General features: G+C 56.0%; 51 protein-coding genes and 1 pseudogene (1 of these 52 only partly in view). 29 read left to right on the top strand and 23 right to left on the bottom strand.

Annotated elements, in window-relative coordinates; genetic code table 11:
• The 3 genes in view from AC2FAK_RS20380 to AC2FAK_RS20370 are tightly spaced (at most 51 nt apart) and all read left to right on the top strand, a layout consistent with a single transcriptional unit that may run on beyond the window.
• Positions 1-866, top strand: the 3' portion of a protein-coding gene (locus AC2FAK_RS20380) for a glycoside hydrolase family 1 protein (RefSeq protein WP_023622501.1). Its footprint begins 511 nt before the window's first position; the window shows 866 of its 1,377 coding nt (coding positions 512-1,377); its start codon lies beyond the left edge, outside the window; the stop codon is at positions 864-866.
• Positions 867-917: 51 nt separating this feature from the next.
• Positions 918-2,240 (top strand): PTS sugar transporter subunit IIC, encoded by a 1,323-nt coding sequence (locus AC2FAK_RS20375; RefSeq protein ID WP_095455632.1) that lies wholly within the window; start codon positions 918-920, stop codon positions 2,238-2,240.
• Between the two features lie 15 nt (positions 2,241-2,255).
• Complete coding sequence (locus AC2FAK_RS20370) at positions 2,256-2,972, top strand: GntR family transcriptional regulator (protein ID WP_013097449.1); 717 nt, start codon at positions 2,256-2,258, stop codon at positions 2,970-2,972.
• A gap of 42 nt (positions 2,973-3,014) precedes the next feature.
• Here AC2FAK_RS20370 and ldtB read toward each other — a convergent pair whose 3' ends face one another.
• Positions 3,015-3,935 carry a L,D-transpeptidase gene (gene ldtB / locus AC2FAK_RS20365; protein ID WP_020689864.1) on the bottom strand — a complete coding sequence of 307 codons (921 nt, stop codon included), beginning with the start codon at positions 3,933-3,935 and terminating at the stop codon, positions 3,015-3,017.
• Between the two features lie 221 nt (positions 3,936-4,156).
• Here ldtB and AC2FAK_RS20360 point away from each other — a divergent pair, with 221 nt between their 5' ends.
• On the top strand, positions 4,157-5,752 hold the full coding sequence (locus tag AC2FAK_RS20360) for an ABC-F family ATPase (RefSeq protein ID WP_013097447.1): 1,596 nt from the start codon (positions 4,157-4,159) through the stop codon (positions 5,750-5,752).
• 91 nt (positions 5,753-5,843) lie between these two features.
• On the opposite strand, the gene AC2FAK_RS20355 is transcribed toward AC2FAK_RS20360, so the two are convergent.
• Together AC2FAK_RS20355 and AC2FAK_RS20350 are read right to left on the bottom strand one after the other, a co-directional pair.
• Entirely contained in the window at positions 5,844-8,207 is a 2,364-nt protein-coding gene (locus tag AC2FAK_RS20355; RefSeq protein ID WP_141236785.1) for a glycoside hydrolase family 31 protein, read from the bottom strand.
• Positions 8,208-8,224: 17 nt separating this feature from the next.
• Positions 8,225-9,526, bottom strand: a complete 1,302-nt coding sequence (locus AC2FAK_RS20350) for an MFS transporter (protein ID WP_095455630.1) — start codon at positions 9,524-9,526, stop codon at positions 8,225-8,227.
• 286 nt (positions 9,527-9,812) lie between these two features.
• Between AC2FAK_RS20350 and AC2FAK_RS20345 the strand changes: the two genes are divergently transcribed.
• The gene (locus tag AC2FAK_RS20345; RefSeq protein WP_048971702.1) at positions 9,813-10,886 is read left to right on the top strand and encodes a LacI family DNA-binding transcriptional regulator; all 1,074 of its coding nucleotides are present in this window, start codon (positions 9,813-9,815) and stop codon (positions 10,884-10,886) included.
• On the opposite strand, the gene AC2FAK_RS20340 is transcribed toward AC2FAK_RS20345, so the two are convergent.
• The 4 genes from AC2FAK_RS20340 to AC2FAK_RS20325 form a co-directional block, all read right to left on the bottom strand.
• Positions 10,883-12,139, bottom strand: a complete 1,257-nt coding sequence (locus AC2FAK_RS20340) for a DUF1479 domain-containing protein (protein WP_095455629.1) — start codon at positions 12,137-12,139, stop codon at positions 10,883-10,885. The two genes, AC2FAK_RS20345 and AC2FAK_RS20340, sit on opposite strands and share 4 nt — an antisense overlap.
• A gap of 151 nt (positions 12,140-12,290) precedes the next feature.
• The gene (locus tag AC2FAK_RS20335; RefSeq protein WP_029882866.1) at positions 12,291-13,106 is read right to left on the bottom strand and encodes a Cof-type HAD-IIB family hydrolase; all 816 of its coding nucleotides are present in this window, start codon (positions 13,104-13,106) and stop codon (positions 12,291-12,293) included.
• A 219-nt stretch (positions 13,107-13,325) separates the two neighbouring features.
• On the bottom strand, positions 13,326-15,758 hold the full coding sequence (locus AC2FAK_RS20330; RefSeq protein WP_095455628.1) for a formate C-acetyltransferase/glycerol dehydratase family glycyl radical enzyme: 2,433 nt from the start codon (positions 15,756-15,758) through the stop codon (positions 13,326-13,328).
• 4 nt (positions 15,759-15,762) lie between these two features.
• A complete protein-coding gene (locus AC2FAK_RS20325) occupies positions 15,763-16,662 on the bottom strand; it encodes a glycyl-radical enzyme activating protein (protein WP_095455627.1) in 900 nt (299 codons plus the stop codon).
• A 128-nt stretch (positions 16,663-16,790) separates the two neighbouring features.
• Between AC2FAK_RS20325 and fsa the strand changes: the two genes are divergently transcribed.
• Entirely contained in the window at positions 16,791-17,453 is a 663-nt protein-coding gene (gene fsa, locus AC2FAK_RS20320) for a fructose-6-phosphate aldolase (RefSeq protein ID WP_029882869.1), read from the top strand.
• A gap of 62 nt (positions 17,454-17,515) precedes the next feature.
• On the opposite strand, the gene moeB is transcribed toward fsa, so the two are convergent.
• Together moeB and moeA are read right to left on the bottom strand one after the other, a co-directional pair.
• Entirely contained in the window at positions 17,516-18,268 is a 753-nt protein-coding gene (gene moeB / locus AC2FAK_RS20315) for a molybdopterin-synthase adenylyltransferase MoeB (protein WP_095455626.1), read from the bottom strand.
• A gap of 1 nt (position 18,269) precedes the next feature.
• On the bottom strand, positions 18,270-19,502 hold the full coding sequence (moeA, locus tag AC2FAK_RS20310; protein ID WP_095452875.1) for a molybdopterin molybdotransferase MoeA: 1,233 nt from the start codon (positions 19,500-19,502) through the stop codon (positions 18,270-18,272).
• A 189-nt stretch (positions 19,503-19,691) separates the two neighbouring features.
• On the opposite strand from moeA, the pseudogene iaaA reads away from it, so the two are divergent.
• The 5 genes and pseudogenes from iaaA (at position 19,692) to gsiD (ending at position 25,914) form a co-directional block, all read left to right on the top strand.
• Positions 19,692-20,655, top strand: a pseudogene (iaaA, locus tag AC2FAK_RS20305) (beta-aspartyl-peptidase).
• A complete protein-coding gene (gene gsiA / locus AC2FAK_RS20300; protein ID WP_095455625.1) occupies positions 20,642-22,513 on the top strand; it encodes a glutathione ABC transporter ATP-binding protein GsiA in 1,872 nt (623 codons plus the stop codon). The pseudogene iaaA and the gene gsiA overlap by 14 nt, the downstream one beginning before the upstream one ends.
• A gap of 23 nt (positions 22,514-22,536) precedes the next feature.
• Positions 22,537-24,075, top strand: coding sequence for a glutathione ABC transporter substrate-binding protein GsiB (gene gsiB, locus AC2FAK_RS20295; RefSeq protein WP_013097435.1), 1,539 nt, complete (start codon positions 22,537-22,539; stop codon positions 24,073-24,075).
• Positions 24,076-24,080: 5 nt separating this feature from the next.
• The gene (gene gsiC / locus AC2FAK_RS20290; protein ID WP_020689877.1) at positions 24,081-25,001 is read left to right on the top strand and encodes a glutathione ABC transporter permease GsiC; all 921 of its coding nucleotides are present in this window, start codon (positions 24,081-24,083) and stop codon (positions 24,999-25,001) included.
• A 1-nt stretch (position 25,002) separates the two neighbouring features.
• Positions 25,003-25,914: a glutathione ABC transporter permease GsiD gene (gsiD, locus tag AC2FAK_RS20285; protein ID WP_029882874.1), complete on the top strand. Its 912-nt coding sequence runs from the start codon at positions 25,003-25,005 to the stop codon at positions 25,912-25,914.
• Between the two features lie 63 nt (positions 25,915-25,977).
• Here gsiD and rimO read toward each other — a convergent pair whose 3' ends face one another.
• Positions 25,978-27,303 carry a 30S ribosomal protein S12 methylthiotransferase RimO gene (gene rimO / locus AC2FAK_RS20280; protein ID WP_013097432.1) on the bottom strand — a complete coding sequence of 442 codons (1,326 nt, stop codon included), beginning with the start codon at positions 27,301-27,303 and terminating at the stop codon, positions 25,978-25,980.
• A 216-nt stretch (positions 27,304-27,519) separates the two neighbouring features.
• On the opposite strand from rimO, the gene bssR reads away from it, so the two are divergent.
• Together bssR and AC2FAK_RS20270 are read left to right on the top strand one after the other, a co-directional pair.
• The gene (gene bssR / locus AC2FAK_RS20275; RefSeq protein ID WP_013097430.1) at positions 27,520-27,903 is read left to right on the top strand and encodes a biofilm formation regulator BssR; all 384 of its coding nucleotides are present in this window, start codon (positions 27,520-27,522) and stop codon (positions 27,901-27,903) included.
• 106 nt (positions 27,904-28,009) lie between these two features.
• Positions 28,010-29,128 (top strand): PQQ-dependent sugar dehydrogenase, encoded by a 1,119-nt coding sequence (locus AC2FAK_RS20270; protein ID WP_095455624.1) that lies wholly within the window; start codon positions 28,010-28,012, stop codon positions 29,126-29,128.
• Here the strand turns inward: AC2FAK_RS20270 and AC2FAK_RS20265 are convergent, their stop codons facing one another.
• Positions 29,129-29,755, bottom strand: coding sequence for a glutathione S-transferase family protein (locus AC2FAK_RS20265; RefSeq protein WP_013097428.1), 627 nt, complete (start codon positions 29,753-29,755; stop codon positions 29,129-29,131).
• Between the two features lie 241 nt (positions 29,756-29,996).
• On the opposite strand from AC2FAK_RS20265, the gene dacC reads away from it, so the two are divergent.
• On the top strand, positions 29,997-31,202 hold the full coding sequence (gene dacC, locus AC2FAK_RS20260) for a serine-type D-Ala-D-Ala carboxypeptidase (RefSeq protein ID WP_040020720.1): 1,206 nt from the start codon (positions 29,997-29,999) through the stop codon (positions 31,200-31,202).
• Between the two features lie 49 nt (positions 31,203-31,251).
• Here dacC and deoR read toward each other — a convergent pair whose 3' ends face one another.
• The 3 genes from deoR to AC2FAK_RS20245 form a co-directional block, all read right to left on the bottom strand.
• Positions 31,252-32,010 (bottom strand): DNA-binding transcriptional repressor DeoR, encoded by a 759-nt coding sequence (deoR, locus tag AC2FAK_RS20255; protein ID WP_095455623.1) that lies wholly within the window; start codon positions 32,008-32,010, stop codon positions 31,252-31,254.
• 67 nt (positions 32,011-32,077) lie between these two features.
• Positions 32,078-32,686, bottom strand: coding sequence for an undecaprenyl-diphosphate phosphatase (gene ybjG, locus AC2FAK_RS20250; protein ID WP_020689884.1), 609 nt, complete (start codon positions 32,684-32,686; stop codon positions 32,078-32,080).
• Between the two features lie 7 nt (positions 32,687-32,693).
• Positions 32,694-33,422: a phosphatase PAP2 family protein gene (locus AC2FAK_RS20245; RefSeq protein WP_095455622.1), complete on the bottom strand. Its 729-nt coding sequence runs from the start codon at positions 33,420-33,422 to the stop codon at positions 32,694-32,696.
• 167 nt (positions 33,423-33,589) lie between these two features.
• Here AC2FAK_RS20245 and AC2FAK_RS20240 point away from each other — a divergent pair, with 167 nt between their 5' ends.
• Complete coding sequence (locus AC2FAK_RS20240; RefSeq protein WP_013097422.1) at positions 33,590-34,822, top strand: MFS transporter; 1,233 nt, start codon at positions 33,590-33,592, stop codon at positions 34,820-34,822.
• A 58-nt stretch (positions 34,823-34,880) separates the two neighbouring features.
• Here the strand turns inward: AC2FAK_RS20240 and AC2FAK_RS20235 are convergent, their stop codons facing one another.
• Both AC2FAK_RS20235 and AC2FAK_RS20230 read right to left on the bottom strand, forming a co-directional pair.
• Positions 34,881-35,693: a Cof-type HAD-IIB family hydrolase gene (locus tag AC2FAK_RS20235; protein WP_095455621.1), complete on the bottom strand. Its 813-nt coding sequence runs from the start codon at positions 35,691-35,693 to the stop codon at positions 34,881-34,883.
• Positions 35,683-36,897 carry an MFS transporter gene (locus AC2FAK_RS20230; protein ID WP_095455620.1) on the bottom strand — a complete coding sequence of 405 codons (1,215 nt, stop codon included), beginning with the start codon at positions 36,895-36,897 and terminating at the stop codon, positions 35,683-35,685. Before AC2FAK_RS20230 ends, AC2FAK_RS20235 begins: the two co-directional genes overlap by 11 nt.
• A gap of 82 nt (positions 36,898-36,979) precedes the next feature.
• On the opposite strand from AC2FAK_RS20230, the gene AC2FAK_RS20225 reads away from it, so the two are divergent.
• Positions 36,980-37,531 (top strand): TetR/AcrR family transcriptional regulator, encoded by a 552-nt coding sequence (locus AC2FAK_RS20225; protein WP_095455619.1) that lies wholly within the window; start codon positions 36,980-36,982, stop codon positions 37,529-37,531.
• Between the two features lie 15 nt (positions 37,532-37,546).
• Here the strand turns inward: AC2FAK_RS20225 and arsC are convergent, their stop codons facing one another.
• Genes arsC through AC2FAK_RS20210 form a run of 3 tightly spaced genes read right to left on the bottom strand, consistent with a single transcriptional unit; the run spans position 37,547 to position 39,636 of the window.
• Positions 37,547-37,978 carry a glutaredoxin-dependent arsenate reductase gene (gene arsC, locus AC2FAK_RS20220; protein WP_095455618.1) on the bottom strand — a complete coding sequence of 144 codons (432 nt, stop codon included), beginning with the start codon at positions 37,976-37,978 and terminating at the stop codon, positions 37,547-37,549.
• A 12-nt stretch (positions 37,979-37,990) separates the two neighbouring features.
• Positions 37,991-39,280: an arsenic transporter gene (locus AC2FAK_RS20215; protein ID WP_095455617.1), complete on the bottom strand. Its 1,290-nt coding sequence runs from the start codon at positions 39,278-39,280 to the stop codon at positions 37,991-37,993.
• Between the two features lie 35 nt (positions 39,281-39,315).
• Positions 39,316-39,636, bottom strand: a complete 321-nt coding sequence (locus AC2FAK_RS20210; RefSeq protein ID WP_038418999.1) for a metalloregulator ArsR/SmtB family transcription factor — start codon at positions 39,634-39,636, stop codon at positions 39,316-39,318.
• A gap of 254 nt (positions 39,637-39,890) precedes the next feature.
• Here AC2FAK_RS20210 and AC2FAK_RS20205 point away from each other — a divergent pair, with 254 nt between their 5' ends.
• Entirely contained in the window at positions 39,891-41,474 is a 1,584-nt protein-coding gene (locus tag AC2FAK_RS20205) for a DUF262 domain-containing protein (RefSeq protein ID WP_095455616.1), read from the top strand.
• 305 nt (positions 41,475-41,779) lie between these two features.
• Here the strand turns inward: AC2FAK_RS20205 and AC2FAK_RS20200 are convergent, their stop codons facing one another.
• A complete protein-coding gene (locus tag AC2FAK_RS20200) occupies positions 41,780-42,442 on the bottom strand; it encodes a GIY-YIG nuclease family protein (RefSeq protein ID WP_235836509.1) in 663 nt (220 codons plus the stop codon).
• A 278-nt stretch (positions 42,443-42,720) separates the two neighbouring features.
• Positions 42,721-44,406, bottom strand: coding sequence for an aspartate:alanine antiporter (locus AC2FAK_RS20195; RefSeq protein ID WP_014169303.1), 1,686 nt, complete (start codon positions 44,404-44,406; stop codon positions 42,721-42,723).
• A 270-nt stretch (positions 44,407-44,676) separates the two neighbouring features.
• Here AC2FAK_RS20195 and AC2FAK_RS20190 point away from each other — a divergent pair, with 270 nt between their 5' ends.
• The gene (locus AC2FAK_RS20190) at positions 44,677-45,060 is read left to right on the top strand and encodes an inner membrane protein YbjM (protein ID WP_013097375.1); all 384 of its coding nucleotides are present in this window, start codon (positions 44,677-44,679) and stop codon (positions 45,058-45,060) included.
• A 346-nt stretch (positions 45,061-45,406) separates the two neighbouring features.
• On the opposite strand, the gene AC2FAK_RS20185 is transcribed toward AC2FAK_RS20190, so the two are convergent.
• A complete protein-coding gene (locus AC2FAK_RS20185) occupies positions 45,407-45,676 on the bottom strand; it encodes a GrxA family glutaredoxin (protein WP_006809455.1) in 270 nt (89 codons plus the stop codon).
• Positions 45,677-45,860: 184 nt separating this feature from the next.
• Between AC2FAK_RS20185 and nfsA the strand changes: the two genes are divergently transcribed.
• The 9 genes from nfsA (at position 45,861) to rlmC (ending at position 54,334) form a co-directional block, all read left to right on the top strand.
• Entirely contained in the window at positions 45,861-46,583 is a 723-nt protein-coding gene (gene nfsA, locus AC2FAK_RS20180; protein ID WP_020689894.1) for a nitroreductase NfsA, read from the top strand.
• 51 nt (positions 46,584-46,634) lie between these two features.
• Positions 46,635-47,537, top strand: a complete 903-nt coding sequence (rimK, locus tag AC2FAK_RS20175; protein WP_013097373.1) for a 30S ribosomal protein S6--L-glutamate ligase — start codon at positions 46,635-46,637, stop codon at positions 47,535-47,537.
• Between the two features lie 63 nt (positions 47,538-47,600).
• The gene (locus AC2FAK_RS20170) at positions 47,601-48,077 is read left to right on the top strand and encodes a YbjN domain-containing protein (protein WP_003858385.1); all 477 of its coding nucleotides are present in this window, start codon (positions 47,601-47,603) and stop codon (positions 48,075-48,077) included.
• A gap of 351 nt (positions 48,078-48,428) precedes the next feature.
• The gene (gene potF, locus AC2FAK_RS20165; RefSeq protein WP_095455615.1) at positions 48,429-49,541 is read left to right on the top strand and encodes a spermidine/putrescine ABC transporter substrate-binding protein PotF; all 1,113 of its coding nucleotides are present in this window, start codon (positions 48,429-48,431) and stop codon (positions 49,539-49,541) included.
• A gap of 143 nt (positions 49,542-49,684) precedes the next feature.
• Positions 49,685-50,818, top strand: a complete 1,134-nt coding sequence (potG, locus tag AC2FAK_RS20160; RefSeq protein ID WP_013097371.1) for a putrescine ABC transporter ATP-binding subunit PotG — start codon at positions 49,685-49,687, stop codon at positions 50,816-50,818.
• Positions 50,819-50,828: 10 nt separating this feature from the next.
• Positions 50,829-51,782: a putrescine ABC transporter permease PotH gene (gene potH / locus AC2FAK_RS20155; RefSeq protein WP_095455614.1), complete on the top strand. Its 954-nt coding sequence runs from the start codon at positions 50,829-50,831 to the stop codon at positions 51,780-51,782.
• The gene (gene potI / locus AC2FAK_RS20150) at positions 51,779-52,624 is read left to right on the top strand and encodes a putrescine ABC transporter permease PotI (protein ID WP_013097369.1); all 846 of its coding nucleotides are present in this window, start codon (positions 51,779-51,781) and stop codon (positions 52,622-52,624) included. Before potH ends, potI begins: the two co-directional genes overlap by 4 nt.
• A gap of 65 nt (positions 52,625-52,689) precedes the next feature.
• A complete protein-coding gene (locus AC2FAK_RS20145) occupies positions 52,690-53,163 on the top strand; it encodes a YbjO family protein (protein WP_020689898.1) in 474 nt (157 codons plus the stop codon).
• A 40-nt stretch (positions 53,164-53,203) separates the two neighbouring features.
• On the top strand, positions 53,204-54,334 hold the full coding sequence (rlmC, locus tag AC2FAK_RS20140) for a 23S rRNA (uracil(747)-C(5))-methyltransferase RlmC (RefSeq protein ID WP_095455613.1): 1,131 nt from the start codon (positions 53,204-53,206) through the stop codon (positions 54,332-54,334).
• 90 nt (positions 54,335-54,424) lie between these two features.
• Here the strand turns inward: rlmC and AC2FAK_RS20135 are convergent, their stop codons facing one another.
• On the bottom strand, positions 54,425-54,874 hold the full coding sequence (locus AC2FAK_RS20135) for a hypothetical protein (protein WP_062934932.1): 450 nt from the start codon (positions 54,872-54,874) through the stop codon (positions 54,425-54,427).
• Positions 54,875-55,304: 430 nt separating this feature from the next.
• On the opposite strand from AC2FAK_RS20135, the gene AC2FAK_RS20130 reads away from it, so the two are divergent.
• Together AC2FAK_RS20130 and AC2FAK_RS20125 are read left to right on the top strand one after the other, a co-directional pair.
• Entirely contained in the window at positions 55,305-56,012 is a 708-nt protein-coding gene (locus AC2FAK_RS20130) for a response regulator transcription factor (RefSeq protein ID WP_095455612.1), read from the top strand.
• Positions 55,996-57,465, top strand: coding sequence for a sensor histidine kinase (locus AC2FAK_RS20125; protein ID WP_095455611.1), 1,470 nt, complete (start codon positions 55,996-55,998; stop codon positions 57,463-57,465). The genes AC2FAK_RS20130 and AC2FAK_RS20125 overlap by 17 nt, the downstream gene beginning before the upstream one ends.
• Positions 57,466-57,467: the final 2 nt, after the last annotated feature.

The raw sequence follows: 57,467 nt of genomic DNA, 5'->3' as shown, positions 1-57,467 counted from the left end.
CGTTTCGGATTTCCGGCTACATGAAAGGTGAGAAAACCCTGCGCGAGCTGTACGAGTTGCAGCATCACACCATGGTGGCGCACATGACGCTGACCGAATACCTGCACCAGACAAAACCGGGTCAGCTGATGGGCGGTATGCTGGCACACCAGCTGGTTTACCCGGCCACCTGCAAACCGCGCGATATCTTCTGCGCCCAGCAGTACGACGAATTTCTCAACCAGAACCTGCTGCGCGTCTTTGCTGGTCAGGGCTATAGCCCGGCGGTGATGGCGGTGGTGGAGCAGGAAGGGTTTGGCGATATCTACCGTGCCGAGGATCTGGCGCTGTTCGCAAGAACCCAAAACGACTTTATGGCCTTCAGCTACTACGCCAGTAAAACGCTGGACAGCGATGCCATTCCGCAGGGAACCCCGGTGAACAATTACCTGCTGTACGGCGATAAAAATAACCCGTACCTGAAAGCCACCGAATGGAACTGGCAGATCGATCCGCTCGGTTTTCGCACCATCATCACCCGCTACGCCAACGACTGGCGCATGCCGGTGTTCCCGATTGAAAACGGCATTGGCGTGATTGAATCCTGGGATGGCGTGAACCCGATTGAGGATACCTACCGCATCGACTATCACCGGGCGCATATCGAGGCCATGAAAGCCGCCATGTTCGAGGATGGCGCAGAGGTAATGGGGTATCTCGGCTGGGGTCTGATCGACATTCTGAGCTCCCAGGGTGACATGCGTAAGCGCTACGGCGTGGTCTACGTCAACCGTGAAAACCACGACCTTAAAGACCTGAAACGCGTGCCGAAGAAGAGCTACGCGTGGTTAAAACAGGTTATCCATACCAACGGACGCGAGATGTAAGCCGTACGCTGCCGGGCCGTTTTTGTGACTGATTGATGGGAACTATCCGCTATGTCTGAAACAAAAATCACACCGCATATGCAGTCCTTTGTCGATAAATTTGTTGAGTTCTCGGCGCGCCTGGCAAACCAGGTGCATCTTCGCTCCCTGCGCGATGCCTTCGCCACGGTGATGCCGATTTTCATCCTCGCCGGACTGGCGGTGCTGGTGAACAATGTGGTGTTCCCATGGATTTTTGACGGCGACACGCTCACGCACTTCAAGGTATGGGGCGAGGCGATCATCAATGGCACGCTGAATATCGCCGCGCTGCTGCTGGCGCCGATGATTGCCTGGTCGCTGGCGCGCAACAAGGATTTCGACAATCCGGTCTCGGCAGTGGTTATCGCTGTCAGCAGCTTTATTATCATGATGCCGATGCGTCTGCAGCTCACGCCCGTCGGCAGCGACACCACGGTGAATGTCACCCAGGTACTGACCTTCGCCAACATTGGCTCGACCGGGATTTTCGCCGGGGTGCTGATTGGCTTGCTCTCCACGGAGCTGTTTATCGCCATCTCGCGGCTTAAGGCGCTGCAAATATCACTGGGGGAAAACGTGCCGCCGGCGGTCAGTAAATCGTTTACCGCACTGATCCCGACCATCCTGACGCTCTCACTGTTTGCCGTTCTGGCCGCGCTGCTGGCGAACGTATTGCATACGGATCTGATTCACCTGATCACCACCTTTATCCAGCAGCCGCTGCGGCTCATCAATACCAGCCTGCCGGGGACGATTTTTATCTACAGCTTTGGTAACTTCCTCTTCACGCTGGGTATTCATCAGTCGGTAGTCAACAGCGTGGTGCTGGAGCCGTTCCTGTTGATTAATACCAATGAGAACATGCTGGCCTTTGCCAACGGCCAGCCGATCCCGCATATCATCAACAACATCTTCGTGCCGACCTTTGGCATGGTAGGCGGTACCGGTAGCACCATTTCACTGCTGATCGCCATCTTTATCTTCTCGCGGCAACAATCGGCGAAACAGGTGGCACGTCTGTCGCTGGCGCCGGGTCTGTTCAATATCAACGAGCCGGTGATTTTCGGCCTGCCGATTGTGTTTAACCTGCCTTTAATGATCCCGTTTGTCCTGTTGCCCGCCATTGGCATTTACTTCGCCTGGCTCTGCACCACGCTGGGATTAATGTCGCGCTGCGTGGTGATGATCCCGTGGACCACGCCGCCAATTCTGAGCGCCTGGCTGGCAACGGCGGGGGACTGGCGGGCGGTGGTGGTGCAGTTGGCAATCATCGTATTTGGTGTATTCTTCTACCTGCCTTTCCTCAAAATTGCCGAGCGAGTGGCGTTGAAAAACAGCGGGATAGAACATTAAACAGAAGGAAGGACGATGGCGGCGAAGTACATCACCATAGCGCGTGAAATCAAAAAACGCATCATCAGCCAGCAGTATGCCGCCAATGAACCCCTGCCGGACCAGTTTGCGCTGGCGGCGGAGTTCAATACCAGCCGGATGACCATTCAGCAGGCCATGCGTCAGCTGATCGTTGAAGGGCTGGTATATACCCGTCAGGGGCAGGGGACGTTCATCCGCAAAAACTTCCTTCAGCTGTCGCAGTGGGATCTCTCCGGCAGCGACTACTTTGGCGCGACCAAAACCTGGGAGCATCTGGGCACGGTAACGAGCCAGGTGGTGCATTTTGAACTGCGCTTCCCGAACGAAAAAGAGCAGGCCTCGCTGATGATCAATGCCGATACGCCGGTCTATGACTTCATTCGTCTGCGTTTGCTCAACGGTGAACCCATGTCGCTGGACGCGACCGTAATGCCGCTCAACCTGGTGCCCGGCCTGAACAAAAGCCATCTTGAAAGCTCGGTGTTTCGCTATGTGCAGGAGACGCTGGGGCTGAAAATCATGGGATCGTACCGCGTGGTGCGGGCGCTAAAGCCGAATGCGCTGGATATGCAGCATCTGGTCTGCGAGGAGAGCGACCCGGTGCTGGAGGTGGAGCAGGTGATCTATCTGGAAGATGGCACACCGCTGGAGTATGCGCACTGTCATTATCGTTACGACCACGGCGGGATTGTGATCGTGAATAACGGATAAAAAAAGCGGGCATCGAAGCCCGCTTTTTTCGCTGTATCGCGATTAGTTCAAACGCACCGGCATACCGGAACGGTTCTGCACAGCCTGGTCAACGATAGTCGTTTCCACGTCCGGCTGAGAGGTCACGGACTGCACCGCGCTGGTCAGCGTAATCGGCACGATTTCGTTATTGTTGATCTGGTCTTCGCTGGTGGACAGCGGGTTGTGCACTTCAATGTAACGGCTGCCATCCGGCTCAGAGGTCGCTTTAACCGGTTCATTGATGAACTGGACGCGGGTACCTACCGGCACGTTTTCGAACAGGAATTTGATGTCGTCGTTACGCAGACGCACGCAGCCGTGGCTTACGCGCAGGCCGATACCGAAGTTAGCGTTGGTACCGTGGATGGCGTACAGGCGGCCGATATACAGGGCGTACAGACCCATTGGGTTATCCGGGCCTGCCGGAACCACGGCTGGCAGCGGTTCACCTGCCGCGATGTATTCCGCGTGCATTTTCGCCGTTGGGGTCCAGGTTGGGCCTGCTTTCTTACGTTCAACTTTGGTGGTCCAGTTCAGCGGGGTATCTTTACCCAACTGACCGATACCGATTGGCAGCACGATTACCGTGTTGGTGCCTTTCGGATAGTAATACAGACGCATCTCCGCGCTGTTAATCACGATACCTTCATGAACGGTATCCGGCAGGATCAGCTGCTGAGGGATGTTGAGAACGGTACCTGCTTTTGGCAGGTATGGGTCAACGCCCGGGTTCGCTTCCAGCATGTTAGACAGGCCCAGCTGGTACTGTGCTGCGAAATACTCCAGCGGCTGAGTGTTACCCTCAGGCACCGTCACCACCTGGTTTTGACCCACCAGACGGCTACCGTCTGTCGGCAGCGGATAAGTCACCGCAGAAGCGGTTTTGCAAAAACCTACTACGGCTAACGCCGCCGCAAAAAGCGTTGTTAATTTCATGTTCATGTTGTGCGAGGTATCTAAGCCATTCAGGCGTGAGTTGATAAGTCTGAATCTGTGATGGGAGCGCATTATATGTGCATTCCCGCTAACAGGGAATTCAGATGTGTACGAAATCACATTTTTTTCGATTTTGTTAAAGTTTAGCGGAGCGTCGCAACACAGGATCTCAATTCGGAATTGTGGCATAATGCCGTGTTTATCACACTTTTCGCAGGAATCTCCCCGTGTTAGTTACCAGCAACGTCACTATGCAGTTTGGCAGTAAGCCGCTGTTCGAAAACATTTCCGTCAAATTTGGCGGCGGCAACCGTTACGGCCTGATTGGTGCCAACGGTAGCGGTAAATCCACCTTTATGAAGATCCTCGGCGGTGACCTGGAGCCGACGCTCGGCAACGTGTCGCTCGATCCCAACGAGCGCATCGGTAAACTGCGTCAGGATCAGTTCGCCTTTGAAGAGTTCACCGTGCTTGACACTGTGATCATGGGGCACGCGGAGCTGTGGGAAGTGAAGCAGGAGCGCGACCGTATCTACGCGCTGGCCGAAATGAGCGAAGAAGATGGCTACAAAGTGGCCGATCTGGAGACGCAATACGGCGAAATGGACGGTTATTCTGCAGAAGCGCGTGCGGGCGAGCTGCTGCTGGGCGTGGGCATTCCGGTCGAACAGCATTACGGCCCAATGAGCGAAGTGGCACCCGGCTGGAAGCTGCGTGTGCTGCTGGCGCAGGCGCTGTTCTCTAACCCGGACATTCTGCTGCTCGATGAACCGACGAACAACCTGGACATCGACACCATCCGCTGGCTGGAGCAGACGCTCAACGACCGTGACAGCACCATGATCATCATCTCGCACGACCGTCACTTCCTGAACATGGTGTGTACGCACATGGCGGATCTGGATTACGGTGAGCTGCGTGTTTACCCGGGCAACTACGACGAATACATGACGGCGGCCACCCAGGCGCGTGAACGTCTGCTGGCGGATAACGCCAAGAAGAAAGCGCAGATTGCGGACCTGCAGTCCTTCGTCAGCCGCTTTAGCGCCAACGCCTCTAAATCCCGTCAGGCAACATCGCGTGCCCGCCAGATTGACAAAATCAAACTGGAAGAGGTTAAAGCTTCCAGCCGTCAGAACCCGTTCATCCGTTTCGAGCAGGACAAGAAACTGTTCCGTAACGCGCTGGAAGTGGAAGCCCTTACCAAAGGTTTTGATGAAGGCCCGCTGTTTAAGAATTTCAACCTGCTGCTGGAAGTGGGCGAGAAGATCGCCATTCTGGGTGCCAACGGCGTGGGTAAATCCACCATGCTGAAAACCCTGGTCGGCGAACTGCAGCCGGACAACGGGAGCGTGAAATGGTCCGAAAACGCGCAAATTGGTTATTACGCGCAGGATCACGAGTATGAATTTGAAAACGACCTGACCGTCTTCGACTGGATGAGCCAGTGGAAGCAGGAAGGCGACGATGAGCAGGCGGTGCGCAGTATTCTGGGGCGTCTGCTGTTCAGCCAGGACGACATCAAGAAGCCTGCCAAAGTGCTCTCCGGTGGAGAGAAGGGCCGTATGCTGTTCGGCAAGCTGATGATGGAAAAACCGAACATTCTGGTGATGGACGAACCGACCAACCACCTGGATATGGAATCTATCGAATCGCTGAACATGGCGCTGGAGATGTATCAGGGCACCCTGATCTTCGTCTCTCACGACCGTGAGTTCGTCAGCTCGCTGGCGACCCGCGTGATTGAAATTACGCCAGAGCGCGTGGTGGACTTCACCGGTAACTATGAAGATTATCTGCGCAGCAAAGGTATCGAGAACTAAAAAAAAGCCGGGTGGCGGCTTCGCCTTACCCGGCCTACGTTCTGTTCCCTCTCCCTGTGGGAGAGGGTTAGGGTGAGGGCATCAGGCCGCACTACATCACCCACTCACTCCCTTCAATCCCATTCACCAGCAGCCTGCGTTTTTCCCCCGCCGGTAATGACACCTTCAGTGCTTTCCACGCCGGACGATAATCTCCGCGCGCAGTGATCTTCAAATTGATGGTTGCCCCATCGCACACCATTTCCCACTCTACCCACAGTGCATTGCCGTTCTGATAGCCCCAGCTTTCACCGTCATCTTCAAACAGCAGACCGGTGCTGGTGCCCACGCCTTTGACCGGGAACAGCTTCAGTTCGCGGGTGTCGTCTTTTTCCGCGCTGACGTGAGTGATGCGTTCGCTGAGCGGCAGACCGGCACCGGCGCGCACAAGCAGCGGCAGTTTTTCCAGCGGTGCATCCAGAGCGATCCACTGCCCGCCCGCGTACCACGCGTGGGTGTAAAAATCGTACCAGCCGGTTTCGTTATCCGGCAGCCAGAGACGGCGCTCGCGCTGTCCGGCCTCCACCACGCTTGCCACCAGCAGGTCCCGGCCCAGCAGGAACTCGTCGCACTCTTCAAAGGTCTGCGCATCGTGTTCGTGGTCGAGGAAGGTTGGGCGCAGCATCGGTTCGTCATCGGCATGCGCCTGCCAGAGCAGGGTGTAGAGATACGGCAGCAGACGATAGCGCAGCTCAATAGCACCGCGAATGGCAGGGGTGACGCCCGGATACATCCACGGCTCGTTTACCGTGTGGTCATCGTTCCACGAGTGAATGGTAAAGCGCGGGTGCATCACGCCGTTCTGCACCCAGCGGACAAACAGCACGGCGTCGGGTTTGTCGCCAGAAAAACCGCCCACGTCATGACCAACGTTAAACAGCCCGGACAGGCTCATACCCAGCCCCATGCGGATGTTATAGCGCAGGGTGTCCCAGTTGGTGCGGTTATCGCCGCTCCAGGTCTGAACGTAACGTTGCATCCCGGCGCAGCCGGAACGGGAGATCAGATACGGGCGCTTTTCCGGGGCAAACCGCTGCTGCGCTTCCAGCGAGGCGCGCATCATCAGCAGCGGCATCACCGGGCGGATGTGTTTGATGGCGATCTCCTTGCCAAAACCATGACAGCGCGCTTCGCCGTCCCACACTTCGTATTCGTTGTTATCGTTCCAGGTGGAGTCGATCCCCATCTCCAGCAGCTGCGTGGTGACTCCTTCCTGCCACCATTTCACCGTCTGCGGGTTGGTAAAGTCGAGGTGGGAACCTTCGTCATCCCAGAAGCTGGAGCGTTCTGGTGCGTCGGTTTCTGAATCACGAATGAACAGGCCGTTTTCCGCCACTTCGCTATAGCGCGGGTGGTCCTGCAGCAGGCACGGCTTGATGTTTGCCGCCAGCCGCAGTCCCGCATCGTGGAATGCCTGGGTCATCACCTTCGGTTGCGGCACTTTGTCGTGGTTCCAGTTAAAGACATAGCGCTTGCCGTTGATTGAGGTATAACCCGATGAGAGCTGGAACGAGTCGCACGGGATCGCATGCTCTTCGCACAGGCGAATAAAGTTCATCAGCTGATTCTGCGCGTCCGGCGCGTCGGTGTAGTGCATGGTCGACCCGCTGTAGCCCAGGCTCCATTTCGGCCCGAACAGCGTTTTCCCGGTCAGGCGCACAAAGGCTTTGGTGACATCCAGCACCCGTTTGCCGGTAAAGAGATAGTAATCGATATCACCCGCTTCCGCCTGCCAGCGACGGTAGGCGGTGTGGTAGTTATCAATTTCGTTGCCCAGATCCAGCCAGCAGCTGCTCAGGTTGTCGTAGAACAGGCCGTAACTCACGTCATCGCGGCGGGTAAGGGTAAACGGGATGTGTTTGTACAGCGGGTCGGTGCTGGCCGCGTTGTAGCCCATGGCGTCGAGGTTGCGCATCTCGAAGCGCTTACCGTTGCGCTGCAGGTCGCCCGCTTTCTCACCCAGGCCGTAAAAACGCTCGTCCTTGCGACGGCTCAGGTAGTGCGCCACCCCGTCACCGTGAGCGTTCAACAGATAGGCGCTGGTCGGGCGGTCATTGACCAGCGGCTGCCATTCACCGGCGTCATTGCGATAGTGCCACTCCAGCCACAGCGGCTGATGAACGGTCACACGCAGCTGTTCGGTGGCAATTGTCAGCCCCTCATCCTGCTGGCTTAGCGTCCAGGCAGGGCAGGTGAAGCCGCTCAGATCGTCGCGACGACGGCCTTCCCACGGCACATCTTCTTCCGGAGCGATGCTCCAGGTGCGGTCCAGCGCCAGTTCACCTTTACGTTTGATCAGTACGCGGAACAGGTTCTCTTCCAGCACATACAGGCACAGGCGGTGCTGGTTATCCACCAGCAGTTCCAGATGGTTGGCCGACTGCTTATCGACGGTCCAGTTTTTCAGGGTTTTCATATGCAATACATCCACTATCAGGCGCGCTTGGCGCGACGTTCAGCAATAAATGCCACCAGGAAAACAGCGCCAATCAGGTCAAAGAAACCCATGGCAATAAAGAGCGGGTTGAAGCCGATTTTGTCGGCGGTCACACCAATCAACAGCGAGAACAGGAAGCTGGCGATCCACGCCGCCGAGCCGCGCATACCGTTAACGGTCGCCATCTGGCCTTTATCGAACGACTCCACCACCAGGGCGCTGAGCATGCAGGAGATGATCTGATGCCCGAAACCGCCGATGGAGATCAGCACGATGGTGATGTACGGGTCGCGGGTAATGGCGACGACGGCCAGAGAGATCATCAGGAACGCGCCGGTGACGGAGCTTGCCACCACGGAGTTGACGCGGGAGCAGCTAAACAGGCGGGTATACAGACGGGTGAGGTAACCGCTTGCCACGCTGCCGAGATCGGCGGCCAGGAACGGCAGCCAGGCAAACATCGCGATCTGCTTCAGATCCATGCCGTGCTCTTTGGCGAGATACAGCGGCACCCAGAAACTCAGCACTGCCCAGGCCGGTTCCGCCATAAAGGCCGGGATGGCGATACCGTAAAAACGTTTATTTTTTGAGACGGTTTTCAGCGCGGTCAGGAAGGGCAGTTTTACTGCAGGCGGTTCGTTATCCTGCTTGATAAACGCCAGCTCGTCTTTGCTCAGGTTCGGGTGCTGCTCCGGATTGTGGTAGAACGCCCACCACAGGATCACCCACAGCAGCGCCAGCACGCCGGTGAACATAAACGCGCCCTGCCAGCCAAACGAGGCGTGCGCGAAGTAGATGATAGGCGGAGCCAGCATCGCGCCAATGGAGAAGCCCACACCGGCCCAGCCGGCTGCCACAGGACGTTCCGATTTCGGGAACCATTCACCAATGGTTTTGGCGTTTGCGGGCGTGGCGGCGGCTTCAGAAGCCCCCATAAAGAAGCGCAGGATGGCAAGGTGCAGCCAGCTCCCGGCACCCGCGTGGAAAATACACATCAGCGCCCAGATCCCGGCGCAAATCATAAAGCCAATCTTCAGGCCGATCACGTCGATCAGCCAGCCGCACAGAGGCTGGAAAATGGTGTAGGCGATCTGGAATGCCCCGACGATCCAGGAGTACTGCTCGGTGGTGATACCGAGGCTCTCTTTCAGTTCCGGGGCGAGGATGCCGAGTGAGTTTCGGGTGATGTAGTTAACGGTGACGCCAAGTAAGAACAGCACCAGCACATACCAGCGCAGGTTTTTAATGACGCGACGGGTTTTGCTTGCCGCAACGGTGTTATTAATGTCCTGACTCATTTTACTCTCCACAAGACGGACGGTAAGGGGACGGAGGTTCAGGTGTCACACAGGTTTATGACGTTGATTGTTATCTGTTTTACCGCTTCAAGTTGCTATACAACTAGTATGGAAGTTGTGTGACAAGTTCACCTTAAGGGAGAAAATGAGAGGGCAATAGTGGATTTTGTGCAAAATTTCTCATAACTGAGCGACATCATTTGGCATCATGGCTTTGACATCAGCTATTGCCTGATATCCACGCTATGAAAATTTTGTCATTTCGCAAATGGAGCCAGATCACAAAATGGACAAAAGGCTAAAAATCACCGAAATCGCTGCCCGGACTCAGCTCTCCATCAGCACCGTTTCGCGGGTCCTTGCCGGGAAGGCGAATACCAGTGAAAAAGCACGTGCGAAGGTGCTGGCATGCGCGCGCGAGCTGGGGGTGCTGGACGGAATGGCTGCGGGCCGTTTGCTGCTCAACAGTCTCGTTGTCTTCGCCCCACAGCGCGCCTTTGACGAGCGGTCTGACATCTTTTACTACCGTGTGATCCAGAGCGTAAGCAAAGGCCTGGCCTCGTACGATGTTCGCCTGCGTTACTGCGCGCTGGAGGAGAACGACAGCGACGCCCAGCTGTTTCTGGCGCGAATGAACGAGCCGGACACCCAGGCCGCCATCCTCCTCGGGATTGACGATCCACATATCCACGACCTGGCGGTGGATGTCGGTAAACCCTGCATGCTGATTAACTGCCGCGACCGGCATATGCGCCTGCCTGCCGTCGCGCCGGACCATCGGGCCATTGGCGAGCGGGCGGCGGACTATCTGTTTGAAATGGGACACCGTGAGGTGATGAATGTGTTGTGTCTGCGGCGTTACACCATGGAGCTGCGCCTTGCGGGGATCCGCGACGCATGGCAGTCGCACAACCTGAAGTTCAACGACAAACGCGATTTGCTGGTGGCGCCGAGCTTCAGCGCTCGCGAAACAGAGCAACTGGTCACCGACTGGCTGAGCCACATGCAGGGGAAAGACTTGCCGACTGCGTTTCTGGTGGGGGGTGACTTTATGGCGGCGGGCACCATCAGCGCCCTGCAAAAACAGGGGTTACGCGTGCCGCAGGATATTTCGGTGATGAGCATTGACGGCTTTAATCTGGCGGCCATTCAGGATGTACCGTTAACCGCGGTACATGTCCCGCGTGATGAGCTGGGCACCGAAGCGGTACATATGCTCCAGCAGCGGCTGATGCGCCCGGAGGCGCCATCAGGCACGCTATTGCTTAACGGCACCCTGACCGTACGGGAATCGGTCCGGCGGATACGTCAGGGGAAACGACGCACCGCCGTTGAGCGGGAAGGGCTGTACGACAGTTAAGCCATGCCCAGCGCACGCTTGCCGTGGATATTGAGATCGGCCACGGTAAAGCGATCCTGCCAGGTTTTTTCATAATCCTCGCGCGGGAAATCACCCGGCGATGCCCCGGTTTCCAGCGCCGCTTTCACCTTCTTCGCGTAGGCGAGGTTCTTCTCGCACATCGGCGCGGCAGGAATGTACATCACGTTGCCCCAGCCCTGTTGATCCTCAACCGGCGCGACGGAGTGGATCACATCGCAGTGCCACCACACCGAATCGCCCGCCTCCAGTGCCGGAATGCTGGTGAGCGCTTCGATAAGCAGCGGGTGCCATTTCTCTGACACCGGCAGAACGCGTCCCGGCGCCACGCCGCACAGTTCGTCCTCCGGCACGTCATCCAGCAATGGACGCAGCAGAATATAAGCCATCGCTTCCGGGATTGGCACCACGTGCAGCAGCCCCTGGCCCGGGATCATGTCCGACAGCGCCGTCCAGCCCTGGAAGGTGCGGAACACCGAACATTTGGTGGTGTTATCCACGGTGTACTCTTCCACTTCAGTACGGTGCGCAGCATTCCACGGATCGTATTTCTCTACGTTGCCATCAAAGACGCGGGCGAAAACCTGCTGATACGCGGGCAGCAGCCAGCGCTCCAGCGCACCGGAATCGGTATGCGCGCCCAGCCCTTTCGAGGTGGTACCCGGTGGACGACGGCGGATGCGATCCGGGTAAATCACGCTGACGTCCGGGTCGAACCACTGTTTGCCGTTGCTCTCGAATGTCCACAGACGGTTCAGAAACGACTGCACCTGCGCCATCTCTTCACTCTGGCGCGCCTGCATTTGCGCCTGTGACCAGTAGATAGGGTAAATCTCCGGGCGAGACGCCGTTAAGGTACCAAAGAAGTTATCGCCGGGCCCTTTATAGACTTCATCAAACTGGTTGAGATCGAGGTAATCGAGCATCGACTGATCCCATGCCAGCGCCTGCTCGCGTGGGAAATGACCTTTTATTATCGCGCAACCCCGGCGTTTGATCGTCTCACGCTGCGCGGATGTGATGGTGCCATTTTTCACATCCGCAAACGGGATCACCGGCCAGACGGGCTCGCCTTTGTTTTTCAGGGCGTTAATTTCCGCCACGCGGGTCGCGATGGTATCGCTGAGCTTATCGAACACCGCCTGCACATCGCCGATTTGCGCCCGTAGCTCGCGCTTCATCTCACGGATTGCGGCTTTGTGATCCGCCGGCAAAGTTTCACTGGTAAACGTCATAACTGCCTCGCGTCTTTCATTCGAAAGTAAAAATGTCTACAAGTGATACTTTAAGTTAAAAATTGGTTAATGCAAGTTTAAAAACTTGACGGGTAGCACAGGATGGAAAAAGAGTGAGGGGGGCCGGAGCGCGGCTCCGGCAGGAAGGGAATCAGGCGTCGAACGGGGAGTGGTGGTCCAGCACCGCCTGAATAACGTTCAGCGCGCCCTGGTGGTTGTTGTCGTCGGTGCTGTAGCGGCTTACGTCTCTGATGCTTTCGGCCGCGTTGCCCATTGCAAAGGAGTATTTCACCAGCTTCAGCATCTCTGCGTCATTGCCGCTGTCGCCAATACCCACGCACTCCTGCGGGGAGACTTTCCAGCGTTTCAGCAGACGGCTGATGCCATTGGCTTTGTGCAGGCCGGGGATAATCAAATCGACAAAACCAAAGCCGCTGGTGACCGGCTTCATAATGCCGTCCAGGGAGACATGCAGTTTATCGACCAGATTCGGGATATCGCTGTCCGGCAGGTTCAGGGAGAACTTGAACAGCACGTCGTTAATGTCGCGGTAGTCGCTGATACGCTTTAAGCGGTGATAGTGCTTTGACATCAGCGCCACGAACGCCTCCGGGGCCTGGTCGCTGACGTAAGCGCTGTCGAGACCGCAGGCCACAAAGTTCAGCCCTTTGTCTTTCAGCAGTTCGCCAATAACGATTTGCGACTCATGACGCGTCAGCTCGCCGTGGAAAATTTGTTCACCGTGATCGAAGACCAGCGCACCGTTTTCCGCCACGAAGGAGATCTGATCTTTCAGTTCCGGGAAAAAGGAGATGAGCTGGTAATACTGGTTACCGCTGGCGACAACAAATTCAATATTACGGGCTTTAAGCTGCTCAAACTGTGCCTGAAAGCGGTCACGATCGTACTGCTTGGCATCATCAAGGAAAGTTCCGTCCATATCGGTGACGATAACTTTAACGGTCATACTGTGCTCCTGGGTCACTGCGTTTTGAAACATTCTAATAACAAGGTGACGGAGAGCACAAATTTAATTTCATTCGAAAGTAAAAGCAAAACGGCAACGTCGGTTGCCGTTTTTAGTCTTTTCTCCCTCTCCCGGTGGGAGAGGGCCGGGGTGAGGGCATCAGCGTGCGCATTTCCCCCTCACCCTAACCCTCTCCCTCAAGGGAGAGGGGATACTTCGTTACAGCGTATGCTCCGTACGCGCAATGATATCGTCCTGTGCATCCGGCGACAGGGCGGTGAAGAACGCCGAGTACCCTGCGACGCGTACCACCAGGTCACGATACTGGTCCGGGTGTTTCTTCGCGTCCAGCAGCGTTTCGCGTGAAACGATGTTGTACTGAATATGCCAGCCTTTATGCACCTCGAAGAAGGTACGCAGCAGTACCATCAGCTTTTGACGGTCGCTGTCGTTTTCCAGCGTTGACGGGTTCAGCTTCTGGTTTAACAGCACGCCGCCAAGAATCGCTTCGGTCGGCAGTTTACCCACGGAGCCGATTACCGCCGTTGGACCGAGATGATCGGTACCGGAGGCCGGACTGGCGCCTTCCGCCAGCGGGGTGTGCGCTTTGCGTCCGTCCGGAGTCGCCATTGTCGCTGCACCAAACGGCACGTTTGCGGAGATGGAGGATGTGCCCGCGTAGTAGTTACCGCCAATGGGACCACGGCCGTAACGCGGGTTGTGATACTGCTTCAGCTCGTCAATGTAGGTCTGATAAGCACGGGTCAGCAGCATGTCCACACTGTCGTCATCGTTGCCGTACTTCGGCGCACCGTTGATAAGACGCTGACGCAGCTGCTCGTGCGTCAGCCCGTCGAAGTCATCCGCCAGCGCCGCCGCCAGCTGCTGCTGACCGATGACGCCCTGCTCGAACACCAGTTTCTTCACCGCCGCCAGGCTGTTACCGAGGTTGGCAATACCTACCTGCAGGCCGGAGACCCAGTCATACTTCGCACCGCCCTGCTTGATGCTTTTCGCCCGCTCGATACAGTCATCCACCAGCGCCGAGCAGAGGATATCGTGGACATTCTCTTCCAGCATGGTGTCCACGACATACTCAATCTCGATGGATTTACGGGTGTAATAGCGGATCTGGGTATCCCAGGCCGTCATCACCTCGTCGAAATTGCCGAAGTTACCGGCAGAGAGCGCTTTCTCCTGCGGCAGGAACACTTTCCCGCTGGTGGCGTCGCGGCCGCCTCCCAGCGCGGCGAGCATCACGCGGGCAAAGTTGATAAAGCTCATGCCGGTGCAGCGGTAGCCCCATTTGCCGCCAACGGCGGTTTCGATGCAGCCGATGGCGGCATAGTCGTACGCATCTTCTTTTTCTACGCCGAGCTTGATGAATTCCGGGATCACGATTTCATCGTTGTTGAACGCCGGCATGCCGAAGCCGCAGCGGATCACCTGCACGCAGGCGTCGAGGAAGTCGTTGCTCATCCCTGCGTGATAACGCACGCTCAGGTTTGGCTGGGTGGAACGCAGACGACCGCAGGACTCCAGAATCGCGTAAGAGAGCGGGTTGACGGCGTCCATTGGCTCACCGTTGACCAGCTTCTGACCGCCGATGGTGACGTTCTGGTACAGCGGGCTGCCTGCGGAGGCTTTGGAGTGCGAGCCGGAGCGGATCTTGTTCACTTCCAGCAACTTCAGCCAGCAGCTGTGGAGCAGCTCGATGGCGTGCTCGCGGTCGAGGCTCTGGTTCAGCTCTACGTCGCGACGGTAGTACGGGTAGAGATACTGATCCATGCGGGCGAACGACACGGAGTGGCCGTTGGACTCAATCTGCAGGATAAGCTGAATGAAGTAGCACAGCTGCAGCGCCTGCCAGAAGGTTTTTGGCGGTTCATGGGCAATCGCGTCACAGTTTTCCGCTATCGCCAGCAGCTCGTCGCGGCGGCTGACGCGGGATTCGGTAGCCGCCATCTCACGCGCCAGGGCTGCAAAACGTTCGATATGCAGACTTACCGCCTCCAGCACGATATCTATCGCTTTCAGGAACTGATCGCCGTGCAGGTCGTCCAGCACTGTCAGGTTGATGCGCGAGCGGCGCTCGGCCACTTTAGCGCGCAGGCCGTCGAGCCCTTTTTCCAGCACCAGCGGGAAGTTTACCGCCAGGTGGGCATCGCCGGAGGTCATGTTGCCTTCGGCTTTGATAATGCCGGTTTCCAGCAGGCTTTTCTGCTCGTCGGTGAACATGCCGTAACAGCGATCCTGTACCGTCTGGCCGCGCCACCACGGGCAGATCTCATGCAGAACGCGCTTATTCTCTTCGCTGACCGCAAAGCCCGCGCCGGGACGGTCCGCCAGATCGTCAATCTCTTTCTCAATCCAGGAGACGGTATATTCCGGGAAGATCGGCGCGGCGCGCACTTCGCTTGCCTGGTTACCAACGATCAGCTCATCGTGTTTGATCCAGATGGTGCGCTGCGCGAGATGATGCGCCAGCGCCAGCGCGCGACGCACCGGGATCGGTTTATCCATATGCTGCTGGTACATTTCAGTGTAGTGCTGCGCGCGCTCGGTACAGACCGGTGGCTTCACGATATGCACCAGGGCCATTTTGTGCGCTTTAATGCGCTCGCTGAGGGTGTTGAGATTCAGGGTAGTCATCGTTTTATCCTCGTAAGGTCGCGGTTAACCCTTTCTGGCAGGCATACTGCTGTGCAAAGTCCAGTAGCGCAGGGTTATCCAGCGGTTTGTCAGGAGCAGAGTAAGGTTGGCCGAGCAGGGTGTATTTGTTCATGCCCAGCGTGTGATACGGCAGAAAGTGAATGTCGCGAACGTTCAGTTCGTCGGCTGCGAAATTGGTAATGGCGGTAACAGAGGCTTCATCGGCGTTAAAGCCCGGGATCAGCGGCACGCGAATGATGATTTTTTTCCCGGCGGCCGCCAGGCGTTTCAGGTTGTCCTGGATGCGTTTTGCCGAGCCGTCCGTCCACTGTTTGAACACCTCTGCATCCACATGCTTCAGGTCGGCGAGGAACAGATCGACATACGGTAGTGAAGGCGCGATATAGTGCCACGGCACGTGAAGGCAGGTTTCGACGGCGGTATGAATACCCTGTTCATGGCTGGCTTTAAACAGCGCCAGTGCCAGATCGGGGTTCATAAACGGCTCGCCGCCGGAGAGGGTGATTCCGCCGCCGCTGCGGTCGTAAAACGGCTTATCGCGCAGGACGGTCGCCATGATCTCCTCCACCTGACGTTCTTCACCACACACGGTGAGCGCCTGTGTCGGGCAGCAGTCGGTAAGGGCGTTAAGCGTCTGTTCGTCTAGTTTCTCTCGGTGGATGACCAGCCCGTTCAGCGCACGTTCGATACAGCCCGGTGCCGCCTGCTGGCACAGATCGCAGCCGTCCAGGCAAAGACGTGCATCAAACAGCACGTCCCGCGTGCGGGCCCGGCTTTCCGGGTTCTGGCACCAGCGACAGCCCAGCGAGCAGCCTTTCAGGAACACCACGGTACGGATCCCGGGGCCATCGTGGGTAGAGTAACGCTGAATATTGAAGATCATGATTTTGCCTCTCATCTTGCATATGAAGATTAAATTACTTTCGAATGAAAGTTATCTTGATGCAAGTCAACTCCTGAGCAGGTTTTGTCGTGATAGGGTAAGTGCAGGCTAAAATTGAGGGCGACATCATGGAACTTTATCTCGACACTTCTGACGTTGCGGCAGTGAAAAAGCTCGCACGCATCTTCCCGCTGGCGGGCGTAACCACCAACCCCAGCATTGTGGCGGCAGGCAAAACGCCGCTTGAGGTTCTGCTGCCAGAACTGCACGACGCGCTGGGTGGCAAAGGCCGTCTGTTCGCGCAGGTGATGGCCACCACCGCCGAAGGCATGGTGGACGATGCGCGTAAGCTGCGTGCCATCATTAACGACCTGGTGGTGAAAGTGCCGGTGACAGCGGAAGGGCTGGCGGCGATCAAAATGCTGAAAGCAGAAGGGATCCCGACGCTGGGGACCGCGGTATATGGTGCTGCACAGGGGATGTTGTCCGCGCTGGCGGGGGCAGAGTATGTCGCGCCTTACGTTAACCGCGTGGATGCGCAGGGCGGAGACGGGATCCAGACCGTTGTGGAATTACAGCAGTTGCTGACGCTGCATGCCCCGCAATCAAAAGTGCTGGCGGCGAGCTTCAAAACCCCGCGTCAGGCGCTGGATTGCCTGCTGGCCGGCTGTGAGTCCATTACGCTGCCGCTGGACGTGGCGCAGCAGTTTATTACCTCTCCGGCGGTGGATGCGGCGATCGTGAAGTTTGAGCAGGACTGGCAGGGGGCGTTTGGACGGACGGCTCTCTGACGCGTTATCTCCCTCTCCCGGTGGGAGAGGGCCGGGGTGAGGGCATCAGGCCGCAACGAGGTTTAACCGCTGCACACCTCACACCCCGGACTACGCATCAGCTTCATCTCGCGGAACTGGCAGGTCATTGCGTCATACATCACAATTTTCCCCGCCGCTGGCGTACCGTAACGGGTCAGCACTTTGATCGCTTCCATCGCCTGCAGTGACCCGATCACGCCGACTAACGGCGCCATTACGCCCGCCTCGACGCAGGTGAGCGCATTCTCACCAAACAGGCGGCTCAGACAGCGATAACACGGTTCGCCTTCAGCATAGGTAAAGACGCTGATCTGTCCTTCCATGCGGATTGCCGCGCCAGAAACCAGCGGCGTTTTGTGGGTAAAACAGCCGGCGTTTAGCTGGTTGCGGATGGCGACGTTATCGGTACAGTCCAGCACCAGATCGTGCTTTGCGATTTGCGCGTATAACGCCTCGTCATCCAGCATCGCGTTAATCGGAGTGAACTGAACGTGGGGGTTGATGCGCGTTAACGCTGCGCGGGCAGAGTCCACCTTCGGCTGGCCGAGTGTCGCATCGCTGTGGAGCGTCTGGCGCTGCAGATTGGACACCGACACGGTATCAAAGTCCAGCAGCGTCATCTTGCCCACACCCGCCGCGGCGAGGTATTGCGCGGCGGCGCAGCCCAGACCGCCCAGGCCGACGACCAGTACGCTGGCCGTCTTGAGCGCTTCCTGGCCTTCAAAATCAAAACCGCGCAGCACAATCTGGCGGTTATAGCGCATCATCTCTTCATCGCTCAGTTCCGTCGCCATCTTAGCCTCCGAACAGGTGGTTAAAGCGCTCCACCTCAACCCATTCGCCTGCTTCCACATTGCCACGCTCGCGCTCCAGCACGATAAAGCAGTTGCCCTGGCTGAAGGAGCTGAAAATGTGCGAACCCTGATGGCCGGTGGTGCTCACCTCCAGCTCGCCCTCCGCGTTGCGCGTCAGAATACCGCGCTGGAAATCAAGACGACCGGGGGATTTCTTAAGGCGCGTAGCGGCACGCACGCGCTGGCGTACCGGCAGCGGACTGGCACGGTTGCCCGAAAGCTTCGCCAGCAGCGGGATCACCAGCTGGTAGAAGGTCAGGGCGGCAGAGACCGGGTTACCCGGCAGGCCGCAGAACCAGCTGTGCTTAAGCTTGCCAAAAGCGAACGGTTTGCCCGGCTTGATGGCCAGCTTCCAGAAGGCGATTTCACCCAGCTCTTCCAGGATGGATTTGGTGTAATCCGCTTCACCCACCGAAACACCGCCGGAGCTGATCACCACGTCGGCCGCGTTGTCTGCCTCAATAAAGGCGGCGCGCAGTTTTTCCGGGTCATCAGGAATAATGCCAAGGTTGATCACTTCACAGCCCAACTGTTCCAGCATCAGGTGTACCGCCAGACGGTTGGTGTCGTAAATCTGCCCGTCCTGCAGCGGCTGGCCCGGAAGCTGCAATTCATCACCGGTAGAAAAGAGCGCGACGCGCACCTGACGGATCACCTCAATGTCCGCGATACCGAGCGAGGCCAGCACCGGCAGTTCACCTACCGTCAGCTTCTGCCCCGCAGCGAATACCGTTGCGCCAAGAGCAATATCTTCGCCGGTGCGGCGGATGTTCTGGCCTGCTTTGACGCTGGCGGTAAAGCGCACGCCGTCAGCGGTCTGTTCGGTCTCTTCCTGCATCACCACCGCATCGCAGCCTGCAGGAACCGGCGCGCCGGTCATGATGCGTACGCAAGTGCCCACAGGCCATTCTCCGTCAAACGGTTGACCGGCGAAGGCTTTCCCTGCGACAGGCAGCGCCTGACCCGTCTGGAGATCCGCCAGGCGTACCGCGTAACCGTCCATCGCTGAGTTATCAAACCCCGGCACGTTAAGCGGGGAAATGATGTCGCGCGCGGCAATACGACCAAAACAGCGCGCCAGCGGCAGCGTCTCTACGTCGTGCAGCGGGGAAAGTCGGTCAAGCATCTGCGTGAGTGCCGTCTCAAGCGGCATCAATCCGGCGGTAAAATCCATAGTGGGCTCCAGCACAGTAACAACGAAAGCGCTCATTATGGCAGAAAAGTGCGGCTAACTGTATGACCCACCATGAGTACCCTTTACATCGCAGTTGCGTCTTTCTATATTCAAAAATTATCTGAAGAATCATCAACGATAATGATATTTATAGAAAAAGCCGCCATGCAGGCTGACAGGTGAGGCGAAATGGTTAATGCGGTAATCGCAATTCATGGCGGCGCCGGGGCTATTACCCGTGCACAGCTCAGTCCTGAGCAGGAGAAGCGCTACATTGATGCGCTCTACGCCATTGTCGAAACGGGCCAGCGAATGCTGGAGGCGGGCGAAAGCGCGCTGGATGTGGTGACCGAAGCGGTACGTCTGCTGGAAGAGTGTCCGCTGTTCAATGCGGGGATAGGTTCCGTGTATACGCGTGACGAGACGCACGAGCTGGATGCCTGCGTGATGGATGGCGTCACCCTGAAAGCAGGGGCCGTGGCGGGCGTGAGCCATTTGCGCAACCCGATTCTGGCGGCGCGACTGGTGATGGAGGAGAGTCCTCATGTGCTGCTGACGGGCGTTGGGGCGGAGAACTTTGCCTTCGCACACGGGATGGAGCGGGTATCGCCGGATCTTTTTTCCACTGACGAGCGCTACCAGCAGCTACTGGCAGCCCGTACGGCGGGTATGACCCAGCTGGACCACTCCTCACCGCTCAATGAAACCACCAAAATGGGCACGGTTGGCGCGGTGGCGCTGGATAAGGCCGGTAATCTGGCGGCGGCCACCTCAACCGGCGGCATGACCAACAAGCTACCGGGCCGGGTTGGCGACAGTCCGCTGCCGGGCGCCGGGTGCTATGCCAATAACGCCACGGCGGCGGTCTCCTGCACCGGAACCGGCGAAGTGTTTATTCGCGCGCTCGCCGCATACGACATTACCGCCCTGATGGATTACGGCGGGCTCAGCCTGAGTGAAGCCTGCGAGCGTGTGGTAATGGAAAAGTTGCCCGCGCTGGGCGGTGAGGGTGGACTCATTGCGGTGGACCGTGAGGGTAACGTGGCCCTGCCGTTCAACAGCGAAGGGATGTACCGCGCCTGGGGCTATGCCGGTGATGAACCCAGCACCGGGATCTATCGTGAATAAGGGGGCAACGCGTGCCGCACAGTGAAGAGCTGGATAACCGCGAAGTGCTGGCTGTCCATCAGCTGAATATTGCGTTTCAGGAGGAGCGGCAGTTCATCCCCGCAGTAGAGAATTTATCGTTCTCACTCAACCGCGGCGAAACGCTGGCGATTGTGGGTGAGTCCGGCTCCGGGAAATCGGTCACCGCGCTGGCGCTGATGCGCCTGCTGGAACAGACGGGCGGGCAAATCAGCAGCGAGAAGATGCTTCTGCGCCGTCGCAATCGTCAGGTCATTGATTTAAACGAGCTGAGCGCAGCACAGATGCAGGGCGTGCGCGGGGCGGATATCGCGATGATCTTCCAGGAGCCGATGACCTCGCTGAACCCGGTCTTCCCGGTTGGAGAGCAAATTGCCGAATCCATCCGCCTGCATCAGGGGCTGAGCGGCGATGAAGCCCTTCTGGAAGCCAAACGGATGCTGGAGCTGGTACGTATCCCGGAGTCGCAGTCCATACTCGGCCGCTATCCGCATCAGCTCTCTGGCGGGATGCGTCAGCGGGTGATGATTGCCATGGCGCTCTCGTGCCGTCCGGCGGTATTGATTGCGGACGAGCCGACGACAGCGCTGGATGTCACCATTCAGGCGCAGATCCTGCAGCTTATCAAAGTGCTGCAGCAGGAGATGGAGATGGGGGTGATGTTTATCACCCACGATATGGGCGTGGTCGCGGATATTGCCGATCGCGTGCTGGTGATGCACCAGGGCAGGGCGGTAGAAACCGGCACGGTAGAGCAGATTTTCCATGCGCCCGCCCACCCTTACACCAAAGCGCTGCTGGCGGCGGTTCCGCGTCTGGGAGCGATGAACGGCAGCGATCTTCCGCGCCGTTTCCCGCTGATTTCCCTTGAGGCGGCGGGCCGCCAGGAAGAGGAAACCGAGCAGGACACCGTGGTCCCCGGCAAGCCCATTCTTGAGGTGCGGGATCTGGTGACCCGTTTTCCTCTGCGCAGCGGCATTTTCAACCGCGTAAAGCGTGAAGTGCACGCGGTTGAAAACGTCAGTTTTGATTTGTGGCCAGGCGAAACGCTGGCGCTGGTGGGGGAGTCGGGCTGCGGCAAATCCACCACCGGACGCGCGTTACTTCGGCTGGTGGCGTCGCAGGAAGGGAGCATTACCTTTAACGGCGAACGTATCGACACCCTTCCTGACAGTAAGCTTCAGGCGGTAAGGCGGAATATCCAGTTTATTTTTCAGGATCCGTATGCGTCTCTGGACCCGCGCCATACGGTGGGGTATTCGATTATGGAGCCGCTGCGGGTGCATAATCTGCTCGACGGCGAAGCCGCACAGCGTCGGGTGGCGTGGCTGCTGGAACGCGTGGGGCTGAAGCCGGAACATGCCTGGCGTTACCCGCATGAGTTTTCCGGCGGTCAGCGGCAGCGAATTTGTATTGCCCGCGCGCTGGCCCTGAACCCAAAAGTGGTGATCGCAGACGAATCTGTCTCGGCGCTGGATGTCTCTATCCGCGCGCAAATCATCAATTTATTGCTCGACTTACAGCGGGATCTGGGGATTGCCTTTCTCTTTATTTCCCACGACATGGCGGTGGTGGAGCGCATCAGTCATCGCGTGGCGGTGATGTATCTGGGGCAAATCGTCGAGATTGGTCCGCGGCGGGCGGTGTTTGAGAACCCGCAGCACCCGTACACGCGTAAGCTGATGTCTGCAGTACCGGTTGCCGATCCCGAACACCGTCACGGGCAGCGCGTGCTGCTGCAGGATGAGATGCCGAGCAATATTCGTAAACGGGGTGAGGTCATGGAGCGGGTCACGCTTCGTGAAGTGGGCCCCGGACATTTTGTTGCCCCTCCGCGTCAGGACAATGCATTTTCGCGGTTATAACGTACAACAGGCAGGAGAACACAATGGTTAAATTTGTTGCTCGTACATGGCTGTTAGCCGCGAGCGTGACGGCAGCCCTGGCCGCCTCTCCCGCGTTCGCTGCCAAAGATGTGGTGGTTGCCGTCGGCTCCAATTTCACCACCCTTGATCCCTATGACGCCAACGATACGCTGTCGCAGGCGGTCGCCAAATCGTTCTACCAGGGGCTGTTTGGCCTGGACAGAGAGATGAAGCTGAAAAATGTGCTGGCAGAGGGGTACACCGTCTCGGATGATGGGCTGGTCTATACCATTAAGCTCAGAACCGGCGTGAAGTTCCAGGATGGCACCGATTTCAACGCGGAGGCGGTGAAGGTTAACCTCGACCGCGCCAGCAACCCGGAAAACAGCCTCAAGCGCTATAACCTCTATAAAAATATTGCCAGCACCGAGGCCGTCGATCCGACAACGGTAAAAATTACCCTGAAAGAGCCGTTCTCGGCCTTTATTAATATTCTGGCGCATCCGGCGACGGCGATGATCTCGCCTGCGGCGCTGAAAAAATACGGGAAAGAGATTGGGTTCCATCCGGTCGGTACCGGCCCGTATGAGCTGGTGACCTGGAACCAGACGGACTTTGTAAAGGTGAAGAAATTCGCCGGCTACTGGCAGCAGGGGCTGCCGAAGCTCGACACCATCACCTGGCGTCCGGTGGTGGATAACAACACCCGCGCGGCGATGCTGCAAACCGGCGAAGCGCAGTTTGCCTTCCCGATCCCGTACGAGCAGGCGGCGATCCTGCAGAAGAACAGCAAGCTGGAGCTGGTGGCCAGTCCGTCCATTATGCAGCGTTACATCAGCATGAACGTGACGCAAAAGCCGTTTGATAATCCCAAAGTGCGCGAGGCCATTAATTACGCGATTAACCGTCAGGCGCTGGTGAAAGTGGCCTTCGCGGGCTTCGCCACCCCGGCCACCGGCGTGCTGCCACCGGCTATTGCCTATGCGCAAAGCTATCAGCCGTGGCCATACGATCCGGCGAAAGCCCGTGAACTGTTAAAAGAGGCGGGCTTCCCGAACGGCTTTAGCACCACGCTGTGGTCATCCCATAATCACAGTACCGCGCAGAAGGTGCTGCAGTTTACCCAGCAGCAGCTGGCGCAGGTCGGTATTAAGGTGCAGGTCACCGCGATGGATGCCGGACAACGTGCGGCAGAAGTGGAAGGGAAAGGGCAGAAAGAGAGCGGCGTGCGGATGTTCTACACCGGCTGGTCGGCCTCTACCGGTGAGGCAGACTGGGCGCTGTCGCCGCTGTTCGCCTCGCAGAACTGGCCGCCGACCCTGTTCAACACGGCGTTCTACAGCAACCCACAGGTGGATAAAGATCTTGCCGATGCGCTGAAAACCACCAAACCGGATGAGAAAGCGCGCCTCTACAAAGACGCACAGGATATCATCTGGAAAGAGTCGCCGTGGGTACCGCTGGTGGTGGAAAAACTGGTTTCGGCGCATAACAAAGCGTTGACCGGGTTTTACATCATGCCGGATACGGGCTTTAGCTTTGACGATGCGGATTTAAAATAACACTCATGCTCAATTATGTTTGTAAACGCCTGCTGGGGCTTATCCCGACGCTGCTGATTGTGGCGGTACTGGTGTTTTTGTTTGTCCATCTGCTGCCGGGCGATCCGGCGCGTCTGGTGGCCGGGCCAGAGGCGGATGCCACCGTCATTGAACTGGTGCGCAAACAGCTTGGTCTCGACCAGCCTCTGTACATGCAGTTTCTCCATTATATTTGCAACGTGCTGCAGGGCGATTTTGGTATCTCGATGGTGTCGCGTCGCCCGGTATCGGAAGAGATTGCCAGCCGCTTTATGCCTACGTTCTGGTTAACGATTGCCAGCATGTGCTGGGCGGTGGTGTTTGGGCTTGGCGCCGGGATTGTCGCTGCCGTCTGGCGCAACCGCTGGCCGGACAAGCTCGGCATGGCGCTGGCGGTGACCGGGATCTCTTTCCCGGCCTTTGCGCTGGGGATGCTCCTGATGCAGATTTTCTCCGTGGAGCTGGGCTGGTTGCCCACCGTCGGGGCCGATACCTGGAAGCACTACATCCTGCCGTCCATGACGCTGGGCGCGGCCGTCTCCGCGGTGATGGCGCGCTTCACCCGCGCGTCGTTCGTTGACGTGTTGAGTGAAGATTATATCCGTACCGCACGGGCGAAAGGGGTGAGCGAGAAGTGGGTCATCCTCAAGCACGGTTTTCGCAACGCGATGATCCCGGTAGTGACCATGATGGGGCTGCAGTTCGGCTTCCTGCTGGGGGGCTCTATCGTGGTGGAAAAGGTCTTCAACTGGCCGGGGCTGGGGCGCCTGCTGGTGGATTCGGTCGAGATGCGCGACTATCCGGTCATTCAGGCGGAAGTTCTGCTCTTCTCGCTGGAATTTATTCTTATCAATTTAGTGGTGGATGTGCTGTACGCCGCCATTAATCCGGCCATCAGGTATAAGTAAGATGCGATTGTTGAACTGGCGTCGTCAGGCCATTGTAAACGCTATGCCGGGGCTGAAGCCGGACCATATCCGCACCCCATGGTTTGAATTCTGGCGGCGCTTTCGTCGCCAGCCTGTTGCCATGACGGCGGGGCTGTTTGTACTGCTGCTGATTGTGGTGGCCGCCATTGCGCCGTGGGTGGCACCGTATGATGCGGAAAACTACTTTGATTACGACCGCCTGAATGACGGACCGTCGATGATGCACTGGTTCGGCGTGGACTCTCTGGGACGCGATATTTTTAGCCGCGTGCTGATGGGCGCGCAGATATCGCTCGCCGCCGGGGTGTTTGCGGTGCTTATCGGTGCGGTCATCGGGACCGTTCTGGGCCTGGTGGCAGGGTATTACGAGGGCTGGTGGGACCGGATCATTATGCGCATTTGCGACGTGCTGTTTGCCTTCCCCGGCATTTTGCTGGCAATTGCGGTTGTCGCCATTATGGGCAGCGGCATGGCAAACGTCATCATCGCCGTCGCGGTCTTTTCGATCCCGGCGTTTGCCCGTCTGGTGCGCGGCAATACGCTGGTACTGAAGCAGCAGACCTTTATTGAATCCGCCCGCAGTATGGGGGCCAGTGACGCCAACATCCTGTTCAGCCATATTCTGCCGGGTACGGTGTCGTCGATTGTGGTCTATTTTACGATGCGTATTGGCGTGTCGATAATTTCCGCCGCCAGCCTGTCGTTTCTGGGATTAGGGGCCCAGCCACCGACGCCGGAGTGGGGCGCGATGCTCAACGAGGCGAGGGCAGATATGGTGATTGCGCCACACGTGGCGATATTCCCGAGTCTGGCGATTTTCCTGACCGTGCTGGCGTTCAACCTGCTGGGGGATGGGCTGCGCGATGCGCTGGATCCGAGGATTAAGGGGTAGGGCAGTGGAATGTGCCGGGTGGCGGCTACGCCTAACCCGGCCTGAAAATGAGGTGCAGCGAGATTAAACCCGGCTACCCCACAGATCGTACTCGTCGGCGTTTTCCACTTTCACGCGAATGATGTCACCCGGCTTGACGTTGGTTTCCCCGTTCAGGTACACCGCGCCGTCGATTTCAGGGGCATCCGCCATGCTGCGGCCAATCGCGCCTTCTTCGTCAACTTCGTCGATGATGACCATAATTTCGCGGCCCACTTTCTCCTGCAAACGTTCAGCAGAGATCTGCTGTTGCAGCTGCATGAAGCGGTTCCAGCGCTCTTCTTTTACCTCTTCCGGCACCTGATCCGCCAGTTCGTTAGCGGTTGCGCCTTCAACCGGGCTGTACTTGAAGCAGCCTACGCGGTCCAGACGGGCCTCTTTCAGGAAGTCGAGCAGCATCTGGAAGTCTTCTTCGGTTTCACCCGGGAAGCCAACGATGAAGGTCGAACGCAGGGTCAGGTCCGGGCAGATTTCACGCCACTGCTTGATGCGCGCCAGCTGGCGGTCAACGGAGCCTGGGCGTTTCATCAGCTTCAGGATACGCGGGCTGGCGTGCTGCAGCGGGATATCCAGGTACGGCAGGATTTTGCCTTCGGCCATCAGCGGGATGACGTCGTCAACGTGCGGATAAGGGTAAACGTAGTGCAGACGCGTCCAGATGCCCAGTTTAGCGAGCTGTTCGCACAGGCCGACCATGCTGGTTTTCACCGGCTCGCCGTTGTGGAAACCGGAACGGTGCTTCACATCCACGCCGTAGGCGGAGGTATCCTGGGAGATCACCAGCAGCTCCTTCACGCCCGCATCGGCCAGACGTTTGGCTTCTGCCAGCACTTCGCCAATCGGGCGGCTCACCAGATCACCACGCATGGACGGGATAATGCAGAAGGTGCAGCGATGGTTGCAGCCTTCGGAAATTTTCAGGTAAGCGTAGTGACGCGGCGTCAGCTTCACCCCCTGTTCCGGCACCAGGCTCAGGAACGGGTTGTGCTTAGGCTTGGGTACGTAGTGATGAACATGTTCCAGCACCTGCTCGTAGCTGTGTGGACCGGTGATCTCCAGCACCTTCGGGTGCACTTCACGGATCTGGTCCTCTTTTGCGCCCAGGCAGCCGGTCACAATCACTTTGCCGTTTTCCGTCAGGGCTTCACCAATGGCTTCCAGGGATTCCTGAACCGCGCTGTCGATAAACCCGCAGGTGTTCACAATCACCATGTCGGCGTTGTCGTAGCTTGGCACCACGTCGTAGCCCTCGGTACGAAGTTCGGTCAGGATGCGTTCAGAATCCACCAGGTTTTTCGGGCAGCCCAGGGAGACAAAGCCGATTTTCGGCGGGTGCGTAACATTGCTCATAGGTTAAAAATTCATCAATTATGGAGTTATCAGGGCGGGATTTTACAGCGTATCGCGGGGGATTTATACACTCTTTGCAGTGCAGATGATGTCCGCGCAAGTTGTAACATTGTAAATAATGTTAATCAGTTAAGAATAATTGATCTCAGGCATTAAACTGTACAAAAAATAACCTTATTCTGACTGTGCACAGGGGCTGACAGAGGAGGAATGAGCATGTCCGTTGACAGACTGAAACGCGATCTGCTGAACAAGCTGATCAACGCCCGAATTGACCTTGCCGCATATCTGCAGCTGAGGAAGGCGAAAGGGTATATGTCAGTCAGCGAAAGCGAACATCTGCGTGATAATTTCTTTGAACTTTGCAATTTCATGCGTGAAAAAGCACCCATCCTGAAAGCGGAATACGCAGAAAGCGAATGTATTGCGCTGCGCCGCGCCGCCGAGGTGCTCTCCATTGCCGGGGTTTGTCTGATGAACGGACGCCATGACTGCCCGACTTTTATCGCTGTAAACGCGGAGAAGCTTGAAAACTGCCTGACAACGCTCTCTCTATGCATCATGTGTCTGAACGAGCACGCGAAGCTTGAACAGCACTGATTCCGGGGGAGGCAACTCCCCCTTCTGATTAAGCTTTTGTAAAAGTGATAACGCGCCCGGACGTAGTGGCTAATCTTTATGCCATATGCCGATAAAGGAGCGCGTTATGCACCGATCCTCGCTGATTTTCCTGCCTGCGTTGTTATTTCCGTTTTCGCTCCTTGCTGCGCCTGATGCGGTCAAGGTTGAGGTATTGCAGAACAAACTCGAACACCCCTGGTCGCTGGCGTTCCTGCCGGATAACAAAGGGCTGCTCGTGACGTTGAAGGGCGGCCAGTTGAAACACTGGCAGGCCGGAAAAGGGCTGTCAGACCCGATAACAGGGGTGCCCAAAGTCTGGGCCAACGGACAGGGAGGACTGCTGGACGTGGTGCTGGCGCCGGATTTTGCCACCTCGCGCCGCGTCTGGCTGAGCTACGCCGAGGCAGGCGCTGACGGCAAAGCCGGAACGGCGGTGGGTTATGGGCGCTTAAGCGACGATCTTTCCCGCCTTGAGGCGTTCCAGATGGTGTTCCGTCAGATGCCGAAACTCTCCACCGGTAACCACTTTGGCGGAAGGCTGGTGTTTGATGGCAAAGGCTATCTGTTTATTGCGCTGGGCGAAAACAACCAGCGCCTGACGGCGCAGGATCTGGATAAACTCCAGGGGAAAGTGGTACGCCTGACGGAGGATGGCAAAGTCCCGCCGGATAACCCCTTTGTGAACACCGCCGGTGCGCGGCCGGAAATCTGGTCTTATGGCATTCGTAACCCGCAAGGGATGGCGATGAACCCGTGGAGCGACACGCTGTGGCTTAATGAACACGGCCCGCGTGGCGGGGATGAGATTAACATCCCGGAGAAAGGGAAAAACTATGGCTGGCCGCTGGCGACCCACGGTATCAACTACAGCGGATTAAAAATTCCTGAGGCGAAAGGTGAACACGTTGAAGGAACCGAAAAACCGCTGTTTGTCTGGAAAGTCTCGCCCGCTGTGAGCGGAATGGCGTTTTATAACAGTGACGTATTCCCGCAGTGGAAAAACAAGCTGTTTATCGGGGCGCTGAAAGAGAAGGATGTGATCGTGCTGAGTGTGAACGGCAACACGGTGACCGAGGACGGACGGATCCTGGGCGACCGGAAACAGCGCATCCGCGATGTGCGCGTCGGTCCGGACGGCTATCTGTATGTTCTGACCGATGAAACGGACGGGCAGTTGCTGAAAGTCAGCCCGTCCGGGAGGTGATCAGCTTACCGGAATCATCACCACGTTACGGTAGGCCGGGCGTTCGCTCAGCTGTTTAAGCCAGCGCGCCAGGTGAGGGCGCGGCGTCCACGTCAGACCGAGGTTGGTCAGGTTCCAGACAAATGGCGCAACGGCAATGTCGCCCACGCCGAAGTCGGCACCCGAGAACCAGGCGTGTTTCGCCAGCTCATCGTCCATCATCGCAAACAGATTTTCACAGGCGTCCTGCGCCGCATGAATGGCGGGATAGTCGCGCTCGGCTTCGGGGGTTCTGACCAGCCCCATCAGGATCACGCGGTGCGTGGGGGAGAGCGTCTGGTTGGCCCAGTCCATCCATTTTTCCCCCTGCGCGCGGCGGGCCGGATTTTCTACCCACAGACGGCCTTGTCCATACTGGGCGGCCAGGTAGCGGACAATGGTGTTGGATTCCCACAGCGTAGCGTCCGTCTCATCATCGCGCAGCAGCGGCACCAGGCCGTTCGGGTTCATCGCCAGGTAGTCGGCGTCTTTATTAACCCCATACTGCAAACCCGCCATTATCTGGTTAAACGGTAAATCCAGCTCCTCCAGCGTCCAGAGCACTTTTTTGACGTTGGTCGAATTATTCCTTCCCCACAGCGTAATCATAATTACTCCCGATAAGATGTGAATCCGAGTCAGCTTTTCGCCATGGTGAGATAAACCTAACAATTACGCAACAGAAGAGAAAAAAATCGCCTTAATCAAAGCGTATCTGAATGTTATTGCATAAACTTTAATAACTTTACCCTCGTTGGGTTTCATTAACCGTTTTAGTGCGCTATTACTCATCGCTTCTTGCGACACGGTGATGTGACGTAATTTTTGAATGGACACTCGGGTGGCATTTATGACGCGAAAAATGACTTCTCTGCGCAGCCTGGCGGCAGGCTCCGCGCTCCTTTTCCTGTTTGTACCAACTCTCTATGCGGCTGAGCAGGCTGCGCCCGAAGCGCCGCCGGTAGATGCGCGTGCCTGGATCCTGATGGATTACTCCAGCGGTAAAGTGCTGGCGGAAGGTAATGCGGATGAGAAACTCGACCCGGCCAGCCTGACCAAAATCATGACCAGCTACGTGGTTGGCCAGGCGTTGAAGGCGGGTAAGATCAAGCTCGACGATATGGTCACCATCGGGAAGGACGCCTGGGCGACCGGCAATCCGGCGCTGCGCGGGTCATCGGTAATGTTCCTGAAACCTGGCGATCAGGTTTCCGTTTCCGATCTGAATAAAGGGGTGATTATCCAGTCCGGCAACGATGCCTGTATCGCCCTGGCAGATTATGTTGCGGGAAGCCAGGACTCGTTTATTGGCCTGATGAACGGCTATGCGCAAAAGCTGGGTCTGACCAATACCACCTTTAAAACCGTCCACGGTCTGGATGCGCCGGGCCAGTTCAGTACCGCGCGCGATATGGCGCTGCTCGGCAAGGCGCTCATCCACGATGTGCCGGACGAATATGCCATCCACAAAGAGAAAGAGTTTACCTTTAATAAAATCCGCCAGCCGAACCGCAACCGTCTGCTGTGGAGCAGCAACGTCAACGTTGACGGGATGAAAACCGGCACCACGGCCGGGGCGGGTTATAACCTGGTGGCCTCCGCGACCCAGGGTGACATGCGTCTGATCTCGGTGGTGTTGGGCACCAAAACCGACCGTATTCGTTTTAACGAGTCAGAAAAACTGCTGACCTGGGGCTTCCGCTTCTTTGAAACCGTGACGCCGATTAAACCGGATGCCACGTTCGTCAGCCAGCGCGTCTGGTTTGGTGACAAGAGTGAGGTGAACCTGGGGGCTGGTGAAGCCGGGTCGGTGACCATTCCACGTGGTCAGCTGAAAAACCTGAAAGCGAGCTATACCCTCACCGATCCGCAGCTCACCGCGCCGCTGAAAAAAGGCCAGGTGGTCGGGACGATTGATTTCCAGTTAAACGGTAAGTCGATTGAACAGCGTCCGCTGATTGTGATGGAAGCGGTCGAAGAGGGCGGCTTCTTCAGCCGGATGTGGGACTTCGTGATGATGAAATTCCATAGCTGGTTTGGCAGTTGGTTTAGTTAAGTCTTCCAGCTTTTCACCCTCTCCCTGTGGGAGAGGGTCTGATGCCCTCTCAATACATCAACTTCACCTGCTGCGCCTTCGCGTAGGTCACGTATTCTTCATCCGGGCGGCAATCGCTGACGATGGCATTGAACTGTGCCAGCTCGCCCATCCGTGCCGGACGCACCTTGCCGAACTTGCTGTGATCCACCACCAGCACATGGTACTGCGCGGCGCTTAATGCCCAGTGTTTTACCGGCAGCTCTTCCAGGTTAAAACAGGTTGCCCCCTGACGGGGACTCACGCCCGCCGCGGAGTAAAACGCGATATCCGGGCACAAATTGCTGAGCGTGTCCTGAAGATTGAGCGGTTTAAAAATGGCGTTGCTGGCATGGAACTCACCGCCGCAGAGGATCACCCGGCACTCGGGTTTCTCCTGAAGGGCCAGGAAGGTGTTCAGCGAGTAGCACACGGCGGTAAAGGGGGTGCTGCTGTCGATGGCTTCGATTATCCACGGCGTGGTAGTGCCGCAGTCAAAAAACAGCGTCTGGTGCGGTTGTACCAGAGAGGCCGCCAGACGGGCGGCTTTGCGTTTCTCTTCAACCAGGCGCGTCTTTTGATCGCTGATCAGATAATGACTGGCGCTACGTGGCTCCAGCACAATATAGCCGCCCAGCAGCACGACGGGCGCGCTCTCGCTGTTCAGGTCACGGCGAATGGTCATCTCTGAAACGCCGAGGAGGGTAGCGGCTTCCTTAAGATGAAGCTTATCACTGCGCTTCAGCGCCTGTATCAACTGAGCTATGCGGTCATCGCGGCGTGTTTCCATAGATCCTCAGGATGAAAAAGTGAGCCCCCGCAGGGCGGGGGCTCAAGTGTAACCTGTCATACCGGGGTTAGTCACGTATCCAGCCTTTGCGGATCGGGATAGCGAAAAGGGTGCGATAGAGAGACGAGAGTCCGCGATACAGCGCCAGCCCGAAGAGGTTCCACAGGATCGCCGCGCTGACGCAGCCGATCAGCCCCACCAGGAAGCCGCCTACCATATCCAGCGGCCAGTGTACGCCCAGATACACGCGAGACCAGGCAATGGCGACCGCAATGGCCATCAGCAGCGCACCTGACCACAGGCGATGCCAGAACAGGAAGGCCAGCGCAAAAGCAAAGATCACCGTACCATGATCGCTTGGGAACGAGTCATCCGGCGCGTGGTGCAGGAAGGTATAGCCGACGTGTTCGACAAAAGGACGATCGTGCGGGAAGGCGAGACCCAGAACATAGCTGACCAGCACGCTGACCCCCAGCGTCATCGCCACCTTGATCACCAGCTGACGCTGCGCGTTGACCTGGCTGCGCGGTCCCCACAGCCAGAGGATGGCCGCCAGCACAGGCACAATACTGATCAGATCTTTTGCCAGGAAAGTGGCCAGATCGATCATCCACTCAGGCGAGGCCGGTGTGGCGTTGATCAGATAAAACAGCTGGTAATTCAGATTCTCTAACATAGCGTTTTTACTCTTTAGCAAACCAGGCAGAAACGAGGCCGTAGACCGCTACCTGGGAAAACCAGACCCACCACCCAGCCCACAGGTTGTGAGAGAAAAAATGCGCCCCGCGCATGACCTGGCCAAAGCCCATCGCCAGACCTAACACCACGCCGAAGGCCACAAAGCTCCAGGCGAGACGCGGACTCTCGCGCCAGAAGGCAAAGAACAGACCCATCACCATAAAGCCGCTGGACGCATGGCCGCCGGGGAAGCAGCGGCCAGGACCGCTGTCTGCCGGAGCGGAACTGAACAGCGGGTAAGAGACGGCCTTACCGCCATACTCCACCAGATCCCACGGGCAGCTGTGATGGCTCAGGCTTTTCAACACGCCAACCACCAGCGTGCCAAGCCCCATCAGCAGTGCGGCAGTGACCAGTCTCGCATTGCGCTTCCAGGCACCGTAAAACAGCGCCCCAACCGCCATGGCAATGGCGATGTACTTCGCCAGCCGGTGGTTCAGCAGATCCAGCAGCGGGTTTTTCTGCAGCGGGAAACGGTGTGTTGCCGCGTCATACCAAAAGCCAGTGATCCATTTATCAAGCGTTTCGCCACGAGAAAGCCAGGTAAACACCACGGCAAGGGCGATCAGCACTAAAAGCTGATAACCATAAAAGCGCACAGGCAAGCGGTAAAGTTGTTTTGTCTTATTTGTCTGTAACTTAGACAATTCTGAACGAGGGGATATGCGGGTCATAGAGTTGGTTGGCAGCGTGAAATATGGCTATCATATTGGTGTCAACTTAAGGAAACCTTAAACAACGACGATAAATGCTTTATTTCTGTTTCTTCTGGATAATTTGCTATCTCAGACAGCGGCAATTCATTACACTCATCGCGATTTTTTCATCATAAAGAGATTGCATGTTAAACCGTTCTTCTTCGGGTACGCGTCTGGGTCGTCAGGCGTTACTTTTCCCTCTGTGTCTGGTGCTTTACGAGTTCTCTACCTATATCGGCAACGATATGATTCAGCCCGGTATGCTGGCCGTGGTGGCGCAATACAACGCAGGTATTGAATGGGTGCCGACCTCTATGACCGCCTATCTGGCTGGCGGCATGTTTTTACAGTGGCTGTTAGGGCCGCTGTCGGATCGTATTGGCCGCCGTCCGGTGATGCTGACGGGCGTGGTGTGGTTTATCGTGACCTGTCTCGCCACGCTGCTGGCGCAAAACATTGAACAGTTCACCCTGCTGCGTTTCCTGCAGGGGGTAAGCCTGTGCTTTATCGGTGCCGTGGGGTATGCCGCCATTCAGGAGTCCTTTGAGGAGGCGGTGTGTATCAAAATCACCGCGCTGATGGCGAACGTGGCGCTGATTGCTCCGTTGCTGGGGCCGCTGGTGGGCGCCGCGTGGGTGCATGTGGCACCGTGGGAAGGCATGTTTGTGCTCTTCGCCGTGCTGGCCGCCATCGCGTTCTTCGGCCTGCACCGCGCAATGCCGGAAACGGCCACCCGACTGGGTGAGACGCTGTCGCTGAAAGAGCTGGGACGGGATTATAAAGCAGTGCTGAAAAACGGCCGCTTTGTGGCAGGCGCGCTGGCGACGGGCTTTGTTAGTCTGCCGCTGCTGGCGTGGATCGCCCAGTCACCGGTCATTATCATCAGCGGTGAACAGCTCAGCAGCTACGAGTACGGGCTGCTGCAGGTGCCGATTTTTGGCGCACTGATTATCGGTAACCTTGTGCTGGCGCGTCTGACATCACGACGCACGGTGCGCTCGCTCATCATCATGGGCGGCTGGCCGATTGCGGCGGGCCTTACCGTGGCCGCGGTGGCGACGGTGGTATCATCTCATGCCTATCTGTGGATGACGGCGGGGTTGAGTATTTATGCCTTCGGTATTGGCGTGGCGAATGCCGGGCTGGTGCGTCTGACGCTGTTTGCCAGCGAGATGAGTAAAGGCACCGTTTCGGCGGCGATGGGGATGCTGCAGATGCTGATTTTTACCGTCGGGATCGAGGTGAGCAAGCACGCTTATGCGCTCGGCGGCAATGGTCTGTTCAGCCTGTTTAACCTCGCCAACGGCGTGCTGTGGGTTATCCTGATGGTGATGTTCCTGAAAGACAAACGCGTCGGGAACGCCCTGCAGCCATAATTCTTATTCCCTCTCCCGGTGGGAGAGGGGCAGGGTGAGGGCACCAGAGCGCACGGAATCAATTAAACGGTGCTTCTCTGTTGAGCACCTTATCAATCACATCCAGTACGCCTTCCTCGTTATTATGCGGCGCTTCAAACCGCGCCGCTGCTTTAATATGCGGTCTGGCATTCGCCATCGCAAAGCTGAAGCCTGACTGGCGCAGCATCTCCACATCGTTCCCGCTGTCACCGAAAGCCACCACCTCGCTGTCGTCAATGCCCCAGCGCTGTTGCAGGATCCGCAGGCCGTTGGCTTTATGCACGCCGGGGATAATCAGATCGATACTTCCATGGCCGGTCGTGACGGGCACCATAATGTCGTTGAGTTTTTCGTGCAGCATGGCCTGTATGCGCGGGATTTCATCATCAGAAACGTTGAGTCCGAACTTGAAGAAAATATCGTTCAGGTTGTCGAAATCACTTACCATTTCGAGGCGATGATAGTACTTCGCGGCGATAGCTTTGAACTCATCGTCATAGGCTTTGAGCGTATAGGCGCTGCTTTTGCCGCAGGCGATAATCTCAATGCCGGGAACGTTGTTTAGCACGGTAGCAACGGTGTCAAAGTGCGTTTTCGACAGTTCACCGTTAAAAACATCTTCTCCGGCGCTGACCACCCAGCCGCCGTTTTCGGCGACAAACGTAATCTCATGCGCAATCTCCGGGAAGAAGGATATCAGCTGGTAATACTGGTTACCGCTGGCCACCACAAAGCGAATACCTTGCTCCTTCATACGCGCATACTGCGCCAGAAAACGTTCGCGATTGTAGGTTTTCGCGTCGCTCAGGAAGGTGCCATCCATGTCGACTGCAATCAGTTTAACGCTCATATCCCTTCTCCAGTGTCGTTTGTTCTTTTTCCGGCTTCGCCACGGCGCGCGCCACCAGCGCCGCAATCATGACCAACCCTAACACCACCAGCATGGCGCTGCGCAGCCCGTAGTGCTCACCCAGGAAGCCCAGCAGCGGCGGCCCGACCAGGAAGGCCAGATAGCCTGTGGTTGCCACCACGCTGACGCGCGTCGGGGCGTCCGGGCCGGTATCGCTGGCGGCGGATATGGTCAACGGGAAGCCAAGTGAGGCACCCAGGCCCCAGAGGATCACCGATACGCCGGCAATCCAGTCCACATCCACGAAGATGATCATCGCAATGCCCAGCCCGCCGAGCAGGGCGCTGGCGCGCACCACCGCCACGCGGCTGTAGCGGTCAATAAACCAGCCGCCGGTAAAGCGTCCGACGGTCATCCCCAGCGTAAACCCGGCGTAAATCAGCGAGCCAGAGGTCGGGCTAAAGCCGTGGCCGTCCACCATCAGCAGCGGCAGCCAGTCGTTGGCGGAGCCTTCGGCAAACGCCATCGCCAGCACCACCACGCCGATCAGCATCAGCTGGAAATCACGGTAGAACGGCAGCCCTTTTTCCACCGTTTTATGTTCATCAGAGGTGTTTTTGCCCGTGCCGTCCGGAATGGCGCGGATGCCGGTCAGCACCGGCACAACAGAGATCAGCGCGGCCAGCAGGATATGCAGATTCGCGCTCACGCCGGAGGCCGTCAGCGCCATGCCCACGCCCGCACCGGCCAGCGTGCCAAGGCTGTAAAAGCCATGCATCATTGGCAGCACGGTTTTATTCATCTCGCGCTCGACCGCAGCCCCTTCAACGTTAATGGCCACTTCCGCCGCGCCAAAACTGCCGCCAAAGATCAACAGACCCAGGGCAAACATGACCGGCGAGGCATACCACAGCGCCACGCTGAGCACCAGCATCCCCAGTATTGCGCAGCACATGGTGGTGCGGATCACCGCCCGGGTACCAAAGCGCTTCACCAGCCACGCCGAGCAGAGAATACCGCTCATTGAGCCTATCGACAGGCCAAACAGCACAATGCCCATCTCCGCGGTGGAGACCGACAAAATGTCGCGGATTGCCGGGGTACGCGTGGCCCAGGACGCCATCAGCAGACCCGGAATAAAGAAGAACATGAAAAGCGCCCACATGCGCAACCGCAGGGCCTTACGGGATGAGGTCAGAGTCATTGAGATAAGCACCAGAAGCACAACAATAGCGACAACACTAGCAAGTTTGTGTACATTTGTACACAAATCAGATGAGGCATGTATGAGCAGACCACCAAACGACCCGCATCGCCGGGAGAAGATCCTGCAGGCGACGCTGGACACCATTGCTGAGCACGGTATCCATGCCGTCACGCACCGTAAAATCGCCAGCTGTGCCGGGGTTCCGCTGGGGTCGATGACCTACTATTTTGACGGCATGGAGTCGCTGCTGGAAGAGGCTTTCACGTGGTTTGCCCGGCAGATGTCGCAGCAGTACCGTGATTTCTTCGCGGGGGTAACCAGCCCGGAGATGGCGTGTGAATCCATCACCACGCTGATCCACAGCTCGCAGGTGACGACGCCGCACAACATGGCGCTGATGTACCAGCTCTACACTTTTATGCACCGCAGCGCAGCGCTGAAAACAGTGATGCAGGACTGGATGCAGATGAGCCAGACAACGCTTGAGCAGTGGTTTGACCCAGTCACCACCCGCGCGCTGGACGCCTTTATCGAAGGAATGACGCTGCACTTTGTCACCGACAGAGCGCCGCTAACGCGCGAGGAGATCCGGGCGATGGTGGGAAGGATTGCAGGCGAGGGGGACCGCTAGCCTGCAGGCCCGCCTCTATTTCTGAGTGATTTTTTTCCCGCTGGCATCCACCACGGCTTCACCGTCCTCTTTCGTAAAAGCCCCTTTCTGCACATCTGGCAGAATATCGAGGACCACTTCAGACGGGCGGCACAGACGGGTGCCCAGCGGCGTCACCACAATCGGACGGTTAATCAGGATCGGGTGTTGCAGCATAAAACCGATAAGCTGGTCGTCAGTGAATGTCTCTTCTGCCAGGCCCAGTTGCTCATAGGGCTCCACGTTTGTACGCAGCAGCGCCCGCACCGAAATGCCCATCTCGGCAATCAGTTTGATCAGTTCATCGCGTGACGGCGGATTTTCCAGATACAGAATGATCTCTGGCTCGGTGCCGCTGTTGCGGATCATCTCCAGCGTGTTGCGCGAGGTGCCGCAGGCGGGGTTGTGGTAAATGGTGATGTTGGTCATATCAGTGGCTCATTACAGTGTGAAGGAGAGACGTAACGCCAGCGCGGCGAGCGTCACAAACAGAACCGGCAGCGTCATGATGATGCCCGTCCGGAAATAGTAGCCCCAGGTAATGGTCATGTTTTTTTGCGCCAGCACGTGGAGCCAGAGCAGGGTGGCGAGACTACCGATAGGCGTGATTTTTGGCCCCAGATCGCAGCCAATCACGTTGGCGTAAATCATCGCTTCTTTAATCAATCCTGTTGCCGTGCTGCCATCAATAGAGAGCGCGCCAATCAGCACCGTGGGCATATTGTTCATTATGGATGACAGGAAGGCGGTGATGAACCCGGTTCCCAGAGTAGTCACCCATAAACCGTGGGTGGACAGCGCATTCAGCACGCCTGAAAGGTATTCGGTTAACCCGGCGTTACGCAAACCGTAGACCACCAGATACATCCCCAGTGAGAAGATGACGATCTGCCACGGTGCGCCGCGCAGCACTTTTCCGGTATTAATCGCGTGTCCGCGTTTTGCAACGGCGAATAAAATCAGCGCGCCAGCTGTTGCAATGGCGCTGACCGGAATGCCGAGAGGCTCAAGCACAAAGAAGCCGACGAGAAGAAGCAGCAGCACTATCCAGCCTGTTCTGAAGGTCGGGAGATCGTGAATGGCCCGGGCGGGCTCCTGGAGTTTCGCAAGATCATATTCCGGTGGAATTTCCTTGCGAAAGAACAGATGCAGCATCACCAGCGTGGCAGCAATCGCGGCGATATCAACCGGGATCATCACCGAGGCGTATTCGCTGAACCCCAGCCTAAAGAAGTCTGCCGACACAATGTTGACCAGGTTCGAGACAATCAGCGGCAGGCTGGCGGTATCGGCGATAAAACCTGCCGCCATCACAAACGCCAGCGTGGCCTGCTTGCTGAACCCCAGCGCAAGCAGCATGGCAATGACGATAGGTGTCAGGATCAACGCTGCACCGTCATTGGCAAACAGCGCCGCAACGGCCGCACCCAGCAGCACGATATAAGTAAAGAGCAAACGCCCCCGACCGTTTCCCCAGCGGGCGACATGCAGCGCTGCCCACTCGAAAAAGCCGGACTCATCCAGCAGCAGGCTGATGATGATAACGGCGATAAACGTCGCCGTGGCATTCCAGACGATATTCCACACCACCGGAATATCGTTAAGGTGGATCACGCCGCTGGCCAGCGCCAGCACGGCGCCAATCGTCGCGCTCCAGCCGATACTGAGCCCTTTGGGCTGCCTGATGACCAGTACCAGCGTCAACAGAAAAATTGCCCCTGCCAGAAACATCGTTTACTCCGTTATATCTGTTTTTATGAATGTGTTTAACATGACCCAGGAAGGCTATTCTTTAACCTGGCACGCGTTTCATCCCGCAGGCAATTCCAGCTGTTATCGATGACGGTAGCTGCCCACGCAGGCATGTTCGGAGACAAACGGTAATAGACCCACTTCCCCTCACGACGGTCGATAACCAGCCCGGATTCGCGAAGTAAGGCCATATGGCGCGAGACTTTCGGCTGTGACTCCGTGGTTGCGGAACAGAGATCGCAGACGCATAGCTCACCAGCTTCACGCAGAAGCATGACGATGGAGAGCCGCGTTTCGTCGGAGAGGGTTTTGAAAAGCTGGAGCGGGTGGAGCATGGTTGAACCCTGCGGGTAGTTGATACATATTTGTTTAATCATATATGTTTGAGGCGGAGGTGGGAAGAGGGGGGATGATGGAGCAGAGAATTTCAGGCAATCAATTCGCATTGATGCAAAGGTATGCATGAACAAAATCCATAAATGATTAGATATAGCAGAAAGTTAAGTGATCTGAACCGTTGATAACATACTCAATTTACTGCATAGTTGATACACTGATGGGACAATTCTTATTGACAAGGTTGGTTTAGATGGCTACGCATGTTGGCGATTCAAGTAAAAAGAAAATCGATTCTGGGAACGAAAGACTTGCATCATTGTTGGACGACGTCAAAAGAGGGCAAATAAAAATACCAGCCTTTCAAAGACAATATGTATGGACAGACGAACAAATACTTGGGCTCATAGATTCAATATATTGTGGTTACCCTGTTGGTTCATTGTTACTTTGGTCAACAAAGACTCCTTTGAAATTCGAAAGAAATGTTGGAGGTTTTGATTTGCCAGAGATCAAAGAAGACTACCCTGTTAATTACATTTTAGATGGGCAACAACGGCTGACAACTTTGTTTGGTGTTTTTAATTCTGATAAAAAAACAAATAATGAAGAATTAGCAATGCGATTTAATATTCATTACTCACCTTCAGAAGACAAATTTTACCATTATTATACGAAACCTCACGATTTAAAAACAATTGCATTAAATTCTATTTTAGAAACAACAAAGCTGATAGGACAACTTCATCAATTCAATGAGTGGGAAGTTGCGCGCATAACTAATCTTGTAGATAAATTCAAAGATTATGATTTCCCAGTGGTGACGATTAAAGAGCGAACAGACCAAGAAGTTTGTCGAATCTTCCAAAGAATTAATTCATCGGGAACTAGTTTAAGTACTATAGAACTACTAACGGCATGGACTTGGACAGAGACATTTGATCTGAGAACTGAAATTAATAATTTAAATGATTTTCTTTCAGCAAAAGGTTTTCAAGTGGATGAAACTCTTTTAATGAGATGCTTGACTTCTATTGTAAACAAAGAAATTGATTCGGAAACACTCATAAATGTTGAGCCGTCATCATTATCCAAAGCAGTAGAATCTTTAGAAAAAGGTATAAAAAAAGCAGTCGATTTTCTTGAGAAAGATTTAAAAATACAGAACTCCGTATTTTTACCTTTCCCTATTATGCTAGTACCACTCGTCTACTTCTTTTCTAAAGTTGAACGGCCTACAGGTTATCAATATACGTCAATTAAAAGATGGTTTTGGTGTTGTGCTTTTTCCCAACGTTACAAAGCAGGTACAAATGCTTTTGTAATGGAAGACATTAAATTGATGGATACTGCTCTTTTACAGTCTAATGCTGCAATATTATTTCCTATGAAGGTTGAGACTGGATTCTTTAGGAAAGCATGGAGGATCAATTCTTCAGCAGCTAAAGCAACAATTTGTCTTCTTGCGCAATTAAACCCTCGAAGCTTTATTACTGGGAAAGTCGTTGATCTAGGTTCTGCACTCGCAGCTTATAACGCAAGACAGTTCCATCATATATATCCAAAAGCTTTTTTAAATAAAAAAGGGATCGGTTTCCACGAGTCTAATATTATTGCTAATATAGCTTTCCTGACGGCTCAAGACAACAATCAAATATCTGATTCAGAGCCCTCATTGTATTTCTCTAACATTCATGAGGCGGAAAGAGATAAGATATTTGACTCGGCTTTGATTTCTTCTGGACTTAGAGATGGTAAGGCTGATTATAAGGACTTTATAGCCCAGAGAGAGCAGGATTTAATAAAGTATGCTCATGTTTTGATGAGTGGTAAATAAAAATATTACTCGTCAATATTATGAAAAAAGATAGCCAGGATGTCTGGTTATCTTTTTTTGTTTATCTATCTCTTGATTTTATTAGCATTTATTAATTGCGAAAATACACATTGGATTCTAAAAACTTACGAAAATTAGCAATTAATCACTATCATTGCTATTCTCTGAGATGGCACGTAACGTATTTTTTTAAGCACTAACGAGTTGGTACTCTTTTTGAGACACACCATTTCAACAAAAAGTATAAATGGAACATTATACTTGCTTATTACTACCTCACAGCTAATTGTCGTGCCGTCTGTTCATCACGTAATTAAACGTCTTTTGAATCCTTTCTCATCAGCAATCTCCATCAATCTTGCCTCGGTAGCAGCCAGCCTCCGCATTTCCGAAAGCGTAATTTTAAATTCATGAGCATTCCCCTGAATATTTAATGGAAGGGGAATAGATGCGATCAGTTTATCCTCAAGCTCCCAGGGCGCTTCGACAGGTATCCAGTGAACCCTGGCATTCTTTTCCATCCAGACATCAAGCCACTGCTCGCCAGTATGAGTAAATGTCATTCTGGATCCAGATCCCACACGGCGCAGCGGAAAGCCACTAGAACTACTCAATAACACACCCAGCGTGCGCCTGAGCGTTGAGCCAGCAGCATTGCCGCTATAGTGCGTTTTGATACGTTTCTTTAAGTTCGAACGGCTGTTAGGTTTCCCTCGCTGGTCGGGTGAGATGCCCACATACAGCAGTGTGTAGCCGTCAGAGGTAACGCACCCCTCTGTCGGTACACCTGGAGGAATTTCCTTAAACCACCAGAAGTAGATGCCATTTACTGGCGGAACTGGTGATGGTTTGCTCATCACTTCCGTTCTACTGTAGATTTTCTCGGGATAAAAATCGAACATGCGGCTTTCCTTGCTGATCTGTTTAGTGATTTTATTCTTTTGCTGGCAGGGGGCGATGATTTTCATGAGGAAGGGACAAAAAAATTAAATGGGATGCTGATTTTGAACAGACGGATTTTTCGAAATCTTCGGATATCTGAAAATGTGATTGTAAGTGGTTGTTTTTCCGAGCCAGAGAATTTCAGGCAACAAAAAACCCATCAACCTTGAACCAAAACGGCGGGGTTGATGGGCTCCACAAATTGGGGACATCAAAGAAAAGCAGTGGCACTAGTTATGACTGCCCCCTGATAAAAAAGTTCTGCGCATAACGAAAATTTTTTCGTTACGCGCAAAGTTAAGAGTTATCCGAGTCCAGGCCAGATGATGATGATGAGCGTACCCGCCAGCGTAAGCAGTACGTTAGCGATAGCGTAGGTGCCCGCATAACCCAGCGCCGGGATGTTGCTGCGGGCGGTATCGCTGATGATTTCCATGGCTGGCGCACAGGTACGCGCACCCATCATGGCTCCGAAGAGCAGGGCGCGGTTCATGCGCAGCACGTAGGCGCCGAACAGGAAACAGATCACCACCGGCACCAGGCTGACGATAAGTCCGGAAACTAACATTTGCCAGCCGACGGCGCCCAGGCTGTGGCCAATGCCGCTACCGGCACTTAAGCCGACACCCGCCATAAAGACCATCAGACCGAACTCTTTCACCATGTTCAGCGCGCCCTGCGGAATGTAGCCGAAGGTTGGGTGGTTCGCTCGCAGGAAGCCCAGCATGATCCCGGCAAACAGCAGCCCGGCGGCGTTACCGATGCCAAAGCTAAAGTTGCTGAACTGGAAAGTGATCATCCCAATCATCAGGCCAACAATAAAGAAGGCGCAGAAAGCCAGCAGGTCGGTGACCTGGCTGTGAATGGAGATAAAGCCGATGCGGTCGGCGACGGTTTTCACGCGGCGTGCGTCGCCGCTGACCTGCAACACGTCACCTTTATTCAGGACGACATTATCGTCGATAGGCATCTCAATCTGGCTGCGGATCACGCGGTTCAGGAAGCAACCGTGGTCGGTCAGTTTCAGCTGCGCCAGACGACGGCCGACGGCGTTGTGGTTTTTAACTACAATCTCTTCGGTGACAATACGCATGTCGAGCAGGTCGCGGTCGAATACCTCTTTACCGTTACGGAAGCTTGGGTCCAGCCGCGCGTGGGCATCCGGGTAACCCACCAGCGCGATGTCGTCGCCCATCTGCAGTACCGCGTCGCCGTCCGGGTTCGCCAGGATGCCGTTACGGCGGATACGTTCGATATAGCAACCCGTCTGGCGGTAAATCCCCAGCTCGCGCAGATTTTTACCGTCCGCCCAGGCGACCAGCTCTGGCCCGACGCGATAAGCGCGGATCACCGGAAGATAAACTTTTCGTTTGGAGTCCGTGTCCAGACCACGCTCGCGGGCGATTTGCTGGGCGCTGGTCTGCAGATCCTGATGCTGCAGTTTCGGCAGATAGCGTGCGCCTACAATCAGGCTCACCAGACCAATCAGATAGGTCAGGGCATAGCCCAGGCTCAGGTGATCGAGTGCGGTAGAAAGCTGTGCCCCGGCCATACCGGAATGGCGCAGGGTATCGCCTGCACCCACCAGAACCGGCGTCGAGGTCATGGAGCCTGCCAGCATACCGGCCGTTAACCCGATATCCCAGCCAAACAGTTTACCCAGCCCTAACGCGATCAGCAGCGCACTGCCGACCATCACCAGCGCCAGCATCAGATAATTTTTGCCGTCGCGGAAGAAAATGGAAAAAAAGTTAGGACCCGCTTCCACACCAACACAAAAAATAAACAGCATAAAACCTAAGTTAAGCGCGTCTGTGTTAATGCTGAAATGCTGCTGACCTAATAATAAGGAGACGACTAAAACGCCAATGGAATTACCAAGTTGTACTGAACCCAGGCGCAATTTACCCAGGCAAAGGCCCAGCGCCAGTACCACAAATAATAACAGGATGTAATTCCCATTTAACAAGTCTGCGACGTTTATATTCACGGAGGCTAACTTCTTGTTTACCAGTAAGTTGTTGAATGAAAGGACATTTTGGGCTACTGTTTTCAGTGCCAGGGAATACTTCTACACTCCCTGCGGCCAAAAAAATTCCCTAAGACAATAGCAGCTGGATAGTTTAATCGCATTAGCTACCAACGGCTACTCATTATCGCATAACCGTATGCGGGTTTTGGCAAGGATTGCCGCATAACTTTATCCGATCGGGTGTCCACGCGACGAAACTTTATTTGATAGAGAAGTCAGGAGGATAATTTGAACATTAAAGGAAAATGGGCAGGGGCGATAAGCTGTTTCTTACTGTTCACCGTTGTCTGTATGTCGTTAGCGTTTAATGTTAAGGGGGCATTCAGAGCCTCCGGGCATCCGGAACTGGGACTGCTCTTTTTCATTCTGCCTGGCGTGGCCGCGAGTTTTCTCTCGCGCGAAGGCGAGGTTGTTAAGCCGCTGTTAGGGGCAATGCTGGCGGCACCGCTGTGCCTGGTGTTGATGCGGTTGCTTTTTGTGTCCACACGAAGCCTCTGGCAGGAGCTGGCCTGGCTGCTGAGCGGCGTATTCTGGTGCGCGCTCGGTGCGCTGTTTTTCCTGTTTCTTCGCACTCTGATACGGCATCAACGGTTACATAATAAAAAAGAATGAGAACGCCGTTGCCGCAGATATTGTCGTCAAATACGGTACTGTGTACGGATTGCCCGGTATTCCAGTCCATACCTACCTTTTCCAGTCGTGACTGACAGCATCCCGCGTAGTGCGCCCAATGCCCTTAAGCCGTCTTTCTTGCCGGGTGGCGCTGCGCTTACCCGGCCTACAATCGGCATTAATATCAAGTAATTGCATTATTTATCGTAGGGCAAAACGCAAGACGCGCACTGGATTAACAGGCTAATCCATGCTTCATATGGTTCAGTTCTATTGGGTGAAGTGAAAAAGTAATGACTGCTAAATAGATAAAACCCCACGTCAGGGCGCGGGGTTTGCTTAGTGATTACTGAGCGGCAAACAGACCCAGATGTTCTTTAGCGTAAGCTTCAAAATCGGTGCAGCCGCCAATGTGTTTCTGATCGAGGAAGATCTGCGGTACGGTTTCAACCGGTTTACCCACGGTTTTTTCCAGATCGGCTTTGGTGATGCCTTCTGCGTGGATATCCACATAGCGGAAGTTAAAGTCATCACGCTCTTCAGTCAGTTTTTCAGCCAGCTCTTTTGCGCGCACACAGTAAGGGCATCCTGGACGACCAAAAATTACTGCAAACATTTCTCTCTCCTCAAAAAACAAGCCTGACGGCGAATGACACATATAGTGCACGATAACCTGCCGTCATTAAAGTAGGTTTCGCCTGTCGCTTTAATACCCTTGAGCTATGTTTCGCCAATTACATGCCGCGCATCATTGCCTATACTGGCTGCCACACGTATTAAGCAAGACAAAGAGAGAGACAATGACGCCAACAATTGACCTGCTCCGTTCCCACCGTTCTATCCGCCACTTCACCGATGAGCCCATTACCGAGGCGCAGCGTGAGGCCATCATCGACAGCGCCAGAGCCACCTCGAGCTCCAGCTTTCTGCAGTGCAGTTCGATTATTCGCATTACCGACAAGGCCATGCGCGAGCAGCTGGTGACGCTCACGGGCGGGCAGAAGCATGTAGCTCAGGCCGCCGAGTTCTGGGTATTCTGCGCTGACTTTAACCGCCACCTGCAAATTTGCCCTGAAGCCGAGCTGGGGCTGGCAGAACAGCTGCTGCTGGGTGTGGTCGATACCGCGCTGATGGCGCAAAACGCCTTCACGGCGGCGGAATCGCTGGGATTAGGCGGCGTGTATATCGGCGGGCTGCGTAACAATATTGAAAGCGTAACCGAACTGCTGAAGCTGCCGAAGCACGTCCTGCCCCTGTTCGGTCTCTGCCTCGGCTGGCCGGCTGACAACCCGGATCTCAAGCCGCGCCTGCCTGCGGCGATGCTGGTCCATGAAAACCACTACCAGCCGGTCGACAACGACGTGCTGGCGCAGTATGACGAGGAGCTGGCGCACTACTACATGACGCGCGGCAGCAATAACCGCCGCGATACCTGGAGCGACCACATCCGCCGTACCATCATTAAAGAAAATCGCCCGTTTATTCTCGATTATCTGCATAAACAGGGCTGGGCGACGCGCTAGTCCATTCGGTATGATACGCAGGCTTTTCCCATGTCTTTAGAGAGGTGCAGGGTGAAAATTGCCATTTTGTCCCGGGATGGAACGCTCTATTCATGCAAACGCCTGCGAGAAGCGGCGGCAAAACGCGGACATCAGATTGAGATCCTCGATCCGATGTCCTGCTATATGAACATTGACCCTGCTGCTTCCTCGATCCATTACAAAGGCCGCAAGCTACCGCATTTTGATGCGGTGATCCCCCGCATCGGCTCGCAGATCACCTATTACGGTACGGCCGCGCTGCGCCAGTTTGAAATGCTGGGCAGCTATCCTCTCAACGAATCTGTCGCCATTTCCCGTGCCCGGGATAAGCTGCGCTCGCTGCAGCTGCTCGCCCGCCAGGGTATCGATCTTCCGGTCACCGGTATCGCTCACTCCCCGGACGACACCAGCGATCTGATCGACATGGTGGGCGGTGCGCCGCTGGTCATCAAACTGGTGGAAGGCACACAGGGTATTGGCGTGGTGCTGGCAGAGACGCGACAGGCAGCAGAGAGCGTGATTGACGCCTTCCGCGGCCTGAATGCGCACATTCTGGTGCAGGAGTACATCGAAGAGGCCAAAGGGCGCGATATCCGCTGTTTCGTGGTGGGCAATGAGGTGGTGGCGGCCATTGAGCGTCAGGCGAAAGAGGGCGATTTTCGCTCCAACCTCCACCGGGGCGGCGTTGCGCGGGTTGCTGATATCAGCGAGCGCGAGCGGGAGATTGCCGTGAAAGCGGCGCAAACGCTGGGGCTGGACGTGGCAGGCGTAGACCTTCTGCGCGCAACGCGCGGGCCGCTGGTGATGGAAGTGAATGCCTCGCCCGGGCTGGAAGGGGTAGAAAAAACCACCGGTGTCGATATTGCAGGTAAAATGATTGCATGGATTGAGCGTCATGCCACGCCGGGCTACTGTCTTAAAACGGGTGGTTAAATGGATTAGCGCGCACTTTTTGAGTACCCTATGCGAAGTTTTTACTAAAGAGGCTCCACCGCGATGGATTTACAGGTCGTTCCAACACTGGATACGTTACGTCAATGGCTTGATGATGCCGGTATCACCTTCTTTGAATGTGATTCCTGCCAGGCGCTGCATCTGCCTCACATGCAGAATTTCGACGGCATTTTTGATGCCAAAATCGATCTCATTAACGACGTGATCCTCTTCTCTGCGCTGGCAGAAGTTAAGCCGTCTGCGCTGCTGGCGCTGGCCTCTGACCTCTCTGCGATCAACGCCAGTTCTTTGACGGTGAAAGCATTCCTCGATATACAGGATGATAATCTGCCAAAACTGGTCGTTTGCCAGTCTTTGTTCTCCGGCGCGGGGCTCTCCTTCAAGCAGTTCGCCTGGTTTATGCGTTTGAGTGAAGAGCAAATTTCGATGGTAATGATGGAAGCCAATGCACACCATCTGCTGTACAGCGCGGAAGACGATGCAGAGAATAATGATGCATCTCCCAATTTTCTTCACTAAGCCTGTCTGACTTTTGCGCAGTCGCTGCCAGAGCGGCTGCATAACGCCATTTATTCTGCTGCTTTTAACCTTTCTTTAAAGAATTTTTCACCTCCTCAAAGGCCATTTCGGCTTATCACGTAGACATAACCTGCATAAAAAATTGATAAAAGGCGTTTTTTCGTCTGGGCTATAGCCGGAGACACGGGCTACAGTTATTCTTGCGATGCTTAAAAAAGCGAGCGGATCCTGCCGGGTAAAGAGGTTTCTTTTTATTTTGAGCAGAGCGACAAACTATGCATGATTTTTGCATATATCCAGATTGCACAGTTTTAGTTCGTTTGTTAACGAGCTTTCAGAAGGAATAACACTATGATCGCCTTGAATAAAAAATGGTTATCGGGTCTGGTTGCGGGTGCTCTGATGGCCGTCTCTGCCGGCACGCTCGCTGCGGAACAAAAAACGCTGCATGTTTATAACTGGTCTGACTATATTGCCCCGGACACGGTGGCTAATTTTGAAAAAGAGACCGGCATTAAAGTGGTCTACGACGTATTTGATTCCAACGAAGTGCTGGAAGGCAAACTGATGGCAGGCAGCACCGGTTTTGACCTGGTGGTACCGTCCGCAAGTTTCCTGGAGCGTCAGCTGACCGCAGGCGTTTTCCAGCCGCTGGACAAGAGCAAGTTACCAAACTGGAAAAACCTCGACCCGGAAGTGCTGAAGCTGGTCTCTAAGCATGACCCGGAGAACAAATACGCCATGCCGTATCTGTGGGCGACCACCGGTATTGGCTACAACGTGGATAAAGTCAAAGCGGCGCTGGGCCCGGACGTCAAGCTGGACAGCTGGGACGTGGTGCTGAAGCCGGAGAACCTTGCGAAGCTGAAAAGCTGCGGCGTCTCCTTCCTGGATGCCCCGGAAGAGATTTTCGCCACCGTGCTGAACTATCTCGGCAAAGATCCGAACAGCAACAAGGCGGATGACTACACCGGCCCGGCGACCGATCTGCTGCTGAAGCTGCGTCCGAATATCCGTTACTTCCACTCTTCACAGTACATTAACGACCTGGCTAACGGCGATATCTGCGTGGCAATTGGCTGGGCAGGGGACGTCTGGCAGGCGGCTAACCGCGCGAAAGAGGCGAAAAACGGCGTGAATGTCTCCTACTTCATTCCGAAAGAGGGGGCGCTGGCCTTCTTTGATGTCTTCGCCATGCCTGCCGATGCGAAAAACAAAGATGAAGCGTATCAGTTCCTTAACTATCTGATGCGTCCGGAAGTGATTGCCCATATCAGCGACCATGTCTACTACGCCAACGGTAACAAGGCCTCCTTGCCACTGATTAGCGAAGAGATCCGTAATAATCCGGCTATCTATCCGCCAGCGGATGTGTTTGCCAAGCTCTTCACCCTGAAAGTTCAGGAGCCAAAAATTGACCGCGTACGTACCCGTGCGTGGACCAAGGTGAAAAGCGGGAAATAACGGCGTTTGGTAACGTTGCCCGGTGGCGCTATCGCTTACCGGGCCGACACAACCCGTAGGCCGGGCAAGCGTTCGCGCCGCCCGGCGATGCGCACCCTGACGGTGCGTTTGCACCAGTTTTGATCTATGCCGGAGAACACCCCGTGAATGACGCGATCCCCCGCCCGCAGGCGAAAGTCCGTAAAGCGCTGACCCCGCTACTTGAAATTCGTAACCTCACCAAATCTTTCGATGGCCAGCATGCCGTGGACGACGTCAGCCTGACTATCTACAAAGGCGAAATATTTGCCCTTCTGGGGGCGTCTGGCTGCGGTAAATCAACCTTACTGCGTATGCTGGCCGGGTTTGAACAACCTACCGCCGGGCAGATTGTGCTGGATGGCGTGGATCTCTCCAGTGTACCGCCGTATCAGCGTCCGATTAACATGATGTTCCAGTCTTACGCGCTGTTCCCGCATATGACGGTGGAGCAGAACATCGCGTTTGGCCTGAAGCAGGACAAGCTGCCAAAAGCCGAAATCACCGCGCGTGTGGCGGAGATGCTGAGTCTGGTGCACATGCAGGAGTTCGCGAAGCGTAAACCGCACCAGCTTTCTGGTGGTCAGCGTCAGCGCGTGGCACTGGCCCGAAGCCTGGCGAAACGCCCGAAACTGCTGCTGCTTGATGAGCCGATGGGTGCTCTGGATAAAAAACTGCGCGACCGTATGCAGCTCGAAGTGGTGGATATCCTCGAACGCGTGGGCGTGACCTGCGTGATGGTCACCCACGACCAGGAAGAGGCCATGACCATGGCCGGGCGTATCGCGATCATGAACCGCGGTAAGTTCGTACAGATTGGCGAGCCGGAAGAGATTTATGAACACCCGACTACCCGTTACAGCGCGGAGTTCATCGGCTCGGTGAATGTTTTTGAAGGGCTGCTGAAAGCGCGTGAAGAAGACGGGCTGATCATCGAATCGCCGGGGCTGCAGCATCCGCTGAAGGTCGACCCGGATAACTCCGTGGTAGACAACGTGCCGGTCTATATCGCCCTGCGACCGGAGAAAATCATGCTCTGTGAAGATCCTCCGGCCGATGGCTTTAACTTTGCCGTGGGCGAAGTGGTGCACATTGCCTATCTGGGCGATCTCTCTATTTACCACGTCCGTCTGAAGAGCGGGCAGATGCTCAGCGCCCAGTTGCAAAACGAACATCGCTACCGTAAAGGACTGCCGACCTGGGGCGACGAAGTGCGTCTGTGCTGGGATGCGGACAGTTGTGTCGTGCTGACGGTATAAGGAGCGGCCAATGAGTACACTTGAACCGTCAGCCCGCGTCGAAAAACCGGGCGGCTTTGCGCACTGGCTGGCGCGCATGCAGATGAACCACGGCCGCAAGCTGGTGATTGCCATGCCTTACGTGTGGCTGATCCTGCTGTTCATGCTGCCGTTCCTGATCGTTTTCAAGATAAGCCTGGCGGAAATGGCGCGGGCGATCCCGCCTTACACCAATCTGCTGGACTGGGCAGACGGCCAGCTGACGCTGACGCTTAACCTTGGCAACTTCCTGCAGCTGACGGAAGATCCGCTTTATGTCGAAGCCTACCTGCAGTCGCTGCAGGTGGCGGCCATCTCCACGCTCTGCTGTTTGCTGATGGGCTACCCGCTGGCATGGGCGGTGGCGCACAGTAAGCCCTCGACGCGCAATATTCTGCTGCTGCTGGTGATCCTGCCGTCGTGGACCTCGTTCCTGATCCGCGTCTACGCGTGGATGGGGATCCTGAAAAATAACGGGGTGCTGAATAACTTCCTGATGTGGTTAGGGGTTATCGATCAGCCGCTGACTATTCTGCACACCAATCTCGCGGTCTATATCGGGATTGTATATGCCTACCTGCCGTTTATGGTGCTGCCGATCTATACGGCGCTGACGCGTATCGATTACTCGCTGGTGGAAGCCTCGCTGGATCTGGGCGCCCGTCCGCTGAAGACTTTCTTCAGCGTGATTGTGCCGCTGACCAAAGGCGGGATTATCGCCGGGTCGATGCTGGTGTTTATTCCGGCGGTTGGGGAGTTTGTGATCCCGGAATTGCTCGGCGGCCCGGACAGCATCATGATTGGTCGCGTGTTGTGGCAGGAGTTCTTCAATAACCGCGACTGGCCGGTGGCCTCCGCGGTGGCGATCGTGATGTTGCTGCTGCTGATCGTGCCGATCATGTGGTTCCACAAGCATCAGCAGAAACAGATGGGAGACCACGGATGAACAACTTACCGGTAGTGCGCTCTCCGTGGCGAATTGCGATCCTGGTGATCGGCTTTACCTTCCTGTATGCGCCGATGCTGATGCTGGTGATCTACTCGTTCAACAGCTCCAAACTGGTCACCGTATGGGCTGGCTGGTCGACGCGCTGGTACAGCGAACTGTTCCACGACGATGCGATGATGAGCGCGGTGGGGCTGAGCCTGACCATCGCGGCGCTGGCGGCCACGATGGCCTGCGTGCTGGGCACGATTGCCGCGCTGGTGATGGTGCGCTTCGGGCGTTTTCGCGGCTCGAACGGCTTTGCCTTTATGATCACCGCGCCGCTGGTGATGCCGGACGTGATCACCGGCCTGTCGCTGCTGCTGCTGTTTGTGGCGCTGGCGCATGCCATTGGCTGGCCGGCGGATCGCGGCATGCTCACCATCTGGCTGGCGCATGTGACCTTCTGTACCGCGTACGTGGCGGTGGTTATCTCCTCGCGTCTGCGCGAGCTGGATCGCTCCATTGAAGAGGCGGCGATGGATCTCGGTGCCACGCCGGTGAAGGTCTTTTTCATCATCACGCTGCCGATGATTATGCCTGCGGTGATCTCCGGCTGGCTGCTGGCCTTTACCCTGTCGCTCGACGATCTGGTGATCGCCAGCTTTGTTTCCGGGCCAGGGGCGACGACGCTGCCAATGCTGGTCTTCTCCAGCGTGCGCATGGGGGTAAACCCGGAGATCAACGCCCTGGCGTCGATTATCCTTGGCGTGGTCGGAATTGTCGGATTTATCGCCTGGTATTTGATGGCGCGCGCGGAAAAGCAGCGCGTGCGCGATATCCAGCGTGCAAGACGCGGCTGAAGGAATTATTATTTCCAGTGATGTGCCGCGCATGACGCGGCACTGTTTTTCAGGGAAGTAAAACATTGGGATTATTAAAAAAATCACGTCTTACGCACGCTCGTCCAAACGTACCTGCGCTGGTGCAGGTGGCGGCGCTCGCTATTATTATGATCCGCTGTCTTGATGTACTGATGATCCTCAACACCCTGGGGGCGCGCGGCATCGGTGAGTTCATTCATCGCAGCGTGCAAACCTGGAACCTCACGCTGGTATTCCTCAGCAGCCTTGTGCTGGTGTTTATCGAAATCTACTGCGCGTTTTCGCTGGTTAAAGGGCGCAACTGGGCGCGTTGGGTCTATCTGCTGACGCAGGTGACCGCCGCCAGCTATCTGTGGGCCGCCTCGCTAGGCTATGGCTATCCGGAGCTGTTCAGCATTGCCGGTGGATCCAAACGCGAGATCTTCCATGCGCTGGTCATGCAGAAATTACCCGATATGCTGGTGCTCCTGCTGCTCTTTGCTCCAGCCTCAAGCCGGCGGTTCTTCCGCCTGCAATAATGTGTATAATCGCAGCCCTCGTTATTCTTAAGGTTTTCCTATGCAGTGCGCACTCTATGACGCCGGACGCTGCCGCTCCTGTCAGTGGATAGAACAGCCGGTCTCTCAACAACTCACCGCCAAAATGGCCGACCTGCAACAGCTGCTGGCTGAACATGCGGTGGGCGAGTGGTGCGCCCCCGTCAGCGGCCCGGAGCAGGGTTTTCGTAATAAAGCCAAAATGGTGGTCAGCGGCAGCGTAGAAAAACCGCTACTGGGCATGCTGCATCGCGACGGTACGCCGGAAGATCTCACCGGCTGCCCGCTTTATCCTGCCTCGTTTGAGCCCGTCTTTGCGGCGCTTAAACCGTTGATTGCCCGCGCGGGGTTAACGCCTTATAACGTCGCCCGTAAGCGCGGCGAGCTGAAATATCTCCTCCTGACCGAGAGCCAGATGGACGGCGGTATGATGCTGCGTTTCGTGCTGCGCTCGCAAGCCAAGCTGGAACAACTGCGCGCGGCGCTGCCGTGGCTGCAGGAGCAGCTTCCGCAGCTGAAGGTCATTACCGCCAATATTCAGCCGGTGCATATGGCGATTATGGAGGGGGAGACAGAGATCTTCTTCACCGGGCAGCATGCGCTGGCGGAAACGTTCAACAACGTGCCGCTGTGGATCCGCCCGCAAAGTTTCTTCCAGACCAACCCGACGGTGGCGAGTGCGTTATATGCCACCGCCCGCGACTGGGTAAGGGCGTTAAACATCCATCATATGTGGGATCTGTTCTGCGGTGTCGGGGGCTTTGGTCTGCACTGCGCCACGCCTGAGATGCAGCTGACCGGGATTGAGATCGCCGCCGAAGCGATTGCCTGCGCGAAACAGTCTGCCGCTGAGCTCGGATTAACCAATCTGCACTTCCAGGCGCTGGACTCCACGCAGTTCGCGACCGGCCAGGGCAACGTACCGGAGCTGGTGCTGGTCAACCCGCCGCGCCGGGGCATTGGCAAGGCGCTGTGCGACTATCTGAGCCAGATGGCGCCGGATTACATTATCTACTCCAGCTGCAACGCCCGTACCATGGCGACAGATATCGCTCATCTGCCGGGCTACCGTATTGAACGCGTTCAGCTTTTCGATATGTTCCCGCATACCGCGCATTATGAAGTGTTGACGTTGTTGGTGAAAACGCGCTAATCCTTAACATCGCCCGGTGGCGCTGCGCTTACCGGGCCTACGAGTTCGGGTAGGCCGGGTAAGGCGTAGCCGACACCCGGCTTTGTTTGCTTACCCCAGTAATGCGACTCCCGCCTCTGTTTTTAGCCAGCGTGGCGCTTTCAACTGGTCGGCAAAATAGCCTGTCAGCTCAAAGAGCAGATCGCCCATTACGCGGGCTGACTCCGGCGCAAGTACTCCCCCAATTAAGAGTTGCGTAATCTCCTCACAGTAACGGCACAGTTGATCAGCCTCTGCGTTGAATGCAGGTTCGCTTTCCGGGAAAACATCCACCGTTAATCGTTCATACAAATGTTCCGGCACAGGCTCCAGTAGCATCGGGCGGAGTAAGGCAAGACAGGCAGCGAGGCGGCCACAGAGCGCGAGTTTTCTGCCAGGATCGGTTTCTTCTACCAGCGCTTCGCAGTAGCGCTGGCAGTAGTCGGCCAGTTCGGTGAAATCGGTATTGTGATTAACAGGAAGCGTGAGAAGCGTGTCTGAAAAAGACGAGACAATAGACATATAAACATCCTCAGTATGTTGGTTTGCCCCCGCCACTGAAAATGCCAATTTTCTTTGGTGGCGGAGTCGGACGAGGTTGGCATAACCGGACATACTGAGAACCGGCGCGCTTTTCAGCGCCCTCGTCCGACTCACCATTGAAGTGTAACCGGACGCACAGCGTAAAAAAAGTATCACGCCGTCAGTATGTTATGCAGGATGCCAATCCCGGCACCAGATTTTGCTGGTGTGAGGTGAACATACGCCTGTAAAACCTTAATAAAAAGAGGGACAGAAAGGATAAGTTAAATCCTGCGAGGCTGCTTCAGAAAATACAGAGGCGATCGGTTGAGTGGTTTGTTAGCCCGCAAAATCTTCAACAAAATGTGAACTCTTCAACCCTGCGAAATCAGGTAAGCTTACGTCATAAGAGATGAAATAAGGCTTACCCATGAAGCAGATCCTGCTGGTGGAAGATGACCACGATATCGCGGCACTTCTGCGACTCAATTTAGAAGATGAAGGCTACACCATCACCCACGAGCCCGACGGCGGCAAGGCATTACAGTGCCTTGAAAAACAGCCGTGGGACGCGGTGATCCTCGATCTCATGCTCCCCAACGTCGACGGCCTGGAGATTTGCCGTCGTATTCGCCAGATGACCCGCTACCTGCCGGTGATCATTATTAGCGCCCGCAGCAGCGAAACCGATCGGATCACCGGCCTGGAAACCGGCGCGGATGATTATCTGGCAAAACCGTTCTCGGTGCAGGAGCTGATTGCGCGCATTAAGGCGCTGTTCCGCCGCCAGCAGGCGATGGGGCAGGCGCAGAGTGCCGGGAATATTCAGGCGCATGGCCTGACGATCGATCCGCTGGCCCGCAGCGTGCTGCTTCACGGCCAGATGGTGGATCTCACCCCGCGCGAGTTTGAACTGCTGTACTTCTTTGCCCGCCATCCTGGCGAGGTCTTCTCGCGTCTGGCGCTGCTGGAGCAGGTGTGGGGCTATCAGCACGAAGGTTACGAGCATACCGTTAACACCCATATCAACCGCCTGCGCATCAAGATTGAAAAAGACGCTGCCGAGCCGGAGATCATTCGCACCGTCTGGGGCAAAGGCTATAAATTTGCGGAGCCGCACCATGATGCGCCGCTTTAGCCTGAGCCAGCGCCTGACGCTGCTGTTCATTTTATTGATGATGCTCTGTGCCGCCGTCGCCTGCGCCGTCCAGCTCTACAGCAGCATGCAGTATGGTAACGCCATGGTTCAGCGTCTCTCTGGCGGCCTGGCGCAACAGATCGTGCAGCGCGAACCAATTCTGAACGCCCAGGGCAGGGTCGACCGCACCGCGCTGAAACCGCTCTTTGACAGGCTGATGACCTTCAACCCGAGCGTGGAACTGTACGTCGTCTCCCCGGATGGCGATATTCTGGCCGATGCCGCCCCGCCTGGCCATATTCAGCGACAAAGCATCAATCTCGCGCCGGTACAGGAGTTCCTCAGCGGTGCGGCCATGCCGGTTTTTGGCGACGATCCGCGTAGCCAGAACAAGAAAGTGTTCAGCGCGACGCCGTTACGTCAGGACGGCGAGCTTAAAGGCTATCTGTATATTATTTTACAGGGCGAGGAGTCGAACGCGCTGGCGGACATGGCCTGGCACAAGGCGCTGTGGAGTACGGTGCTCTGGTCAATGCTGTGGGTGGCGCTGTTTGGCCTGCTGGCGGGCTTACTGGTCTGGTACTGGGTCACGCGTCCGGTTAAACGATTGACGCGTGAAGTGGCCGGGCTGGAGCATGACAGCATGAGCGCGATACGCGCGCTGGCGGTCCAACAGCCGGATGCGACAGCAAAAGATGAAGTGGCGCTCCTGCGTAACAATTTTATCGAGCTGGCACGCAAAATCACCCACCAGTGGGATCAGCTGGCCGACAGCGACCGCCAGCGCCGGGAGTTTATCGCCAATATTTCCCACGACTTACGCACGCCGCTGACCTCGCTGCTGGGCTATTTGGAGACGCTGTCGCTGAAATCCGCCACACTGACGCCGCAGGAGCATCAGCAATACCTCGCCACGGCGTTGCGTCAGGGGCAAAAGGTGCGTCACCTGTCACAGCAGCTGTTTGAGCTGGCGCGTCTTGAGCACGGCGGCATCAAGCCCCAGCGCGAGCGTTTTGCGATGGGAGAGCTTATTTCCGACGTGGCGCAAAAGTTTGAGCTCACGGCGCGCACGCGCGAGCTTCAGCTCCAGATAGACGTTCCCGGGCCGCTGCCGCTGGTGTATGCCGATGTCTCGATGATAGAACGCGTGGTGACCAATCTGCTGGATAACGCCATCCGCCATACCCCCACCGGCGGCAAGATCCGTCTCGCCGTATGGCAGGAGAATGAAAAGCTACAGGTTGAGGTGGCAGATTCAGGAACCGGTGTGGATGCCGCGCTGCGCGACGATCTGTTCCAGCGGCCTTCAGCGTTAAATCCGCAGGCCTCGCGGGAGAATCGCGGTGGGTTAGGGCTGTTGATTGTCAAACGGATGCTGGAACTACACGGGGGAGGGATCAGGCTGATGGAGTCGGTGAGCGGGGCGCGATTCAGGTTCTTCGTGCCGTTGTGAGA

The organism is Enterobacter cloacae complex sp. 394F7 (assembly GCF_057320385.1).
The sequence above is the reverse complement of the archived record's forward strand: the minus strand, read 5'-3'. Positions and strand labels throughout refer to the sequence as shown.

Excerpts from the sequence above, each read along its gene's own strand:
- AC2FAK_RS20375 (WP_095455632.1), top strand. The coding sequence starts at position 918 with ATGTCTGAAACAAAAATCACACCGCATATGCAGTCCTTTGTCGATAAA.
- AC2FAK_RS20370 (WP_013097449.1), top strand. The coding sequence starts at position 2,256 with ATGGCGGCGAAGTACATCACCATAGCGCGTGAAATCAAAAAACGCATC.
- ldtB (WP_020689864.1), bottom strand. The coding sequence starts at position 3,935 with ATGAACATGAAATTAACAACGCTTTTTGCGGCGGCGTTAGCCGTAGTA.
- AC2FAK_RS20355 (WP_141236785.1), bottom strand. The coding sequence starts at position 8,207 with ATGAAAACCCTGAAAAACTGGACCGTCGATAAGCAGTCGGCCAACCAT.
- AC2FAK_RS20350 (WP_095455630.1), bottom strand. The coding sequence starts at position 9,526 with ATGAGTCAGGACATTAATAACACCGTTGCGGCAAGCAAAACCCGTCGC.
- AC2FAK_RS20345 (WP_048971702.1), top strand. The coding sequence starts at position 9,813 with ATGGACAAAAGGCTAAAAATCACCGAAATCGCTGCCCGGACTCAGCTC.
- AC2FAK_RS20340 (WP_095455629.1), bottom strand. The coding sequence starts at position 12,139 with ATGACGTTTACCAGTGAAACTTTGCCGGCGGATCACAAAGCCGCAATC.
- AC2FAK_RS20335 (WP_029882866.1), bottom strand. The coding sequence starts at position 13,106 with ATGACCGTTAAAGTTATCGTCACCGATATGGACGGAACTTTCCTTGAT.
- AC2FAK_RS20330 (WP_095455628.1), bottom strand. The coding sequence starts at position 15,758 with ATGACTACCCTGAATCTCAACACCCTCAGCGAGCGCATTAAAGCGCAC.
- AC2FAK_RS20325 (WP_095455627.1), bottom strand. The coding sequence starts at position 16,662 with ATGATCTTCAATATTCAGCGTTACTCTACCCACGATGGCCCCGGGATC.
- fsa (WP_029882869.1), top strand. The coding sequence starts at position 16,791 with ATGGAACTTTATCTCGACACTTCTGACGTTGCGGCAGTGAAAAAGCTC.
- moeB (WP_095455626.1), bottom strand. The coding sequence starts at position 18,268 with ATGGCGACGGAACTGAGCGATGAAGAGATGATGCGCTATAACCGCCAG.
- moeA (WP_095452875.1), bottom strand. The coding sequence starts at position 19,502 with ATGGATTTTACCGCCGGATTGATGCCGCTTGAGACGGCACTCACGCAG.
- gsiB (WP_013097435.1), top strand. The coding sequence starts at position 22,537 with ATGGTTAAATTTGTTGCTCGTACATGGCTGTTAGCCGCGAGCGTGACG.
- gsiC (WP_020689877.1), top strand. The coding sequence starts at position 24,081 with ATGCTCAATTATGTTTGTAAACGCCTGCTGGGGCTTATCCCGACGCTG.
- gsiD (WP_029882874.1), top strand. The coding sequence starts at position 25,003 with ATGCGATTGTTGAACTGGCGTCGTCAGGCCATTGTAAACGCTATGCCG.
- rimO (WP_013097432.1), bottom strand. The coding sequence starts at position 27,303 with ATGAGCAATGTTACGCACCCGCCGAAAATCGGCTTTGTCTCCCTGGGC.
- bssR (WP_013097430.1), top strand. The coding sequence starts at position 27,520 with ATGTCCGTTGACAGACTGAAACGCGATCTGCTGAACAAGCTGATCAAC.
- AC2FAK_RS20270 (WP_095455624.1), top strand. The coding sequence starts at position 28,010 with ATGCACCGATCCTCGCTGATTTTCCTGCCTGCGTTGTTATTTCCGTTT.
- AC2FAK_RS20265 (WP_013097428.1), bottom strand. The coding sequence starts at position 29,755 with ATGATTACGCTGTGGGGAAGGAATAATTCGACCAACGTCAAAAAAGTG.
- dacC (WP_040020720.1), top strand. The coding sequence starts at position 29,997 with ATGACGCGAAAAATGACTTCTCTGCGCAGCCTGGCGGCAGGCTCCGCG.
- deoR (WP_095455623.1), bottom strand. The coding sequence starts at position 32,010 with ATGGAAACACGCCGCGATGACCGCATAGCTCAGTTGATACAGGCGCTG.
- ybjG (WP_020689884.1), bottom strand. The coding sequence starts at position 32,686 with ATGTTAGAGAATCTGAATTACCAGCTGTTTTATCTGATCAACGCCACA.
- AC2FAK_RS20245 (WP_095455622.1), bottom strand. The coding sequence starts at position 33,422 with ATGACCCGCATATCCCCTCGTTCAGAATTGTCTAAGTTACAGACAAAT.
- AC2FAK_RS20240 (WP_013097422.1), top strand. The coding sequence starts at position 33,590 with ATGTTAAACCGTTCTTCTTCGGGTACGCGTCTGGGTCGTCAGGCGTTA.
- AC2FAK_RS20235 (WP_095455621.1), bottom strand. The coding sequence starts at position 35,693 with ATGAGCGTTAAACTGATTGCAGTCGACATGGATGGCACCTTCCTGAGC.
- AC2FAK_RS20230 (WP_095455620.1), bottom strand. The coding sequence starts at position 36,897 with ATGACTCTGACCTCATCCCGTAAGGCCCTGCGGTTGCGCATGTGGGCG.
- AC2FAK_RS20225 (WP_095455619.1), top strand. The coding sequence starts at position 36,980 with ATGAGCAGACCACCAAACGACCCGCATCGCCGGGAGAAGATCCTGCAG.
- arsC (WP_095455618.1), bottom strand. The coding sequence starts at position 37,978 with ATGACCAACATCACCATTTACCACAACCCCGCCTGCGGCACCTCGCGC.
- AC2FAK_RS20215 (WP_095455617.1), bottom strand. The coding sequence starts at position 39,280 with ATGTTTCTGGCAGGGGCAATTTTTCTGTTGACGCTGGTACTGGTCATC.
- AC2FAK_RS20210 (WP_038418999.1), bottom strand. The coding sequence starts at position 39,636 with ATGCTCCACCCGCTCCAGCTTTTCAAAACCCTCTCCGACGAAACGCGG.
- AC2FAK_RS20205 (WP_095455616.1), top strand. The coding sequence starts at position 39,891 with ATGGCTACGCATGTTGGCGATTCAAGTAAAAAGAAAATCGATTCTGGG.
- AC2FAK_RS20200 (WP_235836509.1), bottom strand. The coding sequence starts at position 42,442 with ATGAAAATCATCGCCCCCTGCCAGCAAAAGAATAAAATCACTAAACAG.
- AC2FAK_RS20185 (WP_006809455.1), bottom strand. The coding sequence starts at position 45,676 with ATGTTTGCAGTAATTTTTGGTCGTCCAGGATGCCCTTACTGTGTGCGC.
- nfsA (WP_020689894.1), top strand. The coding sequence starts at position 45,861 with ATGACGCCAACAATTGACCTGCTCCGTTCCCACCGTTCTATCCGCCAC.
- AC2FAK_RS20170 (WP_003858385.1), top strand. The coding sequence starts at position 47,601 with ATGGATTTACAGGTCGTTCCAACACTGGATACGTTACGTCAATGGCTT.
- potF (WP_095455615.1), top strand. The coding sequence starts at position 48,429 with ATGATCGCCTTGAATAAAAAATGGTTATCGGGTCTGGTTGCGGGTGCT.
- potH (WP_095455614.1), top strand. The coding sequence starts at position 50,829 with ATGAGTACACTTGAACCGTCAGCCCGCGTCGAAAAACCGGGCGGCTTT.
- potI (WP_013097369.1), top strand. The coding sequence starts at position 51,779 with ATGAACAACTTACCGGTAGTGCGCTCTCCGTGGCGAATTGCGATCCTG.
- rlmC (WP_095455613.1), top strand. The coding sequence starts at position 53,204 with ATGCAGTGCGCACTCTATGACGCCGGACGCTGCCGCTCCTGTCAGTGG.
- AC2FAK_RS20135 (WP_062934932.1), bottom strand. The coding sequence starts at position 54,874 with ATGTCTATTGTCTCGTCTTTTTCAGACACGCTTCTCACGCTTCCTGTT.
- AC2FAK_RS20130 (WP_095455612.1), top strand. The coding sequence starts at position 55,305 with ATGAAGCAGATCCTGCTGGTGGAAGATGACCACGATATCGCGGCACTT.
- AC2FAK_RS20125 (WP_095455611.1), top strand. The coding sequence starts at position 55,996 with ATGATGCGCCGCTTTAGCCTGAGCCAGCGCCTGACGCTGCTGTTCATT.